A 57,671-nucleotide genomic window follows, 5' to 3' on the forward strand; every position below is an offset into this window, starting at 1 on the left:
GCTGCGGGTCGCGACCGCCGCGACTTTCTTGCTCAGCACGCTCACCTTCTTGCCATACATCCGGAACAGAATCTTCATGCCGAGCTCCAGCACGCCGGTCACGGCCAGCCCGACGTAGTTCAGCGGATTCTTCCAGAACACATACAGCTTCAGCGCGAACGGCTTGATGTCCTTGAAGCCGCCGAGCTGCAACAGCTGACCCAGGCTGTATTCCGTGACGATGTAAAAATGGTCAATGTTGTGCGCAAGGTTTTCAGCGCCGACGAACGGATTGGCGCCATTCATCGCATAGACGATCACGCGGCCGCCCGGCCGCAGGGCGGCGTGACACAGCTGCAGGAACTCGATCGTCTCCTCGTGAGTGAGATGATTCAGCTCCTGCTCCGGAATGATTACGTCGAACTCGCCGTGGCATTTCTCGAGATAGGGAAAAGCCTCGGCCGCTTCGCACGGCAGGCTGCGACGGCGCGCATGCTCGACCTTGGCGGGATCGGAATCGATGCCGACCGCGTTCCGGTAGCCCGCTTGCGCTAACACATTGACTAAATAGCCCGGCCCGCAACTCACAACCAGAATTTTCGCGGACTTGTCTGCAGGCAGATGCGGCAGGTAATTGGCGCGGTAATAGGCTGCGAACGAGCTGTAGCCGGCTTCGATGTTGGCAGGCGCCTGCCAGTAGGAATCGAAGGGCTCCAGGCGCGCCGCCATGACACGACGCTGTGGCACCGCGCGTTCGGGAACGATGGGCTGAGCACTCATGATCCGAGATCCCCAGAAAATTCTGACCGTGAGGTCATTCGGCTAAATACGGCGCCGACGCGAATAGTTCCGCCGGAATTTACCGGATCTGCACGCTGCGACAGCGGCATGGAAATTGCTCCTCTGTTCGAACCATGCGCATCCTTTTCTGTAATTACGAGTATCCACCGCTGGGCGGCGGCGGCGGTGTGGTCATGGCCGCGCTCGCACGGCAGCTCGCCCGTCGTCACGAGGTGACAGTACTCACTTCGCGCGCTGGAGGACTACTCTCCGAGGATCGCGATGGCGGTGTGCGCGTGTTGCGAGTCCCGGTGTTCTTTCGCCGCGAGCTGGCAGTGGCGAATTTCCCGTCCATGGCTGCTTATCTGCCGACGGGATTTTTCCGCGGCCTGCGCTTCAGCAGGAATGACTTCGACGTGATCAATACCCACTTCGTCGTCCCGACAGGTCCGCTCGGTCATGCCCTGGCGCGCTGGCATGGCGTGCCGAATGTTTTGTCCGTGCACGGCGGCGACTTGTTCGATCCCAGCAAGGGCAGCTCGCCGCATCTGCATGCGCCGCTGCGAACCGCCGTGCGCTGGATGCTTCGCGCCGCCGACGATGTGGTCGGTCAATCGCGCGACACCGTACGCCACGTTACCGAGCTTTATGGCGTACGCCGGCCGGTCGAGCTGATTCCGCTCGGCATCGATCGGCCGCCGTCAATAAGCGCCGCCTCACGGCAGGATCTCGGTCTGCCGAGCGACGCCTTTGTCATGATCACCATCGGCCGGCTCGTGGCGCGCAAAGCGACGGTGCAGCTCATCGATAATTTCGCTGCGAGCAACCTTGCCAATGCGCATCTCGTCATCGTCGGCGACGGCCCCGATGCGCCGGCTGTCGAAAAGCGTGCAAAGGAGCTGGGCGTTCGCAATCGAGTGCATATGCTCGGGCAGGTCTCGGATGCGGAGAAATATGCCGCGCTGTCGGTCGCCGATGCGTTCGTGACGGCGAGCCAGCATGAAGGCTTCGGCCTGGTGTTCCTGGAGGCGATGGCTTTCGGCTTGCCCGTGCTCTGCTACGACCGCGGCGGGCAAACAGATTTCCTGGTGACCGGCGAAACCGGCCACGTCGTGAAGCTCAACGATCGGGAAGCGTTCGTACGCGCGCTGCTCGACCTGCATCGGGATCATGAAGGGCGTGAGCGCCAGGGCCGGCACAACCGGCAGTTGGTAGAGCAGTACTTCATCGATACCTGCGCCGCGCGCTATGAATCGATCTTCGAGGCTGCCATCGAGCGCCGGGCCGGCACGCCCAAGGGATTGACGTCGCCGTCTTCCACTCATTAGTCAGCATTCATAGCCTCCCCAAGAACATGTGTGGCATCGCCGGCATCATCAATTCCGACCCGCACCGGGAGCAGGCGCTCAAGCGCATGCTCGTGGCGCTCGAGCACCGCGGTCCGGATGGCGAAGGTATTCATCACGACTCGGACGTGACGCTCGGTCATCGACGGCTGTCCATCATCGACCTCGCTGGCGGGCGGCAGCCTTTGTACAACGAGGACCGCTCGCTGGTGCTCGTCTGCAATGGCGAGATCTATAACTATCGCGAGCTGCGCACGCGCCTCGAGCAGGACGGCCATCGCTTTCTCACGAACAGCGATTGCGAAGTCATTCTCGGCCTGTATGAGCGCCACGGCGACCAGTTGCTCGATCATCTGCGCGGCATGTTCTCGTTCGCCTTGTGGGATACGAAGCGCAAACGGTTGCTGGCAGCCCGCGATCACCTGGGACAGAAGCCGCTGTTCTATTGCGCCGGCGACCAAGGCTTCGCGTTCGCGTCCGAGATCAAGGCGCTGCGTGCACTGGACCGGCGCCGACAGCGGATGAACCTGGCCGCGCTCGATCAGTATCTGGCGCTGCGCCTCATCGATGCGCCGCTGACCATGTATCAGGGCATTCACAAGCTGCCGCCCGGTCACATGCTCACGTTCCAACCCGGGGGCGTTCCGCAGATCCGCCGCTACTGGCGCCTCCAGCAGAGTCCCAAGCTCGCGGGCAACGAAGAGCATCTGCTCGACGAGCTGCAAGCCAAGCTGCAACAGACCCTTCGACTGCACATGGAAAGCGATGTGCCCGTCGGCGCGTTTCTGAGCGGCGGCATGGATTCGAGTTTGCTGGTGGCGATGCTGTCGCGCGACCTGAAGGTGCAGAAGCTGCCGACCTTCACCATGGGCCTGCGCTACCAGCGCTTCGATGAAGCACCCGCGGCCCGTGCCGTGGCGAACCTGTTCGGGACCGAACATCACGAAGAGCGCGTGCTGCCCGAGATTGCCGCGCATCTGCCGGATCTGGTGTGGGCCCTCGACGAGCCTTCGGACCCGCTGTCACTGTGCACCTGGCTGCTGGCGAAATTCACACGACAGCATGTGAAGGTCGTCATCGGCGGCGATGGCGGCGATGAATTGTTCGGCGGCTACGACCGCTATTACGGCAATCTGTACGCCGCCCAATACGGCCGCTTGCCGGAAGGCCTGCGACGCAAGGTGCTGGCGCCGGCGATGGCAATGATCCCCGAGGCCGGTTGGTACAAGAGCCTGGGCCATCAGCTGCGCTGGCTGCATCATCTTTCGTTTCATTCCGGCAGCGCGCGCTACGCGGCAAGCCTCAATTATTTCTACTTCGATCCGGCGCGGCGGCGCCAGATGTACGCACGGGACGTCCAGCATCGCTGGTCGGAGCTGGATGCGGAAGCAGCCATCCGTCGCCCGTATGAAGAGTCCGAAGGCGGCGAGCTGGATCGCATGCTCTACGCCGACAGCCTGGTGCGTCTGCCCAATCATCCGGTGATGATCACCGATCGGATCTGCATGGCGCATGGCCTGGAGGCGCGCAGTCCGTTCATGGATCATGAGCTCGCGAGCTTCGCGGCACGGCTGCCCGCGTCCATGAAAGTGCGCGGCGGCACGTTGCGTTACATCCAACGCAAACTCGCGGCGCGTTATCTGCCTCCGGAGATCCTGGATCGTCCTAAACAGGGCTTCTCGTCCGCCCTGCCCTATCTGCTGCAAACCGAATACACGCGCCTGTACCAGTCCTGCCTGAGGCAATCGCAGCTGGTACAGGACCGCGTGCTCGACCGCCAGGCCATCACACAACTCGTCGACGAACATCTCGCCAAGCGCGCGGATCACGGCAATCGGCTGTGGCTGCTGATCAACGCGGAAATCTGGTATCGCATGTCCATCCTCGGCCAGTCCAAGGAAGACCTGCGTCGCGAGCTGGCGGCCGACGAACACGGCACGCGTCGCGCCAGTTGAGCTCCTCACAACGATGAAAACGTGGCTGCGGATCACTGTCACGCTGCTGTTGTGCGCGTTGCTGTTGATGTATGTCGTGGACGTGGGCTCGGTGCTCACGACGCTGGGCAACTGCGATCCTTGGTGGGCCGGCATCGCGCTGCTGGCATTTCTGATGGATCGCGTGCTGATGAGTTACAAGTGGGGCCTGCTGCTGGCGATCCGCGGCTACGGCATCTCGCTTGCGCACAAGTTGATGGTCTACTGTAGCGCCATGATGTGGGGCCTGGCGCTGCCGAGCACGGTCGGCGCCGATGGCATTCGCGTCATACTCGTGCGTCGTTTCGGTGTGCGAGTCGACGACACGCTGGCGACGATTCTGGTCGAACGCGGCATCGGCTTCATCGTCGCGCTGCTGACTGCCGTTGCCAGCTTGATCCTGCTGCGAGCGATGCTGCCGCATGACACGGTTTATGACTATGCGCTCGCACTCGGCGTGGCCGGCCTGCTCGGAGCGATCACCATCCTGGTGTTTTCATTCACCGATCATGCGCTGAACTCGGTGCTGCGGCTGGTGCCCGCCCGCTTCAGGCACAGCAAAGCCGTGCGCCTGCTCGAACGCCTGCACGAAGCCTACGTTTCGCTGGCCTCGGATCGGCCCCGGATCGCTGCGTTCTCGGCGCTCACGCTGGTCGAACACATCCTCGTGATTGTTTGTTACGGCCTGGTCGCCCGAGCGCTGGAAGTGCCATTCAGTCCCGCGTTCATATTTGCCGCCGTGCCGCTGGCCATCCTGGTCTCGCGTTTGCCGGTGTCGCTGGATGGCATCGGTGTGTATGAAGGCATCTTTATCGCCATCATGGCGCTGGGCGGTGTGAAGCCTGCAGACGCATTGGCTGTTTCGCTGGCGGCACGCGCCTTGCAAATAGTTGTTTGGTTTCCATGGTGGTTGATGCTCGCGGCCCGCACGGGGGTGCGTCCGCCGGTCGAACCGGTGGCTGCAGCATCTGAAGCTACGAACGTCAGAACATCGACATGAATTCACCCAGCTCGGTATTGTCCGCCAAGCGTTCGCGGCGGACGGAAAGTCCATTGCGCGCCGACTTGCGGCGTCGTTATGAAATGACCTCGGGCAGCACTCTGCAACGCCTGTTCACATGCGCTCGCGCTCCAGGCGTGCACGCGGTGCTGGTGTTGCGTTTCGGGCAATGGAGTCGGAACCGGCCGAAAGCGCTGCGCATCCTGCTCGATCCGCTCTATGTGATCCTGGATTTTTTCGTGCAGGCCTTGTGGGGTATCGAGATTCCGCGCACCGCGCAGATCGGCCCGGGTCTGTACATCGGCCATTACGGCGGCATCACGGTGTCGTCGATCGCGGTGATCGGCCGCGACTGCAACTTGTCTCAGGGCATCACGATCGGTGTATCCGGCAGCGGGTCGAAACGCGGCGCGCCGACCATCGGCGACAATGTTTATATCGCGCCAGGCGCCCGCCTGTTCGGCAAGATCGATATCGGTAACAACGTGAAGGTCGGCGCGAATGCCGTGATCCACAAGGATCTGCCGGACAACGCCATCGCAGTGCTCGACCCCGGCTTCAAGATCATTTCCTATGCGGGCAACCGGCAGGCGAGCGAAGAAGAATCAGCGGGCGTATGAGTAATACGCCCCTTGGTCCTGCGACTCGGATCGATTCAACACCACGCCCAGCAAATTCATTTCCTGCAGCAGCGCCTTGGCGCTCTTCAACGCGTCGCGACTGGTGAAGCCTTCGCCGACCACCAGCAGCATCCCATCGACCTGCGGCGCGAACGCCAGCACGTCATCGGACGCCAGCACCGGCGGCATGTCGAAGATCACGATGCGCCGTGGCATCTCCGCCTCGAGCCCCTGCACCAGCTCGTCCATGCGCGGCGAGGTGAGCAAGTCCGACGCGTTCGCGACCGTCTGGAAATTCGGCACGACGGCGAGACGATCCATGCCGGTGGGCGAGTAGACGATCTGCTCGAACGTCGCGTCGCCGAGCAGAAAATCGGTCAGGCCGCGCTCACCGAGGCTGTTGTTGAGCCCCAGGTAACTGGCTACCTTGGGCCGCTGCAGATCCAGATCGACCAGGAACACCCAGGTGTTGGAGTCATGCGCCAGCGCCATCGCCAGGTTGATCGATGTCAGGGTCTTGCCCTCACCCGGCGTCGCGCCGGTGACGGCGAACGAACGCCACTGATTGGCCTCGAGCCTGCGTAACAGCCGGGTGCGCAGAATCTTGTAAGCACGCAAGGCGGCCGGATCCGTCATCCCGGAGATGATGTTGTTGTCGTCCAGCACGGCACGCTCCAGCGTGATCGGCTGAAAGCGCCGTACATTCGCCGTCTCAGTGGCAGGCGGCGGCACGCGCCGCAGTCGGGGACGAGCGGCCCCCTGCTCCGGCGGCGGCGCAGAACGTTGATGCCGTTCCGCGGTCTTGCGCACTGCCTCTTCGATAATGCTCATTTGCGTGCTCTCGTGACTTTCAGATCGACCCAGCTCGGATCAGGCAACGAATCTAATAACGACCGCTAACGCCAGAATCGCGACTGCTGCTGCAGCTGTAGCAGCGTACGCCGGCGCCCCGCGCTTGTGCTTCTTGGCGCCGGAATGGTTGATGACAGGCACGGCGGTCAGCGGCGCGACGCCGAGAATGTCCTGGATATCCCGTGCGCCACGCACTGTCGTATCCATGAGCTGCGCCAGAATGACCGCAGTGAGCGAGGCAATCGCGGCCAGCACGATCGCGATGATCATGATGGCAATGCGTGCCGGCTTGGCCGGGTCTTCCGGAATCTTCGGCGAGCTCTTCACCTGGAACTTGTCGGCGGTGCCGCCGGCAATGGCGGCTTCGCTCACTTCCGCATCCATCTGCCGCTTCAGCAACTCATCGTACTTGGCGCGCGCGCTGGCCAGATCGCGAGTCACCGCCTGGTAATCGCGTTCGACTTCCGGCGCCGCGACGATGCGTCCTTCCAGTCCGCTCAATTTGGTGCGCAACTCCATCGCACGGGCCTGCAGGGCCGCGAGCTGCGTGTCGGTGGCATTCAGCTGGGTCTGCAACTGCATGGCCATCGGCGAGTCGGCAGCGGTGCTGACATCGGCGGTCTCACCCGAAGCGATGCGCGCCTCAAGCGACTGGATGTTGCGTTGGATACGCTGGACATCCGGATGATCCTCACTGTACCGCTGACGAGCTTCGGCCAGGATGGAACGTTGCGTTTGCAGCTGTCCCTTCAGCGACAGCCCGGCGCCCGAGCCGCCCGCCTTCAACTGATCGATCTGACGACGCAGCATGATCAGATCGGGATGGCTCTGATCGTATTGGACGCTCATGCGCGCGTATTGGTCCTCGAGCGCGCGCAGATTGCCCGCTTCGGGACTCGCGGCTCGGGCTTGCGACAGTTGCGAGACAAGGAACACGCGCTCACGGCGCAATGCCTGCATCTGCGACTCGACGTTCTGGATGTCGTTCTCGGTGCGATCCATCACGTTGAGGTTCATCTCGTTGAGCTCGGGCAGCTTGCCGGCGTTCTTTTGTTTGAACTCGGCCAGCTTGCCTTCCAGCTGCGCGACGTGTTGGCGCATGCGCTCGGCTTCACGAGCGAAGAATTTCGCTCTGCCGCCGGCCTGGCGCTGACGATCGTTGCGATTCTCGGCGAGGAACGCATTCACCAACCACTCCGCGCCTTCCTGCGCACGCTGCGGTTGTTTGTTGTCGTACGCGACACTGAACGCCGTCACCACGTCGCGCTCGCGACCGGTGTTCGGATCGAGAATCGGCACGGTCACGATGTCGACTTTGATGTCGCCCCGCAGGTCTTCCAGCGCGCCCGCCGGATCGTCGGCCTGGCCGTCATAAAGCTTGTGCTCGGCCAGCAGCTTGGCGAGATTGCGATCGCTCAACACCACGGTGCTCAAGCTGCGCACGTACTGATCGGCGTACGGCGATTCCTCCGGATCCTGCGCCAGGGCGTTGGGGTTTTGTCTGACCGCCTGCGCGCCCTCGATCTCGATCTGACCTTCGGAGCGATACACGTCGGGCAAGGCGAGCGCGAGCGTCGCCCCGATCGCGACGATGGGCAGCCCCACCGCCAGCAGCAGCTTGCGTCGCCGGCGCAGAATGCCCAGGTATTCGCCGAAGCCGGCGCTCTCCTGCTCGTAGCCGGGATAAGGGGGCGGAGGCGGTTGCATCTGGCTCTGGGTGACTGACATACGCTGCTTTGGGCTAATAGGTGGCCGTGGCTCTACTGGGCGCGTTTCGGTTCGTACACGATTCCAATCAGGAAGGCGCTGGCATCGGCGTCAGAAGGCTCGTCTGCATACTCCTGCCACCGATAGCTGTAGGTGCCGATCAGCGACCATTGCCGGAGCCAGCGCCACTCGAAGCCCAAGTCGCCAATGGCATATTTGCGCGTGGGATACGTGCCATCCTGAGTTTCTTCGTCCCGGGACAGGCGGGCGCCGGCGCGCAAGGCAAAGCGTTGCGATACGTCATGATCGACCCTCAGACGGAACTGATAACGCTCCACCACGGTTCCCGCCGCAACTGGCCCGACGCTGCGGGTCAGATCCAGGAACAACGTATTCCGCTGGGTCGACCACTGGCCGCCGGCGCCGGCGATGATGTTGGTGTCGCTCGGGCCGTCCTCCGGACTGGTCTGCTGGGCGCCGAGCCGGATGTAGGCCCGTGAGTTCTCCGAGTACTGTGTATTCCATTCAAACTCGCCGCCGAAGGCGTCGGTCGTCGAAGTGGTGTCGTACTGGAAGCCCAATGCACGCACGAACAGGGTCGAGCGCTGCGAGGTCAGGAAGCCGAAGCCCGCGCCCGCGCCGAATTCGCTGAAGTCCTGTTGCGCCCCGGGCAGCTGATTGTCGAAGTCGGCCTGCAGGTAATGCGCATCCAGCTCCAGGCGATAGCGTTGCGAGAGGTCGTAACCGAACGAAGGCGCGATCCGGAAGAAATCGCGGCGATTGCGAGCCAGGAAGCGGCCCGAGTCGCCCTGGTCGGGCTCGCCCAGACCGCCGCCGTCGCTGGTGTCCGGCAATTCGCTGTCCACCACGTCTTCCTGCGAATACAGGAACGGCACGTTGATGCGTCGACGCGGAGTGATATCGGAGAAACCGGCGTTGAGGTAGTAGTCGGTCGAGTCCTCTTCTTTCTCGTCCGGGAAGTAAGTCGCGTTGATGCGCGGCGTGATCTCGAAGTTGGTGCGCGGATCGACGGTCCTGAAGGTCACGCCGACCTCCGCTTCGCCGCCCGACACTTCCACTTCGCCGCCCGGCTGTTCGAGATGGTAGTTGTCGTTGTAACGATAGCCGGCCTGCACGCGAGGCGCGACTTCCCAGTTGGCCGCGCTGGCGCCGCATGCGGCGAGCGCCAATGGCAGGCTGGCCCAGTAGCGGCCGGTCGAACGATTACGGCACAACAACGATGTCTCCTGCGATGAGCTCGATGTTGGTTTCCAGACGCTTGCCGCGCACCACCTCGGGGTAGCGGAACGCCATGGCGGTTTGTTTCTCGCCCTGGCCACGCAGCACGATGATGTCGTTGGTGGCCGCGAACGGCGTCATGCCGCCGGCCATGCTCAGCGCCTGCATGATGTTGACGCTCGGATTGACGATGAACTCGCCCGGCCGGTTCACTTGCCCGAGCACGAAGATCTTGTTGCCTTTGATCTCCTGCACCGACACGGTCACCACCGCGCCGGAGATATATTTGGTGAGACGCTCCGCGACCAGCTTGTTGAGATCGGCGATGGTCTTGCCGCGCGCGTCGACCTCACCTACCAGCGGAAACGAGAAAGCGCCGTCCGGCCGCACCAGCACCTGACGCTGCAGGTCCGGCTCCTTCCACACCGAGATCTCCAGCGTGTCACCCGGCTTGACGATGTATGACGCCTGCTGCGCGTGCGCGGCCTGCAGGCCCAATACACACATCGCCAGCAATGCCCAAAGCCCTCGCATTCTCGTCATCGATTCTGCTCCTGTCGAACCTTCGCCGTACGTTCGTTAGTTACATGCTTGTTACGTTGGCCTGTCCTTTGCACGTCATGTGCCAACGAAGCAGCGTGTCGTCAGTCAGCGGCACTGCGGCGGGACACAAGGATTCGACGCCGCGTTGTCACTATGACCAAGCAATGACGTGCGTGTGAGAAGAGTTCCTGCAAACGGCGATTACTGCCGACGCAGGGAAAGGTTGTAAGAACGTCGGGAAATACAGGATGACTGGTGCAAAAGTTACAACTGAATCAGGACCCGCCCGGGAAGCGCCCGAGCCGCCGCGGCCGAGACTTTCGGTCATCGTGCCGCTATACAACGAGCAGGAAAGCATTCGTCCGCTGTACGCCGCCATAGTGCAGGCGCTGGGCGATATCGGCTGCACGTTCGAGATGGTGTTCGTCGACGATGGCAGTCGCGACGACACGGCCGAGATCGCCCGCCAGATCGCGCGCTTCGATTCGCGCCTGCGACTGGTGAAATTCCGCCGCAACTACGGCCAGACGCCGGCCATGGCCGCGGGCATCGAGCACGCGCGCGGCGAAATCCTGGTCACCATGGACGGCGACCTGCAGAACGACCCGGCCGATATCAAACATTTGCTGGAACAGATCGAAGCCGGTTACGACATCGTGGTCGGGTGGCGTCACAACCGCCAGGACAAGCTGGTGACGCGCAAGATTCCTTCGCGCATCGCCAATGTTTTGATCGGCAGGGTCACCGGCGTGCCCATCCGCGACAACGGCTGCTCGCTCAAGGCATTCCGGGCCGAGCTGATCAAGAGCATTCCGCTCTACTCGGAGATGCATCGTTTCATTCCGGCCATGGCTTCCATCGCCGGGCCTCGCGTCGCGCAGATCCGGGTGCGTCATCACGCGCGCCGTTACGGCCAGTCCAAATATGGCCTGTCGCGCATCTACAAGGTCTTGCTGGATCTGATGGTCATCAAGACCGTGACTACCTTCGCGTCGCGGCCGTTGCGTTGGTTCGCGCTGCTGTCGGTGCCGCTGTTCCTCGTCTCGTTCGGCATGCTCGCGCACACGTTCATCACGCTGATCACCGATCGGGCGCAGCTGTCGCTGCCGCTGGCAGGCACCGGAATTATTTTTTTGGCGTCGGGCACGATCCTTTTGTGCAGTGGCGCGTTAGCTGAGCTGATCTATTCGCGCGGCGACATCCGTGACAACGAGTTCTTCCGACTGACACAAACCATCCAGCGCCACGGTGGCGGTATTTCCAAGGCGCAGCCCACGCAACCAGTGACGACACTCTCATGAGCACTCAGCCTCTGACCCCTTCACTGCCGTCGATCTCCGTCATCGTACCCGTCTGCGGGCGGCGCTCGGAGCTGCGGCCCCTGTATGCGCAGTACAAGGCCGGCATCGCGGCCGTCGGCCTGCCCTTCGAATTCATCTTCGTCATCGACGGCGATCGCACCGACGCCAGCCGCGCGCTGGAGGAGCTGTTGAACGATGGCGAGGACCTCACCGTCGTCAGCCTGACGCGCAGCTTCGGCGAAGCCGCTGCGTTGATGGCCGGCTTCGAGCGGGCCCAGGGCAGCGTGATCGTCACCTTGCCGGCCTATCATCAGATCGAGGCTCAAGACATTCCGAAACTGGTCGCGGCGCTCGGCTCCTCCGACATGGCGATCGGTTATCGCTCGCCCCGCTACGGCAACATGTTCGATCGCATGCGTCGCAGCGCTTTCCACGGGCTGGTGAATTTCGTCACCGGCGCCCGCCTGCGGGATCTGGGCTGCGGCGCCCGCGCGATGCGCCGTCAGGTGTTCGAAGAGATGGACTTGTACGGCGACCAGCATCGCTTCATGGCCATCCTCGCAACGCGCCTGGGCTTCCGCGTCAGCGAAGTCGCCATACGCCAGTCGCCGCTCGACCGCCTGCAGCGTGCTTACCGGCCGAAGCAATACGCCCACCATGTGCTCGACCTGTTCAGCATCTTCTTCCTGGTGCGCTTCACGAAGCGGCCGCTGCGTTTCTTCGGCATGCTGGGCGCGGCCACCTTCGGCGCCGGCGCGGCCATCATCGCGTTCCTCAGCGTGCAACGTTTGTTCTTCGACGAGAAGCTCGCCGACCGGCCGGCGCTGTTGTTAGGCGCGCTGCTGGTAGTCCTGGGCATGCAAGTGTTCGCGCTCGGCCTGTTGGGCGAGCTGATCATCTTCACGCACGCGCGCGGCATGAAGGACTATCGGGTGCAGGAAGTGATTCAGTATCCCGATCAAAATCCCGGCACGGTGACTTCATCGGTCGAAGTCACCGATGTCGAGCCGGGCGACGGCCGCAACAGAGAGATCCGGCATACCGAGCCGCCGGCAATGACGGCTTGAGCTTCCGTCGACGCGCCGGCCACGTCCGGCGCGTCGCCCCCCGGCTGCCCGGTGGCGATGGTGAGCTTCACATCGTTCAACACAGCCGCCGGCAACTGACTGGCTTCGGCCGTCGAATAGATCATGGTCACTTCCGACAACCGCCGGATCGCGTTGGCCGCCTGGCTGCCGGTCAGGAAGTGATGGGCGTGATGAATCAGGATGCAATGGGGACGGCCGGCGCGATCGTGCAGCGCCTGCAGTTGTAACAACAAAGCGTCGACGAACACCGGCCGCGTCTCGGGCGGCAAGGCGGCCAGATTGATCTCGATGCTGTGAGTGGGCGGCTCCAGCGCCGTCAGCACATCGGTCAGCCTCGGCGCATCGTGAGCATCGCCCCAGCTGCTCATATCGGTCGAGCTGGCGCGCGAAGCGGCGATCGGAACATTCCGGTCGGCGCCGATGACGCAGCACTGATAGTCCTGCTGCATCAACTGCTCGAGCAGACGATTGCAGATCAAGGTCCGGGCCACTTCATCCAGCCCGCTGACCAGCACCGAGTCCTGGCACGGCGACAACAGGATCTCGCGTTGATCCTCGCCTTTACCCAGCACCACACGGCGCCTCGGGACCGAGGATGCGAGATCGGTCGCGATCAGCTCGCGAGCCAACTCGAGGAAGCCCTCGCAGTACTCGCCTTCTGTGACCCGGTCCGCCGCTTCCTTGATCGACTCGGCAGCATTGTTCACGACCACGGCGTGCTCGGCCGATGCAAGAAACGGCAGATCGTTCTCCGCATCGCCGATGGCGACCAGGTTGTGACGCGAAACCCCGAGCTCACGCAGCGCCTCGTTCATGCCGGATGCTTTGTCGATGCCCGGCGGCAGGATGAGCAGCGTGTCGTCGTTGGTCACCAGCTCGTAATCCATGTGCAACTTCAGCTTGCGCAAGGCCTCGCGCACCGCCTCGAAGTATTTCGCCGCCGTGCTGATGATCGAGCTGCCCACGCCCAGCGGCGCGACCTGCCGCCGCCGCAACTCCTGCAACAGGATCTCCGGCGGCGCCTGGCCGAGAATTTCGGATTGCCGGGTCGCCGTCCGATGCAGCACCGCGCCGTTCTCGGCGACGATGTAATCGAACAGGCGTGCTTCGGGGAATATCTCCAGCAGCCGCCGCAACTCGCGCCCGGTCACCAGAATCAATTTACGGCCGGTCGCCGACAGCTCACGCAGGACGTCGATACAACGCTCGTCGCAACGTCCATCGCGAGCCAGCGTTCCATCAAAGCCTGCGGCTAGCACCACGTATCGCATGGCGTCCGATTACCGTCGTCTCAAGTGAACAGCGTTTCATAGGCCGCCAGCAGGCGCGGCACCTCATGCTCCCAAGCCAGCGAATTCTTGACCCGTTCGCGGCCCCACTCCCCCATCTGTTTGCGCCGGGGCTCGTCATCCAGCAGCGCCACGATCTGTTGCGCCATGTCGATGGGATCGTTGCGCCGGGCGTACAACGACGCCTGCTGCGCCGACACGCGCCCCTCGGTCAGATCGTACTGGACGATGGGTTTGCCCAGCGCCATGTACTCCATGATCTTGTTCATGGTGGACTTGTCGTTCATCTCGTTGGCGACATCGGGATTCACGCACACGTCCGCCGTGTTGAGCATGGCGAGCAATTCCGCATCGGGCACGCGACCGGTGAAGGTCACGTAATCGGCGACCTGCAGTTCCTGCGCGAGCTTACGCATGGCGTCCAGCTCGGTGCCGCCGCCGACCAGCCCGAAATGAATGTCGGTGCGCCCCATCCCGTGCACGATGTGCTGAACCGCGGTCAGCAAGCCATCGATGCCTTCCTGACGCCCCATCACGCCCACATAACCGACCAGATACTTGCGCCCTTGCTTCAGCTCCGGCTGCGGCGGCAGGACTTTCAAGCGCCGCAGGTCCGGTCCACTGCGCACCACGAACACCTTGTTCGGCTGCTGGCCGCCGCGCTCGATCGCGATTCTCTTGTACGACTCGTTGGTGGCCACGCACACGTCGGCGGTGCGGAACGTCCAGCGCTCCAGCGCCAGCATCAGCCGGTAGAACACATCGCGGCGCTGAAACTTCGCTTCGTACAGCTCGGGATTGATGTCGTGATGATCGAACAGAAACTTCTTGCCGAACAGCTTGTAGAAGCCGCCGATCATGAAAATCATGTCGGGCGGATTGCAGCCGTGGATCACGTCGAAGCCCCGGCCGAAACAAATCTTCAGCGACAACAGGAACTCGGCCGCCAGCGCCCAGCTGTACTCGAGCGCGTAACCGAGCGCACCGTCGGCCTCGAACGGCATCGAATGACGATGGATCGCCACGCCCTCGATTTCCTCGTAGCTGCGCTCGTAACCCTTGCCCTTCGGGCAGATGATCGACACCTGGTAGCCGTTGGCATGCAACGTACGCGCTTCCTGCCACACGCGCCGGTCGAACGGCAGCGGCAGATTCTCGACGATGATCAGCACACGGCGGCGGCGGGCAACGGCGACGTCGGCGCTCATGACCCGGGTCTGTTCTTCCGCATTCGACATGACCTGCTACCAGCACACGCCCTGATACGCCGCCCGATAGCTTTCGCGCTCGGGCAGCACAGCGATATCCAGCAACAGCTGATCGGGCCGGGTGTGAGCCCGCAGCGCCGCCAGCACTTCTGGAGTTTTCATCGCCACGACCAGCACATCCGAGTCGCGCACCAGCGCGTCGAGATCGGTGGTCATCAACGAGGCGATGTGTGGAATGCTCTCTTCGATGAAGCGCCGGTTCGCGCCGATCAGCCGGGCCACGTTGACCTCCGGATCGAAGATGCACAATGGCAGGCCCTTGCCGATGAAGCGCTCGGCCATGACCACCAGCGGGCTTTCGCGCAGGTCGTCGGTGCCGGACTTGAAGCTCAGCCCGATCATGCCCACCGAACGGCGCCCGCTCGCCAGCACCCGATCCACCGCATGATCGATGTGCGCGGCGTTACTCGGCAGCAAGCTGTTCAGCATCGGCAACTCGACATCGTTGTTCTTCGCCAGATACAGCAGCGCCTTCAAGTCCTTCGGCAGGCACGAGCCGCCAAATGCAAAGCCCGGCCGCAGATAGGCGGAGGAAATGTTGAGCTGCCGGTCCATGCACAGCAGCTTCATCACCTCGTGCGGATCGACACCGGCCGCCTGCGAGACACGGCCGATCTCGTTGGCGAAGGTCACCTTCAAGGCGTGAAAGGCATTGCACGCGTACTTCAGCATCTCGGCTGTACGCACGCTGGTATGCATGAACTCACAAGGCAGGTGGCCGAAGATTCCGCGCAACGCTTCGACGGCGTACGGATCGTCCGCACCGACCACGGTCAACGGCGGATTGTCATAGTCGTTGATCGATGTTCCTTCCCGCAGGAACTCGGGCTGGAAGCACAGACTGAAATCGCGCCCCGCTTGCAGACCCGAAGCAGCTTCGATGGCGGGCTTGATCACTTCGTCGAGCGTACCGGGCTTGACCGTCGAACGGATCACGATGATGTGGCGCGTGCTCTTCTCCGGCAACACCGCGCCGATCTGCTCGGCGATGCGCGTGATGGCGGCGAGATCCTGATTGCCATTCTGACGCGCCGGCGTACCGACGCAGACGAACGAAATATCCGTGGCGAGAATTGCATCGCGCACCGAGTCGGTCACGCTCACCGTGCCGCCGCGCATGACGGCGCGGGTCAACTCCTGGATGCCGGTCTCGACGATGGGCGCCTGGCCGCGACGCAAGAGCTCGAGCTTGCCGGGATCGATGTCGACGCCAAACATTTCATGGCCATCGCGCGCCAGGCAGGCCAGCGAGACGGCGCCTACATACCCCAAGCCGAAAATACTGATTCGACGCGGCGAGCCCGGTGCAACGTCTTCATCTTCAGCGCTCTCCCGCAGCCACCCACGGCGAGCACGCGCTTCCGCGCTCACGCTATCGATCTGCAACGCCATCATTCGTCTCCGTGTTGAAAGTACCGACCGACGCTCAGCGAAGTCGCCCGGTTCCATGAAGAGAATGGCAAGTTCTATGCCGCCGTTCCCTGCATCGCAGTGAGAATTTCCGGCGACTCTCCGCAACACGCTCCGGACACGGAAATCCCTGCGTTTTACGGCACATGCTGCGTCAACGAATTCGACACCCAAAAATTCCTACTTTTGCGGCAGCGAAAAAACCTTATTACAAAGGAACTCGGGTGGCGCTGGAAGAATTTGCATCTCACCTACCCGATCACAACTCTTTTTGAAATTCATTGGGGAGAGATTACACAGTGGACGCACCGATCACGCTGCACGAGAACGGCCTCGGCAACCTCCTCGGGCGCTCGCCTGCCATGCATCAAGTGTTCGGCTTGATCAAACGCGTGGCGCCCACCGAAGCCACGGTCATGATCATGGGCGAAAGCGGCGTCGGCAAAGAGCTTGTCGCCGAATGCATTCACAACTTGAGCAACCGGGCCCAGGGCCCGCTGGTGGCGATCAACTGCGGCTCGATTCCCGCCTCGTTGATCGAAGCCGAATTGTTCGGTTACGAGAAGGGCAGCTTCACCGGCGCTTCTCGCTCGCATGCTGGCGTGTTCGAGCGGGCCACCGGCGGCACGCTGTTCCTCGATGAAGTCACCGAGATGCCGCTGGACATGCAGACGCGCCTGCTGCGCGTGTTGGAGACCGGGCGCTTCTATCGCGTCGGCGGCACTCAGGAGATCAAGACCGACATCCGCGTCGTCGCGGCCACCAACCGCAACGTCACCGAAGCTGTCGCCAATCGCCAACTGCGTGAAGACTTGATGTATCGACTGGCAGTGTTCCCGCTGCACATCCCGCCGCTGCGCGAGCGCCCGGGGGACGTTCCGTTGCTGGCTCAACACTTCCTGGCCACGCTCAATCGCGGCAGCGATGTGACCAAACGTTTCTCACCTTCGTTCCTGGAAGCTCTCGGTTCCCGTCGCTGGGCAGGCAACGTGCGTGAGCTGAAGAACTCGGTCGAGCGCAGCTTCATTCTCGCCGACGAGGTGCTGGATGTTGATCTGTCCGTCACCATGCCGACGCACACGCCGGAGCCTGTGGAAGCCGCGCGCCCTGCAGGCGTGCACGTGCCGCTCGGTTCTCGTCTGGATGAAGCCGAGCGCTCGCTGATCGAAGTCACATTGGATTATTGCGAAGGCGACAAACGCCGCGCCGCCGCCGTGCTCGGCTGCAGCCTCAAGACCCTTTACAACAAATTGAACAGCTACGCGCGGGAACGCGCCGAGAGCGAGCAGCCCCTCGGCCGCCACATTCCTGCCGTGGGCGCCAGCGTGCCGCTGCCCGGTTGATAGTTTCGAGTTGAGACCAGCGCCAGATCCTCACCTGGCTTTCGACCCACCATCGGCCCTCCTAGCAGAGGGCCGATGTCTTTGGTGCGGTCGGATTTTTATCAACCCGCGGCGACCGGCGCGAGCACGACGATGCGGTCGCGGCTGGAGACGACCGAGCCGCCTGGCTTCTCGATGGTGACGGCGAAGGCGGCGGGATTGCGAACCTGCAGTTTGGCGGTGATGGGAATGATCACCTCGCTCTGCCCGGGCGGAATGTCGAAGATGCCGCCGTCGATGGGATAGCGCTCATCGCGCGTGCCGTCGAAGATCCACAGCTGATACGTCATCTCGTTCGTGTTGTTGGCTTGCAGGCCGCGGAAACGCAGATAGCCATTCTGAGTCCGCTGATCCCACACCACATCGCCAGTCACACCGCTCGCCGCCGGATCCGGCGTGGTCTGCCAGGTCCGCTGCAGCACGCCTTGTTGGGCGAGCAGGTCCTGCCGTTTCTGTTCCAATGTGCTGGCCATCGGAGCTTCGACCATCGGATCGCCGCTCTGCATGCGCGGCCACCAGCCTGCGAGAGCGATCAGTACGCTCGCGGCAGCGGCGAACCAACCGACCTTGCCACCGAATGAAGAGGCCTTACGCGACGCCGGCGCTTTCGACATTGCCGGCTTCGCACTAGCCGCTGGCGTCGCAGTGGTCGAACGCGACCGACCGGCGATGCTGATGACTCGCGGCTGCGAGGTGCTCTGACGAGACGGCGCTGCCGGCATCGAAGCGGCGACAGTATCCGCCTGCGCCATCAATCGCTCGCGCAAGCTGTACGGCATTTCTTCGGGCGTGTTGTTCTCGACGTCGCCGGCGAGCAGCAACGAGGCGGCGGTGTATTCGAAACGACCGGCGTCCACATATTTCTCTTCGGAAAGCAGCTGATTCAGCTCGGCGCGCTCGGAAGAGTTCAAACCATCCACGGCCCGTTGCACGAGCAGTTCTACCAGCCGCGGGTTCTGCATGACTGAGTTGCTCATGAGCGCACCCCGTCGGAGGCAGCGTTCTGAATGCCCATCAACTCACGCACCTGAATCAATCCTCGCCGCATCATGGTTTTCACTGTACCGAGCGGCATTTGCAGCACATCGGCAATTTCCGAATGACTCAATCCTTGCAGGATCCCAAGCTCCAGCACCTGCCGTTGTTCCGGTCGTAATTGCATCACTGCGCGGGCCGCCGCCGCGGCCTCGGCGCACACTTCGGCGCTGTTGCCTGGATCGGCCCAGCCCAGCGAATCGATATCGTCGGTGGATTCGGTGCGCGCCTGATGCGCGGCCCGGCGCATGCGATCGATCAAACGACGCCGCGCGATGGTGGCAACGAACACTTTCTCCGAGCCCTGGTTGGGATCGAAACGGCCAGCACTGCGCCAGACATCCGTGAAGATTTCCTGCACGGCGTCTTCGGCATCGGCGCGGGTGCGCGTCAGACGTCGGGCGATGGACCAAATGAGACTGCCGAACTGATCGATGCACTCGTGCACGGCACGCGCATCTCCCTGTGCGACTCGAGCGAGTACTGAGTCCGTCATTCGCGGGCGGCTCTGAGCTGTTGTGGTTCGCGTCGCATCGTCGTTGGTCAGTGCGATTAGCGAAGTGTATGGAGCCGGAAGTATAGCGGAGACTGTCACTTCAGTTCGCCAGCCGTTAAGAAGAGGTTAAGGGATACTCGCAGTGGCTTATTCGCGGGCACGCGGTCATTGAGATTCAGGGGGATTCAGTGGCATTTGCGTACGCCAACTCGATCACGTTCTGGCGTGACGCATTCAGTTTCGAGGCGTGTCATTTGTGCTTGTGGTGGCGCGGAAAGGATCCTAGACTCCTTACCAGACGTTTGTCTGGTACCGCCCTGGCCAGGGCTCCACCACCGATCGCCATGTCCGACCTCACCCGCAAACAATTGGAAGTATTGGCTTTTATCCGTCGCTTCATGGAAAGCGACGGGTTGCCGCCGACCCGTGGTGAAATCGCCGATGGCCTGGGGCTCAAGAATCGCCAGGGCATCGACCAGCATTTGCGCGCGCTGGCGAGTAAAGGCGCGATCGAGCTGGTGCCTGGCATTTCACGAGGCATCCGGCTGCGTGAGGAATTCGTGGCCGAGCCTGCCGGCGCCGCTCGGTCGTCGTCGAGCTTGCCGCTGCTCGGTCGCATCGCCGCCGGTGCGCCGATTCTGGCGACCTCTCATATAGAAGAGCATGTCACCGTCGATGCTTCGCTGTTCCAGCCGCACGCCGATTTCTTACTGCGGGTCCGGGGCGACAGCATGAAGGACGCCGACATCCTCGATCGCGATCTGCTTGCGGTTCATCAAACATCGCAAGTCCGCAGCGGCCAGATCGTGGTCGCCCGCCTGGTCGATGAGGACGAGGCGACGGTGAAGTACTACCGGCGCCAAGGTCATATGGTGCGGCTGGAACCCGCGAACGCGGCCTACCGGCCCATCGAGATCGATTTGCGTGAACAGGAATTGTCCATTGAAGGACTGGCGGTCGGGGTGATTCGCACCTCGCTGTCCCGTGTTCGATGATTTGCAGGAGCGAAAGATGGATATTTCGCACCACTCGCCATGAGTGCATCTCGTGCAGAAAGATTGGAGCAACTTGCTCGCCTGTGTCGTAGCGGCCGTGAAGGCCCGCCGCCGCGGATCGAGCCCAGCGGCTCGGCCAATCTCGATGCGGTGCTGCCCGGCGGCGGCTGGCAATCGGGAACCATCGTCGAGTTGATGCCGATGAGCGATGGCATCGGCGAGCTGCGCTTGCTGATGCCGGCCCTGGCGAAGATCACCCAGGGCGAGCGCCACGTCGCCATGATCGCGCCGCCTTACATTCCGTTCGCTCCAGCCCTGCTTCGCCATGGGCTGCGGCTGGAGCATTTTTGGATCATTCGCGCCCAGAGCGCCGCCGATATCCTGTGGTCCGCCGAACAAACATTGCGCTGTAAGTCTTTTGGCGCGGTGCTGGCGTGGCCGTCCGCGATTCGCGATCGTGAAGTGCGGCGGCTGCAGCTCGCGGCGGAGGCCGGCAGCAGCATCGGCTTTGTTTATCGACAGCCGAGCGCAGCTCGTGAGTCTTCACCCGCCGCCGTCCGGCTGCGCTTGCAGACCGATGTCACCGGGCAATTGAGTATCGATGTCGTCAAATGCCGGGGCGCGCGCGCCGGCATGTCCGTCGACATTGCTCCCGCGCTGGCCTGAGTGTGCTTTCCCATGCTCTGGCTTTGCATCACCCTACCCCAGTTGCCTCTCGAGGCTTTGCAATGTGAGCAGAGCGAGCGGCCGACAGTAGTCACGATACTGGAAGGCAGCGTGCGCTCCGTCGTCTGCTGCAATCCCGCTGCCGAGCGCGTCGGATTGAAGCAGGAAATGAATTTCACCACCGCGCTGGCAATCCTGCCCGAAGTGATCGCCATGGAACGTCGGCTCAGCGCCGAGCAGGCAGCGTTGGAACGACTGGCAACGTGGGCTTATCAATTCAGCGGCACTGTCATTCTCGGAGAAGTCTTTGCCGACGTGCAGCGCGCGCGAACTACGGCGTTGTGGTTGGAAATCGGCGCGAGCCTGCGTTTGTTCGGCGGCTTCCGCAAACTCATCGAACAGCTGGAAGCTGAGCTAGGCAAGCTGTCCTATAGCTATCAACTGGGGATCGCACCGACGCTGGAAGGCGCGGCACTGCTGGCTCGCACCGGCGTGCGCGTCGCTATCACAACAGTGGCGGCACTCCGTGCACGCATCGAAAACGTGTCCGTCCATTGGTTGAATCTGGATCCCTGGATTCCTCAGCAATTGCAGACTGTCGGAGTCCGCACTGTCGGGTTGCTGGTGGCATTGCCTCGCGATGGCGTGGCGAAACGGTTCGGGCCCGAGGCGTGCAACTATCTCGACCGCCTCATCGGCGCCGCGCCCGATCCACGCCCCACTTATCGGTTGCCGCCGCAATATCACGCGCGGTTCGAATTCGAAGCGGAGATCCATAGCACCGAAGCGCTGCTGTTTCCATTACAGCGCATGCTGCGCGAGTTCGTCGGCTTCCTGAGAGCCCGCGATACGGGAGTGCAGAAGTTCACGCTGCGTTTCATTCATCGCGATGCCGTCGCGACCGTCATCAATGTCGGTCTTTCGATGCCCGACCGCAGCAGCGAACGTTTCCTGACCCTGGCGCGGGAGCGGCTCGAGCATACGGTGCTGCCCTCGGGTTCTGTGGCATTGGAGCTGTCGGCCGACGAGTTCGCCATGCCTACCGGACTCAACGTCGACATGCTCAGCGGCGCGACCGAGCAAAGCGAAGAGCTCGGTTACACCATCGATCGCATCGTCGCCCGCCTGGGAGAAAATCAGGTGCACGGCGTGATGGCGGTTGCCGAGCATCGCCCGGAAGACAGCTGGGCAACGGCAGCGCCGGAGACCAGGCGTCAACACCTGGATTTTCCAGACCGGCCCTTGTGGCTGCTGCCCGAGCCGAAGCCTTTGCAGCTGAGTGGCATGCCGGCGCTGACCGGCGCGGAGCGCATCGAAAGCGGCTGGTGGGATGGCGGCGATGTCCGGCGCGATTACTTCATCGCACGCACTCAGCAAGGCGCCGCGCTGTGGATCTTCAAGGATCTGCGCGACGGCAGCTGGCACCTGCATGGGTTCTGGTCATGAGCTCGTACGCGGAGCTTCACTGCGTCAGCAACTTCTCGTTCCTGCGCGGGGCGTCGCATCCGGGCGAGCTGGTTTATCAAGCGCACAATCTCGGCTATTCGGCGCTGGCGATCACGGATGAGTGCTCGATGGCCGGCGTGGTACGCGCGTTAGAAGCCGCCGAAGACTGCAAGTTGAAACTGATCATCGGTGCGGAATTTCGTTGCAACAACGATCTGCATCTGGTGCTGCTCGCGCCATCACAGCGCGCTTATGCGCAGATCTGCGGGCTCATCACCAAAGGGCGAATCGAATCGACCAAGGGCACTTATGACCTGTCGCGCAGCCATTTCGAGAAGGACCTGAGCGAATGCCTGGCGTTGTGGATCGCACCACGTAATGCGCGGCCTTCCGAGGCGCGCTGGTTACGCGAGCTCTTTCCCGGCCGCGGTTGGATCGCAGTCGAGATGCTGCGTCGACCGGATGATCAGCAACACCTGGCCGCCATGCGTCGATTGGGCGAGTCATTTGGGCTGCCGTTAGTGGCCAGTGGCGATGTCCACATGCATGTCGAGTCGCGGCGGGCCTTGCAAGACACGATGACCGCCATCCGGCATGGCTGCACGATCGCCGATGCCGGACATCGCTTGTTCCCCAATGCCGAACGTCATCTGCGTCCGCGCGAAGTCCTGGCGGATCTCTATCCCGCCGATCTGCTCGAAGAGACGCTGAGGATTGCCGAGCGTTGCGAGTTCTCGTTGCGCAGCCTGCAATACAACTATCCGAACGAAATCGTGCCGGCTGGCATGACAGCCACGCAGCACCTGCGCAATCTCACCGAGCTCGGTGTCCAGCGACGCTGGCCTCGAGGGGCGCCCGCTGCGGTGCTCGCCACCATCGAAAAAGAACTGGCGCTGATTCAGCGCAAGCGCTACGAACATTTCTTCCTGACGGTGCACGAGATCACCGAATGGGCGCGCTCGGACCTGGCCGATGACGGCACGCAGAAAAAGCCCATCCTGTGCCAGGGCCGCGGCTCGGCGGCGAATTCCATCGTCTGCTATGCGCTGGGCATCACCGAGGTCAACCCGGAAGACATCAGCGTGCTGTTCGAGCGCTTTCTCAGCGACGAACGCGACGAGCCGCCCGACATCGACGTCGACTTCGAGCATGAGCGTCGCGAGGAGGTCATCCAGCACGTCTTCAGGAAATACGGCCGGACGCGCGCAGCCATCGCCGCCACTGTCATCACTTATCAAACGCGCAGCGCCATTCGCGATGTCGGTAAGGCACTGGGGCTGACGGAAGACGTGGTCGGCCGACTCGCGAAGTCGCACGCCTGGTGGGACAACTGGGAACGGCTGTTCGCCAACATCAAAGCCATGGGCATGCACGTGGACGAAATCGTCATGCGTCGTTTGTGCATCCTGGTGAAGGAGCTGGTGACGTTTCCACGGCATCTGTCGCAACACGTGGGCGGCTTCGTGATCGCCGAAGAGCCGATCAGCGAGCTGGTGCCCATCGAAAACGCCGCCATGCCCGAGCGCACCATCATCCAGTGGGACAAGAACGACCTCGAGGAGCTCGGCCTGCTGAAAGTCGATGTGCTGGCGCTCGGCATGCTGACAGCCATGCGCAAGACGTTCGAGTTGCTGCAAACGGCCGGAACAGGTCCGACGGCGATGGATCAGATCGCGCGCGGCGATGAACCGACTTACGACATGATCTGTCGAGCGGACACCGTCGGCGTGTTCCAGATCGAGTCCCGCGCGCAGATGAGCATGTTGCCGCGACTGAAGCCGAGGACTTACTACGACCTGGTGATCGAGATCGCCATCGTGCGACCGGGCCCGATCAAGGGCGGCATGGTCCATCCCTATCTGCAGCGCCGCTCCATGAAGGACGAAGACATTCCTTATGCCAGCGACGACCTGCGTCCCGTGCTGTCGAAGACACGCGGCGTGCCGATCTTCCAGGAACAGGTGATGCAGATCGCCATCGTCGCCGCCGGCTTTACGCCGGGCGAAGCCGATCAATTGCGTCGCGCGATGGGCGCCTGGCAACGAAGCGGCAAGATGAGCATGTATCGCGAGAAGCTCATGAACGGCATGCTGGCCAAGAACTACACCAAGGAGTTCGCCGAGCAGATCTACAAGCAGATCGAAGGCTTCGGCGAATATGGCTTCCCCGAGTCGCACTCGGCGTCTTTCGCGCTGCTGACTTATTTTTCCAGCTGGCTGAAGTGCCATCGGCCCGCGGCATTCATCGCGGGGCTCATCAACAGCCAGCCGATGGGTTTCTATCAACCCGCGCAGTTGCTAGAGCAGGCGAAGCGGCAGCAGGTGAAGGTCCTGCCTGTCGATGTGACTGTGAGCGACTACGACTGCACGCTCGAGCTCGATGGCACTCGCATCCTTCCCGATGGGAGCAAAGGCCCCTGGTTCGCGATCCGCCTCGGCATGCGGCTGATCAAAGGTCTGCGCAAGGACGACGCGTCGAATGTGGTGGCCGCGCGCGCCGTCGCGCCATTCACCTCAGTGGAAGATGCGGCTTATCGCGCGGGACTGAAGTCGCGTGCGACGAAGGCGCTCGCGACGAGCGGCGCGTTCCGCAGCTTGAGCGAGCATCGGAATGAGGCTTTGTGGAGTGCGCTGGGAATCGAGAGCTTGCCCGGGGCGTTGGCGGGAAACGCCGCTAAAGAAAACTCTCCACAGCTGCCGATCCCCACCGAGTGGGAAGAGATTCAGCGCGACTATCGACAGATGGGATTGAGTACAGGCCGCCATCCAATGGCGGTGTTGCGACCGAAGCTGCGCGCTTCAGGAATTGCGACTCGCCGCGAGCTCGACTCGATGCGCCACGGACGAACGGTGCGCGTGGGAGGTCTGGTCACTCATCTGCAGCATCCGCAGACCGCGAACGGTGTGATCTTCGCGTCGCTGGAAGACGAGACCGGCATCAACAACATCATTTTCTGGCCGGCAGTCTTCGAGCTTTATCGACAGCGCATCCTGCAGTCGAACTTCATGGTCGTAACGGGAGAATTGCAGAGCGTGGAGTCGGTCGTGCACGTGGTGGCGACCGATGTGGAGGACTATTCCCACTGGGTGAGAACGCTGCCGCGCAAGTCGCGCGACTTCCATTAAAGAAAGAGACGAAGTTTGGCTCTAGCTGGCGGCGCGGAGCTGATTGAAGTGCTCGGCGGCCATGTCCTTGCGAAGGACTTTCGCGGCTTCGGCTCGCTGACGCTTGGAGGCGTTCACGGCGGCCTTGGCGACTTTCACATCGACGACCTGGGCTTTGATGAGCCGACGGCGTTCGAGCGTATTCATTGTTGGCAACCCCTGATTACTGAGCAGCAATTGGTAGGTTGTAGCGATTACAAAAGCGAAAAGTCATGAGCAAAAAGCCCCGCCGGATTACTCCGGCGGGGCTTCCGCTTCATTTAAGAGCCTGGCAGTGACCTACTCTTGCATGCCCGCAGGGCACACTACCATCGGCGCACAGCATTTTCACTTCCGAGTTCGATATGGGATCGGGTGGTTCCTGCTTGCTATTGCCGCCAGGCAAACTGGCTCACGTCGCAGTCGATTGCTGTGTTTCAAGCGCTCGGCTGCAGTGAATTCGGAGTTGTTTTGACAACATTTCGACTCAGCGACATTGTTCAAAGAACCTATGTCACATTGAGTATCAACAAGTTGACCTTCTTCATTTACATGAAGGGACCCAAGCTGATTGGGTGTTATATGGTCAAGCCTCACGGGCAATTAGTACTGGTTAGCTCAATGCATTGCTGCACTTACACACCCAGCCTATCAACGTCGTAGTCTGCGACGGCCCTTTAGGGGAATCGAGTTCCCAGGGAAACCTAATCTTGGGGGGGGCTTCGCGCTTAGATGCTTTCAGCGCTTATCCCGTCCGCACATAGCTACCCGGCAGTGCCACTGGCGTGACAACCGGAACACCAGAGGTGCGTCCATCCCGGTCCTCTCGTACTAAGGACAGCTCACCCTCAAGTTTCCAACGCCCACGGCAGATAGGGACCGAACTGTCTCACGACGTTCTGAACCCAGCTCGCGTACCACTTTAAATGGCGAACAGCCATACCCTTGGGACCTGCTACAGCCCCAGGATGTGATGAGCCGACATCGAGGTGCCAAACTCCTCCGTCGATGTGGACTCTTGGGAGGAATAAGCCTGTTATCCCCGGAGTACCTTTTATCCGTTGAGCGATGGCCCTTCCATACAGAACCACCGGATCACTAAGACCTACTTTCGTATCTGTTCGACGTGTCTGTCTCACAGTTAAGCACGCTTATGCCTTTGCACTCTAGAGCGCGATGACCGACCGCGCTGAGCGTACCATTGCACTCCTCCGTTACTCTTTGGGAGGAGACCGCCCCAGTCAAACTACCCACCATACACTGTCCCCAATCCGGATTACGGACCAAGGTTAGAACTTCGAACATCCCAGGGTGGTATTTCAAGGTTGGCTCCACCCGAGCTAGCGCCCAGGTTTCATAGCCTCCCACCTATCCTACACAGGAAGGTTCAAAGTTCAGTGTAAAGCTGTAGTGAAGGTTCACGGGGTCTTTCCGTCTTGCCGCGGGAACGCCGCATCTTCACAGCGATTTCAACTTCACTGAGTCTCGGGTCGAGACAGTGTGGCCAGCGTTACGCCATTCGTGCAGGTCGGAACTTACCCGACAAGGAATTTCGCTACCTTAGGACCGTTATAGTTACGGCCGCCGTTTACCGGGGCTTCGATCAAGAGCTTCGCCTTGCGGCTAACCCCATCAATTAACCTTCCGGCACCGGGCAGGCGTCAGACCCTATACTTCCACTTGCGTGTTCGCAGAGTCCTGTGTTTTTGATAAACAGTCGCAGCCACCGATTACCTGCGACCTTCAACAGCTTCTGGAGTAAATCCATACACCGTCGAAGGCATACCTTCTTCCGAAGTTACGGTATCAATTTGCAGAGTTCCTTAACCCGAGTTCTCTCAAGCGCCTTGGCAGATTATCTGCTCGCCCACCAGTGTCGGTTTACGGTACGGTCCAATGTGATCTGAAGCTTAGAGGCTTTTCCTGGAAGCGGGGCGTTACTCACTTCGGCTCGCGTGGAGCCTCGTCATCACACCTCGGAGTTATGAGCTGCCGGATTTGCCTGGCAACTCCTCCTACATGCTTAAACAGGGAACCAACCCCTGCTGAGCTAGCCTTCTCCGTCACCCCATCGCAATCACACCGGGCACAGGAATGTTGACCTGTTTTCCATCGGCTACACCTTTCGGTCTCGTCTTAGGAACCGGCTCACCCTGCTCCGATTAACGTTGAGCAGGAAACCTTGGGCTTTCGGCGTGCGGGTTTTTCACCCGCATTAACGTTACTCATGTCAGCATTCGCACTTCTGATACCTCCAGCACACCTCGCAGTGCACCTTCGCAGGCGTACAGAACGCTCCCCTACCACCTCACTTGCGTGAGATCCGCAGCTTCGGCTCATGGCTTGAGCCCCGTTAAATCTTCCGCGCGGGCCGACTAGACCAGTGAGCTATTACGCTTTCTTTAAAGGATGGCTGCTTCTAAGCCAACCTCCTGGCTGTCTATGCCTTCCCACATCGTTCACCACTTAGCCATGAATTTGGGGCCTTAGCTGGCGGTCTGGGTTATTTCCCTCTTCACGACGGACGTTAGCACCCGCCGTGTGTCTCCCACCGGTTCACTTCCTGGTATTCGGAGTTTGCATAGGTTTGCTAAGTCGGGATGACCCGCTAGCCTAAACAGTGCTCTACCCCCAGGAGTGCTCGATGAGGCACTACCTAAATAGCTTTCGGGGAGAACCAGCTATCGCCGGCCTTGATTAGCCTTTCACTCCTATCCACAGCTCATCGACATACTATTGCAACAGTAGTTCGTTCGGACCTCCAGTGGGTATTACCCCACCTTCATCCTGGCCATGGATAGATCGACCGGCTTCGGGTCTATTCCCAGCGACTGATTCGCCCTATTCGGACTCGGTTTCCCTACGGCTCCCCTATGCGGTTAGCCTCGCCACTGAAAATAACTCGCTGACCCATTATACAAAAGGTACGCCATCACCCTTGCGGGCTCTGACTGCTTGTACGTATGCGGTTTCAGGTTCTATTTCACTCCCCTCTCCGGGGTTCTTTTCGCCTTTCCCTCACGGTACTGGTTCACTATCGGTCGATAGAGAGTATTTAGCCTTGGAGGATGGTCCCCCCATGTTCAGGCAGGATTACACGTGTCCCGCCCTACTCTTCGTTGGTCATCGACTTTGCCTTTCGTGTACGGGGCTATCACCCGCTATGGCCGGACTTTCCAGACCGTTCCACTAAGCTCGATCGACTGGTTCCAACTGGGCTGTTCCGCTTTCGCTCGCCACTACTGACGGAATCTCGGTTGATTTCTTTTCCTCCGGGTACTGAGATGTTTCAATTCCCCGGGTTAGCTCTTGCAACCTATGGATTCAGTTGCAAGTACTGCCGAAGCAGTCGGTTTCCCGATTCGGAGATCTGCGGGTGAGTTTGTTTGCCAACTAACCGCAGCTTTTCGCAGGCTACCACGTCCTTCATCGCCTTCTATCGCCTAGGCATCCACCACATACGCTTATTCACTTGACCATATAACCCCAATGAGCCTGGTGTTATACGTTGCTGATTCTCGAATGCGACATGATTCTTGAACTCTTGAGATTTCCAAACTTCGCTTATTTCTAAACGTCGTCTGGTCCATCATGATTTCGCTGAATCTGATGCGTCAAAACAACTTCCGAATTTTTAAAGAGCACCGTAACAAGAGCCGTTAAGACTCTTGCGACGTAAAGCCACTCATGAACCTTCGTTAGAAGATGCATGCATCGCTTCACGTACTAGTGAAATCCCGTGTGCCGATCGAGTTGGTGGAGCCAGTCGGGATCGAACCGACGACCCCCTGCTTGCAAAGCAGGTGCTCTCCCAGCTGAGCTATGGCCCCTGATTAGCCTTGTTAAGACTGGTGGGTCTGGGAGGATTTGAACCTCCGACCTCACCCTTATCAGGGGTGCGCTCTGACCAACTGAGCTACAGACCCGGATAGATGAAAGACCGGGCCAGTCTCACGGGAACCGATTCTTACTGAACAGATAACTTGTGTTGGGAACTCGCGGCAGCTGTATAGCTGAAGCAGAGTCATTTAAAGGAGGTGATCCAGCCGCACGTTCCCGTACGGCTACCTTGTTACGACTTCACCCCAGTCATTGACCACACCGTGGTAAGCGCCCTCCTTGCGGTTAGGCTACCTACTTCTGGTGCAATCAACTCCCATGGTGTGACGGGCGGTGTGTACAAGACCCGGGAACGTATTCACCGTGACATCGCTGATTCACGATTACTAGCGATTCCGACTTCACGCAGCCGAGTTGCAGACTGCGATCCGGACTACGACCAGCTTTTTGGGATTGGCTCCCCCTCGCGGGTTGGCAACCCTTTGTACTGGCCATTGTAGCACGTGTGTAGCCCTGGTCATAAGGGCCATGATGACTTGACGTCATCCCCACCTTCCTCCGGTTTGTCACCGGCGGTCCCCTTAGAGTTCCCAACTTAATGCTGGCAACTAAGGGCAAGGGTTGCGCTCGTTGCGGGACTTAACCCAACATCTCACGACACGAGCTGACGACAGCCATGCAGCACCTGTCTCCAGGTTCCCGAAGGCACCCCCACATCTCTGCAGGGTTCCTAGGATGTCAAGACCAGGTAAGGTTCTTCGCGTTGCATCGAATTAAACCACATGCTCCACCGCTTGTGCGGGTCCCCGTCAATTCCTTTGAGTTTCAACCTTGCGGCCGTACTCCCCAGGCGGAGAACTTAACGCGTTAGCTACGACACCGAGAGGCAGACCCTCCCGACATCCAGTTCTCATCGTTTATGGCGTGGACTACCAGGGTATCTAATCCTGTTTGCTCCCCACGCTTTCGCACATGAGCGTCAGTATTGGTCCAGGAAGTCGCTTTCGCCACTGATGTTCCTTCAGATATCTACGCATTTCACCGCTACACCTGAAATTCCACTTCCCTCTCCCATACTCTAGCAATGCAGTCCCGAATGCAGTTCCCAGGTTAAGCCCGGGGATTTCACATCCGGCTTGCAAAGCCGCCTACGCGCGCTTTACGCCCAGTAATTCCGATTAACGCTCGCACCCTCTGTATTACCGCGGCTGCTGGCACAGAGTTAGCCGGTGCTTCTTTAGTTGGTTACGTCAAGGCCGCGACGTGTTAGGTCGCAGCTTTTCTTCCCAACCGAAAGGGCTTTACAACCCGCAGGCCTTCTTCACCCACGCGGCGTCGCTGGATCAGGGTTGCCCCCATTGTCCAATATTCCCCACTGCTGCCTCCCGTAGGAGTCCGGACCGTGTCTCAGTTCCGGTGTGACTGGTCGTCCTCTCAGACCAGTTACGGATCGTCGCCTTGGTAGGCCATTACCCTACCAACTAGCTAATCCGACTTGGGCTCATCTGTTAGCGCCAGGCCTTGCGGTCCCCGGCTTTCCACCGTAGTGCGTATGCGGTATTAGCCAACCTTTCGGTTGGTTGTCCCCCACTAACAGGCAGATTCCCAAGCGTTACTCACCCGTCCGCCGCTCGTCAGCATGTATTGCTACACCTGTTACCGCTCGACTTGCATGTGTTAGGCACGCCGCCAGCGTTCAATCTGAGCCAGGATCAAACTCTTCACTTAAAGGCTTTGAGACCTATCAAGTTGAACGAAGAGATTATCCAAACAAGCTCTACTGGCTAATTTGGTAACTCATCGTCGAAGTTGGCTTCGCCAACGAACCGACGCGAGTCCCCACACAAATTATCTGTTTCAGTTTTTAAAGAGCGTCGCCTTCGAGAGGCGCTGCCGTTGCGCGGTGGCTAGGCAGAAGCGGAACTCTAAGCTGCTTCGTTCGTTTCGTCAACCCCTCGTTTTCATTTCGAGGCGTCGGCGTCCTTCCGAACCAGCTTCCTCGCAACCAGTTTTTCAACCGGCATCCGCTGCGAGGGAGGCGCATCTTACTGTCTCGTTTCTGGCCGTCAACCCCTTCGAATTTTTTATTTTCGAAGTGTCGGCGGCCAGTCGAATCAGTGTCTTCGCAACCCGGTTTTCACCGGCGCCTCGTTGCGAAGGCGGCGCATCTTACTGTCTCGTTTCTGGCCGTCAACCCCCTCGAAATTTTTTATTTTCGAGGTGTCGGCGACCGGTCGGAGCAGCTGCTTCGCAGCCCGTTTTTCAACCGGCGCCCGCTGCGAAGGGGGCGCATCTTACTGTTTGATTACAGGGCGTCAACACCCTTCGTAAGTTTTTTTCGAGGTGCGTTTCGGCGGCTGAAAACATGGTTATTTCTTCGCCACGCCGAAACCGTATTTCGCGGCCGCCGCGTGAATTTGCAAGAGCCTGAACGCGGCTCGAGGAATTTTTTTTCGATCGCGAAGTGCTCTCGGGATACTCCCAAGAGCACCCGATTCTGTTAAGGCGAACGACCTAAGTTGAACGCACGACCTCGATATAGGCGAAGCCACGCTTGCCGACCTGGAGCAGGCGGGCCGGCCCTGGCTCGAGCGCGGTCTTGATGTCTTCGATCCGCTCGCCGTCGATGCGAACCGCCCCTTGCTGGATGAGCCGGGTCGCAGCCGAAGTGCTGTCGGCCAACCCTGCCTGTTTGATGGCGGCAGCCACACCGAGGCTCGCCCCCTCGATCGTGAGCGTCTTTTTCTCGATGTTTTCGGGAATCTCCCGACGCTGACTGCGTGAGGAAAAATTCTGCCGTGCCTGTTCGGCAGCGGCGGCGCCCGCGAAGCGCGTAGTGATTTCCATCGCGAGCTCGAATTTGATCTCCATCGGATTGCGGCCGTCGGCGATCTGCTGGCGCAAGCTCGCGAGCTCGGCATTGGGACGGAACGACAGCAGATCGAAGTAGCGCCACATCAGCTCGTCGGAAATCGACATGAGCTTGCCGAACATGCTGTCGGCCTCTTCGTTGACGCCGATGTAATTGCCGAGCGACTTCGACATCTTGTTCACGCCGTCGAGGCCTTCCAGCAGCGGCATGGTGAGCACGATCTGCGGCTCCTGTCCGAAGGCTTCCTGCAGCTGCCGGCCCATCAACAGATTGAACTTCTGATCCGTGCCGCCGAGCTCGACGTCGGCTTTGAGCGCGACCGAGTCATAGCCCTGCACCAGCGGGTACAGGAACTCGTGAATGGCAATGGGCTGGCCGCTCTTATAGCGCTTGGTGAATTCGTCGCGCTCGAGCATGCGGGCCACCGTGCTCTTGGCCGCCAGCTGGATCATGCCCGCCGCGCCGAGCTGGCTCATCCAGCGGGAATTGAAATCGACCGTGGTTTTCGCGGGATCCAGGATCTTGAAGATCTGGTCCTGGTAGGTGCGCGCGTTGGCCTGAACGTCCTCGGGCGTCAGCGGCGGCCGCGTCGCATTGCGGCCGGTCGGGTCGCCGATCAGACCCGTGAAATCCCCGATCAAGAAAATCACGTCGTGGCCGAAATCCTGAAAGCGGCGCATTTTGTTGATCAGCACCGTGTGCCCGAGATGCAGATCGGGCGCAGTCGGATCGAAGCCGGCCTTGATCCTGAGCGGTTTGCCGCGCTTGAGCTTCGTGAGCAGCTCGGACTCCAGCAGAATTTCGCTGCTGCCACGTTTGAGCTCGGACAATTGTTCGTCGGCGGAAAGCATCGGATTTCCAGCGTGCCGCGAAGGGCACGGTAGTGATTGTGAGTTGGAATGCGTGGCGACTTTAGTCGCTTCGGCCAGCCTCGGTCACGCCCCTGAAGCGGCGCGGCGCGATTGTTCAGCGCCGAAGTGACGATGAACGGGACCCAAAACGTAAGTTCATCGATTGAATCGGTAGTTGACGCAGGCGCTTCGATTCTTCAAATTTGCGACTTGGTTCATTTACTTTAACTTATTTACGCACCGGCCATGCGCGAGTCCAGGCAAGCGGCACAACTCGGTTTTCGCAAGGGATTACAGGCTAATCCCAGCACCTCGGCTCCCACCGCGCGGACCGCTTTCGATTACAAGCCCCAGTCCGCTCGCAGCAGCAATCATGCGCGCTGGTTCGTCTCCGGCCTGGTGCTGCCTCTGATCGGCGGACTGATTGCGTATGGCGTGGCGACTCGCGACGGCTCGTTGCTTGCGCCGCGCGAGCCGGCGGTCAACCTGGCCAACCTGCCGCCGCTCGAAATCGCGGAGGTGGAGATCCCCACCTCGGCGATGCCCACTTCCATCCTCGGCGACACCGTCGAATACGTGGTCCGTCGCAACGACACGATGGATCGCATTTTCCGGCAGCTGAAGCTGAACCTCACCGACCTGGCCGCGATCCGCGACATGCCGAGCGTGCAGGAGCAGCTCGATCAGCTGCGCGTCGGCGACATCATTACGCTGGTTCACGATGAAGGCCTGGTGCAGTCGCTGACCCGCCGCATCAGCGAGACCGCGATTCTCTCGGTGACGCGCGCCAACGAAGGCTTCAACGCCGAAGTGATCGAGACGCCGCTCGACATCCAGGAAGTGCAGACCGAAGGCACGATCGACTCGTCGCTGTTCGTGGCGGCCCGCGCCGCCGGCGTCAGCCCCGAGGTGATCCTGCAGATGGCCAACGACATTTTCGGTTGGGACATCGACTTCGCGCTCGATATCCAGCCCGGCGACAAGTTCAACCTGGTTTACGAGCAGAAGTATCGCGACGGCAAGTTCATCGGCAACGGCCGCATCCTGGCTGCCGACTTCATGAACAACGGCACTTTGCATCGCGCGGTGTGGTTCGAATCCAAGGACGGCAAAGTGTCCGACTACTTCCGTCCCGATGGCCGCAGCGTGCGTCGCGCTTTCCTGCGCGCGCCGTTGGAATTCACACGCATCAGCTCGAACTTCAATCCCAAGCGTCGCCATCCCATCCTGAACAAGATTCGCGCTCACAAGGGCGTGGACTATGCTGCGGCGACCGGCACGGTAATCAAAGCGGCGGGCGATGGCCGCGTCGCCTTCGTCGGCAACAAGGGTGGCTACGGCCGCGTCGTGATTCTCGAGCACGGCGGTGGCGTCTCGACGCTTTACGGCCACATGTCCCGCTTCGCGAGCATTCGCAACGGCCAGCGGGTCCGCCAGGGCTCGACGATCGGTTACGTCGGCAGCTCCGGCGCCGCGACCGGCCCGCATCTGCACTACGAATACCTGGTGAATGGCGTGCACAAGAACCCGCGCACGGTATTGCTGCCGGAAGCCGGGCCGATTCCGGAAGAGTATCGCGCCGAGTTCGTGACCAAGTCCGGCCAGATGTTGGCCAAGCTCGATCGCGCCGGCGCCGCCACGGTCACGACCGCCGCCCTCGCCCCGTAAGCTTCCCTGCCGGATCGCGTCTTTTATGGGCGCGATCCGCGAAGACATCCGCATGTAACACATGCCCTGTGCCGCCCGTAGTATTCTCGAAGACCCCTCTATGGGACTGCGGCGACGGCGGCTATGTTGGATGTGAATCTCAAGGCTCCCGAGCACTACATCAATCGGGAACTGTCGTTTCTCGACTTCAACCAGCGCGTGCTCGCGCAAGCTCACGATGAGCGCCTGCCGCTGCTGGAGCGGATCCGTTTCCTCGGCATCTCCTGCTCCAATCTGGATGAGTTCTTCGAGATCCGCGTCGCCAGCTTGAAGCAGCGCCAGGAGCTGGGCTCGCTGACCGGCGGCCCCGATGGCATGACAGTGCCGGAGCAACTCGCCGCCATTCACGAGCGTGCCGCGGCGCTGGTGAAGGACCAGTACGAACTGCTCCACGAGCTGGTGTTTCCCGACCTGGCAAGCCAGGGCATCCAGTTCGTCAACGCGAAGACGCTGACACCGGCGCAGCGTAAATGGGTGGGCGATTATTTCGCGAAGGAAGTCGAGCCGGTGCTCACGCCGCTCGGGCTCGATCCGGCGCGCCCGTTCCCTCGCATTCAAAACAAGAGCTTGAACTTCATCGTGCGCTTGTCCGGCAAGGACGCGTTCGGCCGCGACGCCGAGCTCGCGGTCGTGCAAGTGCCGCGCTCCTTGCCTCGAATCATTCGCCTGCCGCCGAACCCGGACGAGCCAGCCAGGACGACCTTCGTGTTCCTGTCCGCGGTGATCTCGACCTTCATCGCGCAGCTGTTCAGCGGCATGAAAGTGGAAGGCACGTGGCAGTTCCGGGTCACACGCAACAGCGATCTGTTCGTCGACGACGAAGAAGTGGACAACCTGCTGCGCGCCATCGAAGGCGAGCTTGCGCAACGACGTTATGGGGCGGCCGTGCGCCTGGAGACGTCGATCGACTGTCCGGAAGACATTACCAACTTCCTGCTGCGTCATTTCGCGCTCAAGCGCGACGATCTGTACCAGGTCAACGGCCCCGTGAATCTCAACCGGCTGATGGCGATTTACGATCTGGTCGACCGTCCCGACCTGAAATTTCCGCCGTTCACGCCTTGCATCCCCAAGCGCCTGGTCGCGAAGGAAGACATCTTCGCGGTCATGCGCGAAGGCGAAGTTCTGCTGCATCACCCGTTCGAAGCGTTCGCGCCGGTGATCGATTTCCTGCGCCAGGCAGCGGCCGATCCGGATGTGCTCGCGATCAAGCAGACGCTGTATCGCACCGGCCCGCAATCTCCCGTCGTCGACGCGTTGGTCGATGCGGCCCGCGCCGGCAAGGAAGTGACGGTGATCATCGAGCTGATGGCGCGCTTCGACGAAGCGGCGAACATCCAGCTCGCGACCCGACTGCAGGAAGCCGGCGCGCACGTCATGTATGGCGTCGTCGGTTACAAGACGCACGCGAAGCTGATCATGGTGGTCCGGCGCGAGCGTGGGAAGCTGCGCCGCTACTGTCACTGCGGCACGGGCAACTATCACCCGAACACCGCGCGCGTCTACACCGACTACGGCCTCTTCACCTGCGATGAAGCGGTCGGCGAAGACCTGCACGAGCTGTTCTTGCAGCTCACCAGCCCGACGCGCGTCGCGACCATGCAGAAGATCCTGCAGTCGCCGTTCACGCTGCACGAGAGCCTGCTCGAAAAGACCCGCCGCGAAATCGCCTTCGCGCGCGAAGGCAAGCCTGCCCGCATCATCGCCAAGATGAACGCGCTGATCGAGCCGCAAATCATTCAGACGCTCTACTCCGCCGCGATGGCCGGCGTGAAGGTCGACCTGATCGTGCGCGGCATCTGCGCATTGCGGCCCGGACTGCCGGGCATTTCAGAGAACATCACGGTGCGTTCGGTGATCGGCCGCTTCCTGGAGCACTCGCGCGTCTATTACTTCCACAACGACGGCAATCCCGAGATCTTTTGCGCCAGCGCCGACTGGATGGAGCGCAACTTCTTCCGTCGCATCGAAGTGTGCTTCCCGATCGAGCGCAAACAGCATCGCGATCGCATCGTCGAGGACTTGCAGACCTATCTGGCCGACAACGAGCAGGCGTGGGTGTTGCGCCCCGACGGCAAGTACGAGCGCGCCAACGCCAACGGCGCTCCACAGGTGAGCGCGCAGCAAGTGCTGCTTCAGCGGTACTCGAACTGCAACGACTGAGGGGCTGGACCGGTGGACAGGCCGGCGTACCTGGACTCTGCCGCGAGACAGCCGGCAAAAGTCGCGCCTTTTGCCGGCGGCAATGAAGCCACTGTCTGCAAAAGGGCCGCAGGCCGCTTTTGCCAATACTAGATGACGCGCAGGCGGTAGCCGGCCGCTTTCAGATACTCGATCTCGTTGTCCAGATCGGCGGCGGTCAGCGGATGGGAATCGAGCCAGCCCTTTGGGAACGTGATCTCCATCGCTCGCGCGCGCGGCAGTAGCTCGATTTTCGGCAGCACCTCGGCGCTGCGCCCACGATGTAACAACACAGCGAGCCGCAGGATCAGGATCAAGAACTGCGCCTTGATGTGCCAGGGCGGCGTCAGATCCTGGAGCGCATCGAGCATCAGCTTGCGCCGATGCGCGCCGACGATGTACGCGAGGATCTTCTGCTCTTCCTGCGGGAAGCCCGGCAAGTCCGCATGTTCGAGCAGATACGCGCCGTGCTTCTGGTAATGCGAGTGCGAGACATCGAGGCCGATCTCATGCAAGCGCGCGGCGCACGACAACGCCATTTCGGCGAAAGGATCGTCCAGCTCCCACGCCGTCTGCGTCTGACGCAAGAAGTCGAGCGCAGTGGCTTCGACCCGCGCCGCCTGAGCCAGGTCGACGTGATAGCGGCCTTGCATGGCGCGCACGCTGCGCAAGCGTGCATCTTCATCGGTGAAGCGGCCGACCAGGTCGTACAGCAAGCCTTCGCGCAATGCGCCGTCAGCAGCTTTCATCGTCTTGATATCGAGCACGGCGAGCACTTCCGCAAGGATGGCGAGACCGCCAGGGAACACCGGCAAGCGTTCCTCCGCCAATCCGGGCAGACGCAACTTCGACAGCTCTCCTGCGCGCAACAGCTGCTCGATCAGCAGTTCGATCCCGGCAGGCGTAATGATTCCATCGCCGTTGGAACGCGCACGCAGAACATCGCTGACCGCGCGAATCGTGCCGGACGAACCGACCGTGTGCTCCCAACCAAAATTCTTGAACGTCGTCTGCACCGGCTCCAGCTCGAGGCGCGCGGCGAGTCGAGCGCGCTTCATGCGCTTCTCGGTGATCACGCCATCGTTGAAGATGCGCGAGCTCATGCTCACGCAGCCCATGTGCAGGCTTTCGAGCTTCTTCGGATGCTGGCCTTCGCCGATGATGATTTCGGTGCTGCCGCCGCCGATGTCGGCCACGAGTCGGCGACCGGGTTCACTGGGCATGGTGTTGGCGACGCCGAGATAAATCAGGCGCGCCTCTTCGATGCCGGAAATCACTTCGATGGGATGGCCGAGCGCCGAGCGCGCCCGATCCAGAAAGGCGCCTTTACGCTTCGCCTTGCGCAGCGTGTTGGTGCCGACGACGCGCACGCTCTCGGCTTTCATGTCGCGCAAGCGCTGCCCGAATCGCTCCAGGCAGGCGAGCGCAACCTCGATGGCTTCGCGCTTCAGGCGGCCCTGCTCATCGAGCCCGGCGCCGAGCCGCACGCTTTCACGCAGACGGTCCTGGATGACGAGTTGCCCATGCGAATGCCGGGCGACGACCATATGGAAGCTGTTGGAACCGAGATCGACGGCCGCAATGACGTCGGGAATTTTGCGCGCCATCGCAAAAACTATCCGATCGCCCGATTGCAGTTGTTGGACACGGCCATTCGCTCAACGTCGCCTTTTTGACAGCGGCAACTGTGCCACTGTCGGCGAGGTCGAGCAATCCGCGCTGCGAGGGTTACATATTGAACGACGATCCGCAGCCGCAGGTGGTCGTGGCGTTCGGATTGCGAATGACGAACTGCGCGCCTTCGATGTCTTCTTTGTAGTCGATCTCGGCGCCGGCGAGATACTGGATGCTCATCGGATCGATCAGCAGCGTCACGCCGCCGTTCTCGACGCGCGTGTCGCCTTCTTCCAGGTTCTCGTCGAAGGTGAAGCCGTATTGGAAGCCCGAGCAGCCGCCGCCCTGCACGAACACGCGCAGCTTCAGATTGGGATTCGATTCTTCACGGATCAGCTCGCCGACCTTGGCGGCCGCGGCATCGGTGAAGACCAGGCTGGGCGCGCCGGCATGCGGAGCAAAACTGGAAACGGCGGATTCGGTGTTCATGAGGCCACGTTGGGGACGGCAGCGTCTGAATCAAGTGTAGCCCAGCCATCGCCGGGAACGGCAAAACGCTCCCAAACCATTGAGCTATAAGGTCATCAGCCTGCGGAATCTGCGGCTGCCTCGCCCGGCGCCGGCTTGATCTCGGGCTCGGTCTTGCCGCCCCGGCGCGGTTCGTGGATCAGCTTGCCGGTGATCTCCGCACCCATTTCCATCTCGATCAGCGCGTAATACACGTTGCCCGTGACCCGGGCGGTCGCGCCGAGCTCGACGCGCTCGTGCGCCAGGATGTCGCCCTTCACCGTGCCATTGAGGATCACGTTGGGCACGGCCACCGAGCCTTCCACGACGCCGCTGTCGCTGACACTGAGCGTCGCGCCGGAATCGGCGGGCGCATCGACGTTGCCTTTCACGTGACCGTCGACGTGGAAGCCGCCGGCGAACTGCACGTCGCCGATGATGCGGGTGCCGGCGCCGATCAGCGTGTCGATACGATGCGGTTTGGGTTTGCTACGGTTGAACATGCGCCGTCCAGATCAGGGGCCAGCTCGCCTCGAGGCTTACGCTTCGGTCTGCACTTGCCAGGGGTAGGATTCTCGCACAGGGTCCATGCGCGGCGAACGCACCTCGACCGTCACGGCCCGCGGCTCGAAGCCGTCCGGCAGCACGATGTCCTGCTCGAGATTCTGAAAATAGCGGAATTGAAAGGGCAGCTGTCCATCGGCCCGCTGCGTTTCCGCGGCCTCCGAGAGCGACAGCTGGACCGGGCGATTCTCGCGCACGCCTTCGAGCTGCACGATCACCGATCCGGAGACTACGCTTTCCTGGCGCATCGACTGCACCAGCACCAGCCGCAGCCGGTATTGGTGGTCGCCCGCGCCGGGCAGCACCTGGAAGCGTTGAATGCGCAAACCGCCGATGCCGTCTTCCGGCGACACGATGCCGCGATAGAAGGTCAGCTGCTCGCGATGCTTGAGGACCTGCGCCTGCAAGTCCGCGAGATTCTTTTCGACGTCCGCGTATGCCTTGTTCTCGACCTTGCGATCCAGCTCAGCGGAGGCGATCGCGGCGCGCAGCCGTTCATTCTCTTCCTGCAGCGACTCGATCTTGGCGTTCAGCTCGCGACGCTGCTGGATCTCGGCGAACTTGCTGTACCCGCCCTCGAAGCGGCCCCACTCGTACATCAGGTACAGCGCGATCAGCACACCCAGCGTCCCCACGATGAGCACGGCACGCCGCCGCCAGGAAGGCATCTGGCGAATGACGAAGGCGCCGGTGCGTTGGGGAGCGAATTCAGGCATTTCTGAACGACTGTGGAGGCGAAAAAAACCTGGTACGAATTTGACGAAAGCTGGTGAAATTAGAGCACAGCCGCCGCGCCCCGTTTTGAGAAGCGCCGCAAAGAATCCCGTCCCGGCGCCGGACTTGCCCCTCATCGGCGGCCGTCACCCGCGACCGAATGCGGCGATCACGCAAAGCGGCTACAGGCGAAAGCCGCTGCGGTCCCGACGGTCACGGAAAAGGTCATTCATGCTCATGCTCTGGCTCAAGGCGTTGCACATTATTTTCGTCATCACCTGGTTCGCAGGCCTGTTCTATCTGCCGCGCCTGTTCGTGTATCACGCGGCGCTTGGAGGCAGCGATCCGGCAGGCGCCGAGCGCTTCAAGATCATGGAGCGGCGGCTTTTCACCATGATGACGGTGGGCGGCGTGCTCGCGGTGCTGTTCGGCGGCGCGACGCTGGGCCAGGCGCCGGGCTTCATGCAGACCGGATGGATGCACGCCAAGCTGACGCTGGTGGCCGGGCTCATCGCATATCACGTCTGGTGCTACCGGCTGGTGACTGCATTCCGCGACAATCGGAACCAGCACTCGGAACGCTGGTATCGAGGCTTCAACGAAGTGCCGACGCTGTTCCTGTTCGGCATCGTGATCCTCGTCGTCGTTAAGCCGTTTTAACTGATAGCCTTGTCGCGAGCGGGCTTTTGCTGCCGCTGGGCCAGATTGCGTAAATATTTTTCTTCCTGGGACCACTCGGGCAGCGCCGGCGGGTCCTGCGGAAAGGCGGTGCGCGCCAGCTCATCCAGGGCGCGCGCATAAACGGCACGCTTGAAGTAGATGACCTCGCGAACCGGGGTCCAGTAGTCCACCCAGCGCCAGCTGTCGAATTCGGGCTCGCCATTGGAGACGAGGTCGAAGCGATCCTCGCTGCCCACGAAGCTCAGCAGGAACCAGCGCTGTTTCTGCCCGATGCAGGGCGGATGGCTGTTTTTGCGGACGTATTGTTTGGGCAACCGGTAGCGCAGCCAATTGCGGGTACCGGCGATCAGCTTCACGTCCTGGGGATCGAGCCCCACCTCCTCCTTGAGCTCGCGGTACAAGGCTTCCTCGGGGCTTTCCCGCTGCTGTACGCCGCCTTGGGGGAATTGCCAGCCGCGGCCGCCGGTCCGGCCGCCAAGGAAGACCTGGCGGTCCTCGCGGATCAAGACGATTCCGACATTGGCGCGAAAGCCGTCTGCATCGATGAAATCGGTCATGGAACTGGAAAAAAATCGGATTGATCCGATTCTTTCATCAGTCCCGAGCGAAAGCCACCACATGATCGGGTTCGATGCGAATGCCGATTTGCTCGCCGACGGCGTGGTCGTGGTGGCTCGGCACCAGCGACAGCAGCTGCACGCCGCTCGCCAGCTTCAGCGTGTACAAGAACTCCGCTCCACGGAACGCGCGCTGACACACTTCCGCGCGCAGCGTGCTGGCGTCGTCGTGAATGACGTCGTCGGGCCGTAACAGCAGATCGACCTGACGACCGGTCTGCCACTGGCCGTTGCCGTTGGCGCGCACCACACCCAGCTCGGTGCGCACCGAGCCCGCTGCGACGATCTCGCCGGGAATGAACACGCCCTGGCCGATGAAGTCGGCGACGAAGCGCGTCTCCGGCCGATGATAAAGCTGATACGGCGTGTCCCACTGCTCCAGCTTGCCGTCCCTCATCACGCCCACGACATCGGCGACCGCAAACGCTTCCTGCTGATCGTGAGTCACGAGCAGCGCAGTCGTGTTGAGCGTCTTCAACACCGAACGAACTTCGACGCTCAGGCGCTCGCGCAGCTCGACATCGAGACTCGAGAACGGCTCATCGAGCAACACGATCTCCGGTTCCGGCGCCAACGCTCGCGCCAGTGCGACGCGCTGCTGCTGACCGCCGGACAATTGATGCGGGTAATGACTGCGGTGCTCCGCCAGACCCACCGTTTCCAATATTTCTTCCGCGCGTCGCTTGCGCTTGCTGCGATCCAGGCGATGCAGGCCGAACGCAACGTTGTCGAGCACCGTGAGATGCGGGAACAACGCGTAGTCCTGGAACACCATGCCGATCTGCCGGCTCTCCGGCGGCGACTGAAAATTCTCGGACGCAAGCACACGGCCGTGCGCGCGAATCACACCGACATCTACAGGCTCGAAACCCGCGATACAACGCAACGCCGTCGTCTTGCCGCAGCCGCTCGGGCCCAGCAGACAACCGATCGAGCCTTTCGCCAGGCGCATCGACAAGCCATTCACGGCCGAGCGCTCGCCGAAACGCCGCACTACGTTTTCAAGCTCAAGCCACATGCGCACCTCTGCGCGTCAGCATGGCGGCGGGAATGAGCCCGACGAGGACGATGGCCACCGCAGGCAACGCTGCGCGCTCCCATTCACCTTCGGACGTCATCTCCCACACGCGCACCGCCAGCGTGTCCCAGCCCGGCGGACGCGTGATCAACGTGATGGGCATCTCCTTCATCACGTCGACGAACACCAGGGTCGCCGCGGTCGCGAGACTGGTTCGCAGCAGCGGCACATGAACTTTACGAATCAGATCGGTGCCGACGACACCGAGACTGGCGGCGGCTTCATCGATACTGCGCGTCACCCGCTGCAGGCCGCTCTCGACCGGGTTGAATCCAACCGTGAGAAAACGCGCGAGATAAGCGATGAGCACCGCGAGCAAGGTGCCTTGGAGCAGCAACACCGGCGCCGACTCACCCATCCATGCGCGCAGCCAATTCTGCAGCTGGTTGTTCAACAGGACCAGTGGCACAGCGATGCCGACGGCCAGCACCGTGCCCGGAATCGCGTAACCCAGCGTCGCCAGTCGCACGAGCATGCGCATCGACCGGGTCGATCGACGTCGCTCGATGTAAGCAAGCGCGAGACTGGCCAGCACGATCACTACAGCGGCGCTGCCTGCGAGCACCAGGCTCCGCGCGATGAATCCCCAGTAGCGGCTGTCGATGTCGCCCACATTCTCGACAGACCAGATCAAGAGCTGTAACAGCGGCAACACGAAGGAGAGCGCCAACACCAAGGCCGCGCCGACGAATGCGCTCCATCGCGCCACCGGCCCCAGGTTCAAACGCGTCGCTTGACGCGTCATGTCTCTGCTACTGGCAAAACGAGCGCCGGCTCGCGAACTGCGCTCGAGCGCGAACGCCGCGATTACAAACAGCAGCAGAACACCCGCGAGCTCCAGCGCCGCGCTCACGGAAAACATGCCGAACCATGCGCGGTAGATCGCTGTCGTGAACGTGTTGTAGTTGAACACCGAGACCGCGCCGAAGTCGGCCAGGGTTTCCATGCAGACCAACGCAATGCCCGCGGCGATCCACGGACGCGCCATTGGCAGAGCGACCTTCCACGTCGCCGCCGCACGACCCAGTCCTAACATCTGCGCAGCTTCGAGCGCACGCCGGCCTTGCGTGAGAAACGCCGTTCTCGCGAGCAAATAAACGTAGGGGTAGAGCGCGAGCGACAGCACGAAGATGACCCCGCCGGTCGAACGAATCTTCGGCACCCACGCGGAGCTGCCGGTTACAGCGCGCAGCCAGCTCTGCAACGGCCCCGCGAAATCCAGAAAGCCCACCGCGACAAACGCGAGCACATAGGTGGGAATGGCGAGCGGCAGCAACAGCGCCCAATCGAAAAAGCGCCGGCCGGGAAATTCACAAATCGACGTGAGCCACGCGAGCACCGTACCGACGATGCCGCTCAACAGCGCGACCCCGATCAGCAGCTTGATCGTGTTGATCGTGACTTCGGGCAGCACATATCGAGACAAGTGCGCCCAGACTTCGGCTTCAGGCGAGATCGTGGCGTGCGCGATGACCAGCAAAGGCACGAGCGCAGGCAGGCACAGCACAACCGCGAGCACCACGCTCAGCGGATCGCGCCATGCGCGCCGCGTTTCCGCCTGCACAATCTCCGCGCTCATAATGAATCGTCAGCGATACCCGACCCGATCCATCAACTTCACCGCCGTGGCCTGCAACTCGCCGGCCTGCGCGACGTTCATCGGGCTGCGCTTGAAATCGCCCCACGCCTTGACGATCGGATCGGGCTCGATGCTGGGGCTGGCGGGATATTCCAGGTTCAAACCGGCGAACATCGACTGCGCCTCGGGCTGCGACAGCCACTCGAGAAATTTCTTCGCCTGCTCGCCACGCGGCGCGTGCGCCGTGACACCGGCGCCGGAAATGTTGATGTGCACGCCCTGCCCTGTCTGATCGGCCCAGAACAGTTTCAACGGCAGATCGGGCTGATCGCGCAGCAGGCGGCCGAAGTAATAAGTGTTCACCAGACCGACGTCACATTGGCCCGCGGCGATCGCTTCCATCAGCAGCGTGTCGTTCGAGAAAGGCTCGGTGGCGAGATTCGCGACCCAGCCGCGGACGATTTCTTCGGTCTTCGGCTCGCCGTATTCGGCGATGAGCATGGCGACCAGCGATTGGTTGTAAACCTTCTTCGAGGTGCGCAGGCACAGCTTGCCTTTCCAACGCTCGCCGCCGAGCGCGGCGTAATCGCTCAACTCTTCGGGCTTCACGCGCTCGGTGCTGTAAACGATGGTGCGCGCGCGGATCGAAAAGCCGAACCAGCGGCCCTGCGGATCGCGCAGGCTCTCGGGAATGTTGGTGTTGAGCGCTTCCGAATTCACGGACTGCAGCAGCCCGAGATCGGCGGCGTGCCACAACTCGCCGGCATCGACCGTCATCAGGATGTCGGCCTGGGAGTTCGCGCCCTCGGCATTCAAGCGCTCGATCAAGGGACCGGCATCGTCGGTGACGAAGCGGATTTGCTGGCCGCTCTCGGCGCTGTAGCGATCGAAGATGGGCTTGATCAGCTGTTCGTTGCGGGCCGAATACACGACCAGCTCGGAGGGTTGCTTGGCGCAGCCGGCGAGACCCACTGCGAGCACCAGCGCGCCGAACAGGGGCGCAAACACACCGAACCTTACTGACATGACCCGCGGAACCTCGGCTGACCAATCAATGCGAATGACTCGCATTTAATCACGTTTTGCCGAGGTCTGTCAGACGAAGCCGCAAGACCCACTCCATCCCGTGGACGGGAGGGGGAACTGGATGTCTCAACCGCAGGGTTTGTCCGGCATCTCGCCGGACGCCAGCGCTGCCCGATTCCGGCCGGCCTGCTTCGCGCGATAGAGCGCAGCGTCCGCGTCGGCCAGCAGCCGCTCGGCGGCGGCCTTGAGATCGGCTTCGTCGCGCGCGACCGTGATCCACGCGACGCCGATGGACACGGTCATATTCAATTGGACCCCGGACGGCAGAGTCAGCGGCGTATCGCACACCGTTGCACGGATGCGCTCGGCCAGGCATGCCGCCTGTTTCGGCGCAATGGCCGGGGCCAGCACCACGAACTCGTCGCCACCGAAGCGGGCCGCAGCATCGCTGCCGCGGATGTGCGCATCGACTCGTTGAGCCGCCTCGCGCAACGCCATGTCGCCGGCAAGGTGTCCGTGCTGATCGTTGATCTGCTTGAACCGATCCAGGTCGATGACCAGGCACGTGAGGCTCGTCCCCTGGCGCTGCGCGCGCGCCAGTTCTTCTTTGAGCCGCGCATTGAGATAGCGGCGGTTGTGCCAGCCAGTGAGGAAGTCAGTCAAACCACTGCGCACCAGGCGTGCGCGGTTGATCGTGTTCTCGATCGCGAACGAGGCGATCACGCCCAGGTGCGCGAGGAAGTCGGTCGCCAGATGCCGCGAGAAACGTTTCTCGTCGATGCTGCCGAAGTTGAGACTGCCGAGCAGCCGATCCTGCCGGCGCAGCGGAATCAACGCGGCGCTCTTCAATCCGGTGACATTGGGGAACACCAACTGATGATCGCAGCCCATGTACGGGCCGAGCCACGGCCGATGAAACGAATTGAACTGCGGCGCCATGCCCGCCAGGGCGTCCGTGAACAACACCTGCGGAAAGTCTTCCAGCTTGACGTTGTCGGCGATCAGCAGATGGCGGATTTCGTGCTGGGGATCCAGCAACAGCAAGGTCACCGATTCGAGCGCGTACGAGGCTTTCAGACCTTTGCAGATAGCGTCGAACAGCTGCGACATGTTCTCGGCCTTGAGCAGTTCGAGCTCGCGCTCCTGGCTCCGGCGCAGCAGCTTTTCATTGTTCGCAGCCTCGTCCATGAGCGCGGCAATGCGCCCGCGCAATTCGCGGATCTCGCCTTGGAGATCCCGGGCCGACATTTATGCAAACCTCCCCGCGACAGACCAACTAATCATTACGGACCCGGCCCGCGAGATATTCGCGACCCTGCTGCATCATCGCCGTGAACTGCGGCGCGTCGCCGGTCGACACCGACTGCCACAGCTTTTCAACGGCACCACGCAATGCCTGCAGCGATTCGCGGCCGTAGTCGTTCAGATGCTGAATCTCGAAATACAGGTCGGGGCTTTCGGCAGCCACCCGCGTGGCCACATCGACCTGCGCGTCATAAGTCGTGCTGGACAGTTGCGCCAGGCGCGGAGCGGCTTCACCGCTCTCGGCGAGCGCGGTGAAGAACGCAATGTTCAATGCATGCGACAGACCCAGCACGTAGGCAATCAATCGGTCGTGTTCGTCGAGCCCCATGACTACCTGTTTGGCCATGGTCGAGCCAAACAGTTCCTGCGCGGCCTGCACCGCTTCCCGGTTGCCCATGTCTATGAAGATGACGTGACGGCCCGACAGCAGCTCGGTGTCCGGACCGAACATGGGATGCACGGACGTGACTTTCACGCCGGCGCTCTGCAATGCATCGATGCCCTGTCGCAGCGGTGTCTTGAGCGAGCCGATGTCGAAGACGATGCCGCGCGGCTTGCGCCCGGCCAGTTCCTGCAACACCACGTTCGCTATCTTGAGCGGAGTGGCAACCACGATCAGATCGTAATCGAGCGAGCTTTCGCGCCAATCCGCGATGTACGCATATGCAGCGTTGTCCGGGCGGCGCGCCGGATCGGCTACCGTGACCGTATATCCCTGCGAGGCCATGAAATCGCTGAACCAGCGTCCCATCTTGCCGGTGCCGCCGATGATCAGCGCGGTCTTGCCGTCGCCCCGGCCACCGGCAGCAACGCGGATGCGTTCCTGTGTGGTCAGCGAGCCACGGATCAACAACCGCATCACCTGCTCCGCCAGCACCGGAGAAACGCCCAGGGAATCCGCGGTGGCGCGGGCCTGCATCAACACCTCGCGCTCGCGGGTGTAATCGCGCGTAGCCTTGCCTTCGGCGCGTTTGGCCTCGGCCACTTCACGGCTGAGCCGTTGGCGTTCGGCGACAAGCGCGAGCACCTGCCGGTCCAGCTCGGACAGGCGTTCGCGAATTTCTTGCAGATTCATGGGAATTTCAGCCCGGACATGGCGGATTGCTGACGCCTTTTACCAACCCCCGTGCGCGGGCCGCAAGTTGACGCCTCATAAAAACAGGCCGGTGCACTGGCATAATTGCTTCATCGTTTATTCAAGTACCGCCATGGCCGCCGACGAACTGCTTCCCGAGCCTCTGCCCGCCGATCCCCTGCCCATGTTTGCCACGTGGTTCAGCGATGCGCGGGCCCGCAACGTACAGCCCAACCCGGACGCCATGGTGGTCGCGACCGTCGGCGAAAACAGCGCGCCGTCGGCTCGAGTGGTCCTGTGCAAGCGACTGGTCCCGGACCAGGGCTTCATCGTGTTCTTCACGAACTACGATTCGCGCAAGGGTCGGGAGTTGGCCGAGCATCCGCGCGCGGCGGCGGTGTTCCATTGGGACACGATCCATCGGCAAGTGCGCCTGGAAGGGCCCATCGTGTTCTCGCCGGCGCCCGAGAGCGACCAGTATTTCGCCAGCCGCGCGCTGGAAAGCCGGGTCGGCGCGTGGGCCAGCGTTCAGAGTGAACCGCTCGCTTCGCGCGCGGCGCTGGTCGAGCAAGTTCAGTCAGTGAGAGAGCGGCTCGGCTTGTTGCAGGCGACCGAAGGCAATGTGCCGCGCCCCCCGCATTGGGGCGGCGTTCGATTGTGGATCGATACGATCGAGCTGTGGGCGGAAGGCGCCGGCCGAATTCACGATCGCGCGCGCTGGCAGCGCACGCTGACCAAGAAGGACGAGTTCACGTTCAGCGGCGGTCCGTGGACCGGAACGCGGCTGAATCCCTGAACCGCGCTCTCGTCGCGCCGTTCCGGGCCGGCGACGCCGCTAAATCCCGGCGCGCGCGTTTTTGCGGCGAGTCTTCCGGGCCGGCGGCAAGCGCCAAAACAAACAACGCTGCTGCGTTACTTGACGACCTTCAAAGTCGGCTTGGCGCGCTTGGGCTCCGGACTGCCTGACGGCGCTTCCGTCGGCGCAGTCGGTGGCGCGGGTGGCGGTGCATCCGCCTCCGAGAAAATCATTCCCTGCCCCGTCTCTCGCGCATAAATACCGAGCACGGCGGCAATCGGCACCATCACATCATGCGTGACTGCGCCGAACCGCGCGCGGAAACGAACCACGTCATTTCCCAAGCTGAGATTGCTGGTCGCGCTGTTGCTCACGTTCAGGATGATCTTGCCGCCCTGAACATACTGGCGCGGCACTTCCACGCCTTGTAACGAAGCATCGACGACTATGTGAGGGGTCTGATCGCTGTCGCTGATCCATTCGTGCATGGCACGCAGCAAATAAGGACGGCGCGATCGAACTGGAGCATCTGCCATTGAGTACCGCCGCGGTTTTAAGCGCGCATTTCCTGCTCGGCGCGCGACAGGCTGTGCCTGAACGCGGGCCGGGAGAACAATAAGTTGGCGTACTTGGTAATCGGTTGAGCCTGCGCTGGCAAGTCGATTTCCCAATACAACAGGCGCCACAGGATGGGAGCAATGGTGGCATCCACCAGCGAGAACTCATCCGACAGGAAGTACGGCTTGGCCTTGAACACGTCGGTGCTGGCCAGGATGCTGTCGCGGAGGATCTTGCGCGCCTTCAGACCGTTCTTGCGATCCGAGGGATCGTCGATCTGCTGGGCGAGGCTGTACCAGTCCCGCTCGATCCTATACAGCGCCAGCCGGAACTGCGCGCGCGCCACCGGATCCACGGGCATCAGCGGCGGGTGTGGGAAGCGCTCGTCCAGGTACTCGATGATGACCCGGGAGTCGTAGAGCACCAGGTCACGGTCCACCAGAGTGGGGACCGTGTGGTACGGGTTGAGGTCGAGCAGGTCCTCGGGCAGGTTGCCGCCCTGCACGTCGATGGTCTCGACGTGGATGCTCTTCTCAGCCAGGACGATCCTGGTGCGATGGCTCCAGGGATCGTCGGCGCGTGAGAAGAGCGTCATCACGGTAGTACGCTCCAGACAGTTCTGAACGGGCGCGCGGCAGCTCCCACGAGCGGGGCTACTTCACGTCCTTCCAGAATTCCTTCTTCAGGAAGTAAGCGAACAAGAAGAAGACTATCAGGAATGCCAGCACGCGCATGCCCAAATTGCGCCGTTCGAGCTGCATCGGCTCGGCGATATAGTCCAGAAAATTGACCGTGTCGCGGACGAATTGGTCGTACTCCTGCGGCGAGAGGCTGCCTTGCTTCGCCAGTTCGAATTCCTTGAACTTCTTATGGACCGTGTTGTGCTCCGCATCGCTCTCGCCATCATAGACCGCGCGCTGCAAGCCTTGTAGCTCCCACAGCACATGAGGCATGGCGGTACCCGGCAGGATCAGGTTATTCGTGCCAGTCGGCCGGCTCGGGTCGAGGTAGAACGACTTCAGGAACGAGTAGATGTAATCGGCGCCGCGGCTGCGTGCAATGAGGGACAGGTCCGGCGGCGTGGTGCCGAACCAGTGGCTCGCGTCCTCGGGCTTCATGCCGATCTTGATCGTGTCGTGAATCCGCTCACCCACGAACATCAGGTTGTCAGTCACCTGCTTTTCACTCAGCTCCAGGTCTTCCGCCAGGCGGCTGTACCGGACGTACTTGGCCGAATGGCAACCGCTGCAGTAATTCACGAAGTTGCGCGCGCCGCGCTGTAGCGAGGCGACGTTGGCAACGTCGTTGCGCGCCAGTTGCAGGGCCGAGTTGTGGCCCTCCGCCGCTGCGCCGACCGCGGACCATGCCAGAGCGGACAGGCCCACCACACCCAGAACCAGTTTATGGAAACTCTTCTTCATCATGGCTTCGGCTAGATGCTCAGTGGGCATGGTAAGTCACGCGTTCCGGCACAGGCTTGGTCTGGTCGATCCTCGTGTACCAGGGCATGAGCAGGAAGAACGCGAAGTAGATGACCCCGAAGAAGCGGGCCGCCAGGGTGTACGTCGGCGTGGCCGGCATCAGGCCGAGGTAGCCGAGCGCAATGAAGCTCACTGCGAACGCACCGAGGAAGCTGCGGAACAGCCAGCCGCGGTAGCGGATCGACTTGACCTTCGAACGGTCCAGCCACGGCAGGAACACGAACAACACCACGGCTGCGCCCATCAGCGCGACACCCATCAGCTTGTTCGGCACCGCGCGCAAGATCGCGTAGAACGGCGTGAAGTACCACACCGGCGCGATGTGCTCCGGCGTCTGCAGCGGGTTGGCCGGATCGAAGTTGGCGTGCTCCAGGAAGTAGCCGCCCATTTCCGGCGCGAAGAACAGCACCAGCGCGAACACCATGGCGAACACGATGAAGCCCACCAGGTCCTTCACGGTGTAGTACGGATGGAACGGAATGCCGTCCACCGGATGGCCGTCCGGGCCCTTCAGCTTCTTGATCTCGATGCCGTCCGGATTGTTCGAACCCACTTCGTGCAGGGCGAAGATGTGCGCGATCACCAGGAACACCAGCGCCAGCGGCAACGCGATGACGTGCAGCGCGAAGAAGCGGTTCAGCGTGATGTCGGAGATGTAGTAGTCGCCGCGGATCCACTCGACCAGCGACTCACCGATGCCGGGAATCGCGCCGAACAGCGACACGATCACCTGCGCGCCCCAGTAGGACATGTTGCCCCAGGGCAGCAGGTAGCCGAAGAACGCCTCGGCCATCAGGCACAGATAAATCAGCATGCCGAAAATCCACACCAGCTCGCGCGGATTCTTGTACGAGCCGTACATGAGGCCGCGGAACATGTGCAGATAGACGACGATGAAGAACGCCGACGCGCCGGTGGAGTGCATGTAGCGGATCAGCCAGCCCCACTCCACGTCGCGCATGATGTACTCGACCGACGCGAACGCGTCCGCGGCCGAGGGCTTGTAGTTCATCGTCAGGAAGATGCCGGTGACGATCTGCAGTACCAGCACGACCAGCGCGAGCGAGCCGAAGTAGTACCAGAAGTTGAAGTTCTTCGGCGCGTAGTACTCGCTGGCGTGCTCCTTCATGAAGCGCGTCATCGGGAAGCGCGCATCGATCCAGTCGACCAGCTGCGCCATGCGCCCTTTTTCTTGCATCGTGGCGCTCATCAGGCGACCTCCGCGTCGACGCCGATCTGCACCACGCCGTCAGTGACGAAGCGGTACGGCGGCACTTTGAGATTGGTGGGCGCGGGCACGTCCTTGAAGACGCGGCCGGCCAGATCGAACTTCGAGCCGTGGCACGGGCAGTAGAAGCCGCCGGGCCAGTCTGCGCCGAGCTCGGCGTCCGCGGGATTGAAGCGGCCCAGCGGCGCGCAACCCAGGTGCGTGCACACGCCGACGAGCACGAGATACTCGGGCTTGAGCGCGCGCGTGTCGTTCTTCGCGTACTTGGGCTGCTCGGACTGCTCCGATTTCGGGTCGCGCAGGCGATCCGCCAGGGCGGGATCTTCGAGCTGCTTCATCATTTCCGGCGAGCGGCGCACGATGAAGATGGCCTGGCCGCGCCAGTTCACCTTGACCATGGAGCCCGACTCGAGCTTGCTGATGTCCTGCTCCACCGGCGCGCCCAGCGCCTGCGCGCGCGCGCTCGGCTTCCAGGACGCCAGGAAAGGTACGGCGGTCAGCGCGGCACCGGCTATACCGGTGACCGTGGTCGCGACCAGCAGGAAATGGCGGCGGCCGCCATCAACCCCCTCTTCATTAGACTTGCCAACTTCTGACGTCATCCACTCTTTCTCCGCGAGGCATCTGTCGCACGCGCAACCCCACCGAGCCCTTGAAGCCCAGCTGAGGTTTCAAACGTTCAAGGAATTCCGCATTATACACATATCGCCCACGTGCATTGTCTCAGGGCGCTACGAAGCGTGACCGGTCCCCCCGGTACTCCTACTCGAGCCGTCACCGTGCCCAGCGTGCCGCAGACCCTGTTATTCCTGCTGAAATGGACCTTGGTGGGCCTTGCCATTGCGGCCGTGCTGCTGCTGGTAAGGCCGGCGCAGCCAGGCCCTTCCGCCGCGCCCGCCACGCAGGAATCCCCTGCTGCGCCGGTGGCTTTCACCCCGCGCGAAGGCGAAGCGCGCAGGTCTTTTGCCGATGCAGTCAGCCGCGCCGGCCCGGCCGTAGTTAACATTTACACAGCCCGCGTAGTCGCGAACGCCCCCAACGCCACCAACGGCAACCCGCTGTTGCGACAGAATCCGGCCCGGCTCCGACAACGGGTCGAAGGCAGCCTCGGCTCGGGGGTGATCCTCGATTCCGACGGTCACCTGGTCACCAACGAGCACGTGATTCATGGCGCGGACCAGATCCGCGTACAGCTCGCGGACGGTCGCGTGGCCACTCCTACGATCGTCGGCACTGATCCGGACACCGATCTCGCGGTCTTGCGCGTGGATTTGGAGAACCCGCCGGTGATGCCGATGGGCCGGTCTAACGTGCTGCGCGCGGGCGATGTGGTGCTCGCGATCGGTAATCCGTTCGGGCTGAGTCAGACCGTCACGCAAGGCATCGTCAGCGCCACGGGCCGTGGTCGCCTGGGCGTCACCGATTTCGAGGATTTCATTCAGACCGACGCCGCCATCAATTTCGGTAATTCCGGCGGCGCGCTGATCAATGCCGATGGCGAGCTGATCGGCATCAACACCGCGGTGCTGGCGCAAACGCTGGGTACTGACGGCATCAGCTTCGCGATTCCCGTGAACATGGTCCGCGGCGTGATGGATCAGATCATCGCGCACGGCCGGGTGCGTCGTGGCTGGCTCGGTGTGTCTTCGGAAGAATTGCCAAGAGCCGCCGCCGCGGCGCTCGACATCGATCCGCCCGTGGCCTTGCGCATCAGTTCAGTGGACCCGCAGGGACCGGCCGCGAAGGTCGGTATCCGTGTGGACGATCTGGTGACGCATTTGAATGGTCAGCAGATCGTGAACGCTCAGGAAGCGTTGAACCGCGTGGCCGCCATGTCTCCGGGCTCCACGCTGGAAATCCGCGGCCGCCGCGGGCGCGGCGAACTGACGGTCGCGGCAACCTTGGAAGAACGTCCGCCTCGCGGCTCGCGCTAGCGCGCGGCCGCTACCCTTCCGGGCACGCGCAAGGGGGAAAAGAAAACTGCTGCTACGTTAAGCGACGCGCTTGATCTGCGCGCCGATCTGCTCGAGCTTTTCTTCGATGCGCTCGTAACCGCGGTCGATGTGATAGATGCGGTGAATTTCCGTCGAGCCCTGCGCGACCAGTGCCGCCAGCACCAAGCTCGCCGACGCGCGCAAATCCGTAGCCATGACGGGCGCCGCCGTGAGGCGCGGCACGCCGCGAATGATCGCAGTGTTGCCTTCGATGCGAATGTCAGCGCCGAGGCGCCGCATCTCCAACATGTGCATGAAGCGGTTCTCGAAGATCGTCTCCGTCACCGCCGCCACACCTTCCCCGACCGTATTCAACGCCGCGAACTGCGCCTGCATATCCGTCGGGAACGCGGGATAGGGCGCGGTACGAAGATCGACGGACTTCGGCCGCTGACCGCGCATGTCCAGGTCGATCCAGGTATCGCCGATCTCGATCTGCGCACCCGCTTCACGAAGCTTCAGCAGCACCGCGTCGAGATGATCCGGTCGCGTGCCTTTGATCTTTACGTGCCCACCGGTGATGGCGCCGGCGACCAGATAGGTGCCCGTCTCGATGCGATCCGGCAGCACGTCGTAACTCGCGCCCGTCAATCGCTCGACACCTTGTACGGTAATTACATCCGTACCCGCCCCGCTGATCTTCGCGCCCATCGCACTTAGGAAGTTTGCGAGATCGACCACTTCAGGCTCGCGCGCGGCGTTCTCGATGACGGTCTGCCCTTCCGCCAACGTCGCGGCCATCAGCAGGTTTTCCGTGCCCGTGACCGTCACGGTCTCGCACACGATGCGCGCGCCTCTGAGGCGATTGGCCTTGGCGCGGATATAACCATTTTCGATTTGAATGTCCGCGCCCATCGCGCGCAGACCATCGACGTGAATGTTCACCGGCCGTGCGCCGATGGCGCAGCCGCCGGGTAACGACACATCCGCCTGGCCGAAGCGGGCCAGCAGCGGACCGAGCACGACGATCGAGGCGCGCATCGTGCGCACCAGCTCATAGGGAGCGACGAATGCATTGGCCGTGGACGCATCGACCTCGACCCGCATGCGATCGTCGATGGTCACGCTCACGCCCATGCGACCGAGCAGCTCGATCATGGTCGTGACGTCCTGCAGATGCGGCACATTGCCTACCGATACCGGCCCTTCCGCCAGCAGCGTCGCGGCCAGAATGGGCAGCGCGGCGTTCTTCGCGCCGGAGATGCGCACCTCACCTTCGAGCGGCGTGCCGCCCTGAATCAGCAGCTTGTCCATGGAATTACTTTTGTTGCTGATTAATCTGTTCGGAGGGCGCGAATGCCTGGATGCTGAGCGCGTGGATCTCACGGCCCATCAGCTGTCCGAGCGTCGCGTACACCAGCTGATGACGCTGGATCATGCGACGGCCCTCGAACTGCGGGGCCACGATCACCGCTTCGAAGTGAGTGTCGTCATCGGATGCGACGCGCACCTGCGCGCCCGGCAGTCCGGTCTGGATCAGCGCTTGGACTTCGGCGGCATTCATCGATGCTGGGCACCTGAAATTTTCAAAGGGCGGCCATCTTATCCGATCCGCGCCCCCGTCCGCCGCGTGGATTTACGGCTGCCGGCGACATGTAGTCGTGACAGGAAATGGCCGCGCGGCGCGATCAGGGCAGTATCGCCGGGTGATACTATTCACGGATGCGATCTTTACCGACGTCCACACAGCTCGATTCCGAACAGTTGCTCTCGCGCGGCCGCCGCGTGCTGGCTACGGAAGTCGCTGCGGTGCAAGCGCTGGAAGCCCGCCTGGATGGCGATTTCGTCGCGGCCTGCCAGCTGCTGCATGACTGCCGCGGCCGGGTCGTCGTCACCGGCATGGGCAAATCCGGCCACATCGGCAACAAGATTGCCGCCACCCTGGCGAGCACCGGCACGCCCTCATTTTTCCTGCATCCGGCCGAGGCCAGTCATGGCGACATGGGCATGATCACGCACGATGACGTGGTCGTCGCCATCTCCAATTCGGGCGAGACGGCGGAGTTGCTCACCATTCTCCCGGGCATCAAGCGACTGGGCGTGCCGTTGATCGCCATGACCGGCAAAGCTCAATCGACGCTCGCCAAGGCAGCCGCGGCCGTGCTCGATGTCAGCGTTCCCGAGGAAGCCTGTCCTCACAATCTCGCGCCGACCGCGAGCACCACTGCGACGCTCGCGATGGGCGACGCCCTGGCGGTCGCGGTGCTGGAAGCGCGCGGCTTCAGCGAGCAGGATTTCGCGCGCTCGCATCCGGGCGGGAGTCTCGGACGAAGGTTGCTTTTGCATGTCGAAGACGTCATGCGTACGGGAGATCAGCTGCCCGCGGTGAGTCCGGATACCTCGCTCAAGGAGGGGTTACTGGAAATCAGCCGCAAGGGCCTCGGCATGACCGCGGTGGTTGACGGCCAAAGGCGCGTGCTGGGCATCTATACCGATGGCGACCTGCGCCGCGCGCTGGACCATCCGATCGATATCAACGCCGTGCGCATGCGTGATGTGATGACCGCGAACCCCAAGACGATCCCACCGAAAGTCCTGGCCGCGGAAGCCGTGCACCTCATGGAAAAACATCGCATCACCCAATTGCTGGTCACCGACGCAGGCAATGTGCTGGTCGGCGCGTTGAACGTTCATGATCTGTTCCGCGCCGGGGTGATGTAATCCATGGACACCCTGGTGGAACGCGCCAACGACGTGCGTCTGTTGGTGCTGGACGTGGATGGAGTGCTCACCGACGGACGGCTGTATTTCACGGCCCGCGGCGAGACCATGAAGTGTTTTCATGTGCGCGATGGCGCGGGCATCAAGCAAGTGCTCAATGCCGGGCTGCAGGTCGCGGTGATTTCGGGACGCCAGTCGAAGGCGGTGGACAAGCGCATGAGCGAGCTCGGCGTGACCTGGATCCGTCAGGGCGTGCACGACAAGCTCGCAGCGCTGCGCGAGTTGCTGGAGATGCTGAACCTCACACCACAAGCCGTGGCGAGCGTCGGCGACGACACGCCGGATCTGTCGCTGTTCGAAGCGTCGCGGCTGGCGGTCGCCGTCGCGGACGCGCATTCGAGCGTGAAGTCGCGCGCGCATTTCATTACTCAGGCTCCCGGTGGCCAGGGCGCGGTGCGTGAGGTGTGCGATCTATTGCTGGAAACCCGGCAGATCGGCGTCAACCGGCAGGTGCACGGATGAACTGGCGCTGGGTGTCATTGGCCGCCGCGCTCGCCGCCATCGTGATCGGCTACGGCGCGTTCGTGGACAATGGCGATGTGCCCACGGCGAACCACGAGCTGCCGGAGCAGCCGGGTTATTACTTGAAGGACGCGGTGATCCTGCGCACGCGCGAAGACGGCTCGCCCGGGATCGAGCTGATCGCCCGGCGCATCGATCAGCGCTTGAGCCGCCCGGCGCGCGGCGAAGCGATTACGATGGAGTCGGTGCGCGTAAATTATTTCGGCAAGGAAGACTGGCAATGGGCGCTGACCGCCAATAGCGGTCTGGTGCCGCCGAACTCGCGGGTCGTGCAATTGGAGGGCGACGTGGAGCTGCGCTCGCTGGAAGGCAATGCGAACGCGTACCTGCGCACCAACGAGTTGGCGATCGATACCGAAAAGAACATTGCATATAGCACCCGCTCGCCGGTGCAAATGCGCTTCGGCCAGCACACGATGACCGTGAAGAGCCTGCGCGCCGATTTGACCAGCGAGAAACTGCGGCTGGAGACAGTGAATGGAAGATTCGACCCGCAACCTCAGCGGTAAGCGCGCAACCAGCGCGCTCGGAGCCGCGTTGTTGCTAACTGCAACCGTGGTCAGCGGCGCCGCGAAGCTGCCTGAGCTGGGCGGCGACTTCAC

49 protein-coding genes, 2 tRNA genes and 3 rRNA genes (1 of these 54 running past the window's edge) are annotated in these 57,671 nt (G+C 61.9%); 20 read left to right on the forward strand and 34 right to left on the reverse strand.

All coding sequences use genetic code 11. The features are described 5' to 3' along the window. The coding region (locus tag GYH35_RS31700) for a class I SAM-dependent methyltransferase (RefSeq protein WP_161815557.1) at positions 1-759 on the reverse strand (759 nt) is incomplete at its 3' end. A gap of 134 nt (positions 760-893) precedes the next feature. Here GYH35_RS31700 and GYH35_RS31705 point away from each other — a divergent pair. The 4 genes from GYH35_RS31705 to GYH35_RS31720 are packed head-to-tail and all read left to right on the forward strand — an operon-like array spanning position 894 to position 5,698. Further along, positions 894-2,087: a glycosyltransferase family 4 protein gene (locus GYH35_RS31705; RefSeq protein ID WP_161815558.1), complete on the forward strand. Its 1,194-nt coding sequence runs from the start codon at positions 894-896 to the stop codon at positions 2,085-2,087. Between the two features lie 26 nt (positions 2,088-2,113). Then, positions 2,114-4,060 (forward strand): asparagine synthase (glutamine-hydrolyzing), encoded by a 1,947-nt coding sequence (gene asnB, locus GYH35_RS31710; RefSeq protein WP_161815559.1) that lies wholly within the window; start codon positions 2,114-2,116, stop codon positions 4,058-4,060. 13 nt (positions 4,061-4,073) lie between these two features. Further along, positions 4,074-5,078: a lysylphosphatidylglycerol synthase transmembrane domain-containing protein gene (locus GYH35_RS31715; protein WP_161815560.1), complete on the forward strand. Its 1,005-nt coding sequence runs from the start codon at positions 4,074-4,076 to the stop codon at positions 5,076-5,078. Next, positions 5,075-5,698 carry a serine O-acetyltransferase gene (locus GYH35_RS31720; protein WP_161815561.1) on the forward strand — a complete coding sequence of 208 codons (624 nt, stop codon included), beginning with the start codon at positions 5,075-5,077 and terminating at the stop codon, positions 5,696-5,698. Before GYH35_RS31715 ends, GYH35_RS31720 begins: the two co-directional genes overlap by 4 nt. On the opposite strand, the gene GYH35_RS31725 is transcribed toward GYH35_RS31720, so the two are convergent. From GYH35_RS31725 to GYH35_RS31740, 4 genes are read right to left on the reverse strand one after another with little or no spacing between them, the layout of a single operon-like run. Further along, positions 5,684-6,529 (reverse strand): CpsD/CapB family tyrosine-protein kinase, encoded by an 846-nt coding sequence (locus tag GYH35_RS31725; protein ID WP_161815562.1) that lies wholly within the window; start codon positions 6,527-6,529, stop codon positions 5,684-5,686. The genes GYH35_RS31720 and GYH35_RS31725 overlap by 15 nt on opposite strands. Before the next feature lie 39 nt (positions 6,530-6,568). Then, complete coding sequence (locus tag GYH35_RS31730; RefSeq protein ID WP_161815563.1) at positions 6,569-8,278, reverse strand: GumC family protein; 1,710 nt, start codon at positions 8,276-8,278, stop codon at positions 6,569-6,571. Positions 8,279-8,310: 32 nt separating this feature from the next. Beyond that, a complete protein-coding gene (locus GYH35_RS31735) occupies positions 8,311-9,495 on the reverse strand; it encodes a porin family protein (protein ID WP_161815564.1) in 1,185 nt (394 codons plus the stop codon). Next, entirely contained in the window at positions 9,482-10,039 is a 558-nt protein-coding gene (locus GYH35_RS31740; protein WP_202624915.1) for a polysaccharide biosynthesis/export family protein, read from the reverse strand. Before GYH35_RS31740 ends, GYH35_RS31735 begins: the two co-directional genes overlap by 14 nt. A 248-nt stretch (positions 10,040-10,287) precedes the next feature. Between GYH35_RS31740 and GYH35_RS31745 the strand changes: the two genes are divergently transcribed. Further along, positions 10,288-11,340, forward strand: a complete 1,053-nt coding sequence (locus tag GYH35_RS31745; protein WP_161815565.1) for a glycosyltransferase family 2 protein — start codon at positions 10,288-10,290, stop codon at positions 11,338-11,340. Further along, complete coding sequence (locus GYH35_RS31750; protein WP_161815566.1) at positions 11,337-12,407, forward strand: glycosyltransferase; 1,071 nt, start codon at positions 11,337-11,339, stop codon at positions 12,405-12,407. Before GYH35_RS31745 ends, GYH35_RS31750 begins: the two co-directional genes overlap by 4 nt. Here GYH35_RS31750 and GYH35_RS31755 read toward each other — a convergent pair. Genes GYH35_RS31755 through GYH35_RS31765 form a run of 3 tightly spaced genes read right to left on the reverse strand, consistent with a single transcriptional unit; the run spans position 12,299 to position 16,380 of the window. Continuing rightward, complete coding sequence (locus GYH35_RS31755; protein ID WP_161815567.1) at positions 12,299-13,699, reverse strand: HAD family hydrolase; 1,401 nt, start codon at positions 13,697-13,699, stop codon at positions 12,299-12,301. The genes GYH35_RS31750 and GYH35_RS31755 overlap by 109 nt on opposite strands. A gap of 20 nt (positions 13,700-13,719) precedes the next feature. Beyond that, complete coding sequence (locus GYH35_RS31760) at positions 13,720-14,955, reverse strand: glycosyltransferase family 4 protein (RefSeq protein ID WP_202624917.1); 1,236 nt, start codon at positions 14,953-14,955, stop codon at positions 13,720-13,722. A gap of 6 nt (positions 14,956-14,961) precedes the next feature. Beyond that, a complete protein-coding gene (locus GYH35_RS31765; RefSeq protein WP_202624919.1) occupies positions 14,962-16,380 on the reverse strand; it encodes a nucleotide sugar dehydrogenase in 1,419 nt (472 codons plus the stop codon). A gap of 314 nt (positions 16,381-16,694) precedes the next feature. Between GYH35_RS31765 and GYH35_RS31770 the strand changes: the two genes are divergently transcribed. Then, the gene (locus tag GYH35_RS31770) at positions 16,695-17,738 is read left to right on the forward strand and encodes a sigma-54 interaction domain-containing protein (RefSeq protein WP_161815569.1); all 1,044 of its coding nucleotides are present in this window, start codon (positions 16,695-16,697) and stop codon (positions 17,736-17,738) included. 101 nt (positions 17,739-17,839) lie between these two features. Here the strand turns inward: GYH35_RS31770 and GYH35_RS31775 are convergent, their stop codons facing one another. Beyond that, the gene (locus tag GYH35_RS31775; protein ID WP_161815570.1) at positions 17,840-18,754 is read right to left on the reverse strand and encodes an anti-sigma factor; all 915 of its coding nucleotides are present in this window, start codon (positions 18,752-18,754) and stop codon (positions 17,840-17,842) included. Then, positions 18,751-19,308 carry an RNA polymerase sigma factor gene (locus GYH35_RS31780; RefSeq protein ID WP_161815571.1) on the reverse strand — a complete coding sequence of 186 codons (558 nt, stop codon included), beginning with the start codon at positions 19,306-19,308 and terminating at the stop codon, positions 18,751-18,753. The genes GYH35_RS31775 and GYH35_RS31780 overlap by 4 nt, the downstream gene beginning before the upstream one ends. 344 nt (positions 19,309-19,652) lie before the next feature. On the opposite strand from GYH35_RS31780, the gene lexA reads away from it, so the two are divergent. The 4 genes from lexA to GYH35_RS31800 are packed head-to-tail and all read left to right on the forward strand — an operon-like array spanning position 19,653 to position 25,540. Then, entirely contained in the window at positions 19,653-20,303 is a 651-nt protein-coding gene (gene lexA / locus GYH35_RS31785; RefSeq protein ID WP_161815572.1) for a transcriptional repressor LexA, read from the forward strand. A 39-nt stretch (positions 20,304-20,342) separates the two neighbouring features. Further along, positions 20,343-20,969 carry a translesion DNA synthesis-associated protein ImuA gene (gene imuA, locus GYH35_RS31790; protein WP_161815573.1) on the forward strand — a complete coding sequence of 209 codons (627 nt, stop codon included), beginning with the start codon at positions 20,343-20,345 and terminating at the stop codon, positions 20,967-20,969. A gap of 12 nt (positions 20,970-20,981) precedes the next feature. After that, positions 20,982-22,415: a Y-family DNA polymerase gene (locus tag GYH35_RS31795; protein WP_268894969.1), complete on the forward strand. Its 1,434-nt coding sequence runs from the start codon at positions 20,982-20,984 to the stop codon at positions 22,413-22,415. Further along, positions 22,412-25,540, forward strand: coding sequence for an error-prone DNA polymerase (locus GYH35_RS31800; protein WP_161830487.1), 3,129 nt, complete (start codon positions 22,412-22,414; stop codon positions 25,538-25,540). The genes GYH35_RS31795 and GYH35_RS31800 overlap by 4 nt, the downstream gene beginning before the upstream one ends. A gap of 21 nt (positions 25,541-25,561) precedes the next feature. On the opposite strand, the gene GYH35_RS31805 is transcribed toward GYH35_RS31800, so the two are convergent. The 7 genes from GYH35_RS31805 to tyrS form a co-directional block, all read right to left on the reverse strand. After that, on the reverse strand, positions 25,562-25,726 hold the full coding sequence (locus tag GYH35_RS31805; protein WP_161815576.1) for a hypothetical protein: 165 nt from the start codon (positions 25,724-25,726) through the stop codon (positions 25,562-25,564). Positions 25,727-25,845: 119 nt separating this feature from the next. After that, positions 25,846-25,961: ribosomal RNA gene (rrf, locus tag GYH35_RS31810) — 5S ribosomal RNA — on the reverse strand. Positions 25,962-26,140: 179 nt separating this feature from the next. Continuing rightward, a 23S ribosomal RNA gene (locus GYH35_RS31815) occupies positions 26,141-29,036 on the reverse strand. A gap of 276 nt (positions 29,037-29,312) precedes the next feature. Further along, positions 29,313-29,388: transfer RNA gene (locus GYH35_RS31820), tRNA-Ala, on the reverse strand. 19 nt (positions 29,389-29,407) lie between these two features. Continuing rightward, positions 29,408-29,484: transfer RNA gene (locus GYH35_RS31825), tRNA-Ile, on the reverse strand. A gap of 104 nt (positions 29,485-29,588) precedes the next feature. Then, positions 29,589-31,126 (reverse strand): 16S ribosomal RNA (locus tag GYH35_RS31830). Together the 16S, 23S and 5S rRNA genes with 2 tRNA genes alongside form the textbook arrangement of a ribosomal RNA operon. A gap of 786 nt (positions 31,127-31,912) precedes the next feature. Beyond that, a complete protein-coding gene (tyrS, locus tag GYH35_RS31835) occupies positions 31,913-33,121 on the reverse strand; it encodes a tyrosine--tRNA ligase (RefSeq protein WP_161815577.1) in 1,209 nt (402 codons plus the stop codon). Between the two features lie 246 nt (positions 33,122-33,367). Between tyrS and GYH35_RS31840 the strand changes: the two genes are divergently transcribed. After that, positions 33,368-34,789 (forward strand): peptidoglycan DD-metalloendopeptidase family protein, encoded by a 1,422-nt coding sequence (locus GYH35_RS31840; protein WP_161815578.1) that lies wholly within the window; start codon positions 33,368-33,370, stop codon positions 34,787-34,789. A gap of 123 nt (positions 34,790-34,912) precedes the next feature. Beyond that, the gene (gene ppk1 / locus GYH35_RS31845; protein WP_161815579.1) at positions 34,913-36,991 is read left to right on the forward strand and encodes a polyphosphate kinase 1; all 2,079 of its coding nucleotides are present in this window, start codon (positions 34,913-34,915) and stop codon (positions 36,989-36,991) included. 128 nt (positions 36,992-37,119) lie between these two features. Here ppk1 and ppx read toward each other — a convergent pair whose 3' ends face one another. The 4 genes from ppx to GYH35_RS31865 all read right to left on the reverse strand — a co-directional run bounded on the left by ppx (position 37,120) and on the right by GYH35_RS31865 (position 40,410). Beyond that, positions 37,120-38,616, reverse strand: coding sequence for an exopolyphosphatase (gene ppx, locus GYH35_RS31850; protein ID WP_161815580.1), 1,497 nt, complete (start codon positions 38,614-38,616; stop codon positions 37,120-37,122). Positions 38,617-38,737: 121 nt separating this feature from the next. Continuing rightward, entirely contained in the window at positions 38,738-39,112 is a 375-nt protein-coding gene (gene erpA / locus GYH35_RS31855) for an iron-sulfur cluster insertion protein ErpA (protein WP_161815581.1), read from the reverse strand. 95 nt (positions 39,113-39,207) lie between these two features. Further along, positions 39,208-39,633: a bactofilin family protein gene (locus GYH35_RS31860; protein ID WP_161815582.1), complete on the reverse strand. Its 426-nt coding sequence runs from the start codon at positions 39,631-39,633 to the stop codon at positions 39,208-39,210. A 36-nt stretch (positions 39,634-39,669) separates the two neighbouring features. Further along, complete coding sequence (locus tag GYH35_RS31865; protein ID WP_161830488.1) at positions 39,670-40,410, reverse strand: DUF6776 family protein; 741 nt, start codon at positions 40,408-40,410, stop codon at positions 39,670-39,672. Between the two features lie 235 nt (positions 40,411-40,645). Between GYH35_RS31865 and GYH35_RS31870 the strand changes: the two genes are divergently transcribed. Then, entirely contained in the window at positions 40,646-41,068 is a 423-nt protein-coding gene (locus GYH35_RS31870) for a CopD family protein (RefSeq protein WP_161830528.1), read from the forward strand. Here GYH35_RS31870 and GYH35_RS31875 read toward each other — a convergent pair. The 6 genes from GYH35_RS31875 to GYH35_RS31900 form a co-directional block, all read right to left on the reverse strand. After that, on the reverse strand, positions 41,065-41,646 hold the full coding sequence (locus tag GYH35_RS31875) for an RNA pyrophosphohydrolase (RefSeq protein WP_161830489.1): 582 nt from the start codon (positions 41,644-41,646) through the stop codon (positions 41,065-41,067). The two genes, GYH35_RS31870 and GYH35_RS31875, sit on opposite strands and share 4 nt — an antisense overlap. Positions 41,647-41,683: 37 nt before the next feature. Beyond that, on the reverse strand, positions 41,684-42,724 hold the full coding sequence (locus tag GYH35_RS31880; protein ID WP_161815585.1) for an ABC transporter ATP-binding protein: 1,041 nt from the start codon (positions 42,722-42,724) through the stop codon (positions 41,684-41,686). Continuing rightward, on the reverse strand, positions 42,714-44,363 hold the full coding sequence (locus GYH35_RS31885; protein WP_161830490.1) for an ABC transporter permease: 1,650 nt from the start codon (positions 44,361-44,363) through the stop codon (positions 42,714-42,716). Before GYH35_RS31885 ends, GYH35_RS31880 begins: the two co-directional genes overlap by 11 nt. A gap of 9 nt (positions 44,364-44,372) precedes the next feature. Beyond that, positions 44,373-45,389, reverse strand: a complete 1,017-nt coding sequence (locus tag GYH35_RS31890; RefSeq protein ID WP_161815586.1) for a Fe(3+) ABC transporter substrate-binding protein — start codon at positions 45,387-45,389, stop codon at positions 44,373-44,375. Between the two features lie 126 nt (positions 45,390-45,515). Next, a complete protein-coding gene (locus tag GYH35_RS31895; RefSeq protein WP_161815587.1) occupies positions 45,516-46,637 on the reverse strand; it encodes a GGDEF domain-containing protein in 1,122 nt (373 codons plus the stop codon). 28 nt (positions 46,638-46,665) lie between these two features. Beyond that, entirely contained in the window at positions 46,666-47,769 is a 1,104-nt protein-coding gene (locus tag GYH35_RS31900; protein ID WP_161815588.1) for a prephenate dehydrogenase/arogenate dehydrogenase family protein, read from the reverse strand. Between the two features lie 133 nt (positions 47,770-47,902). Between GYH35_RS31900 and pdxH the strand changes: the two genes are divergently transcribed. After that, positions 47,903-48,565, forward strand: a complete 663-nt coding sequence (pdxH, locus tag GYH35_RS31905) for a pyridoxamine 5'-phosphate oxidase (RefSeq protein WP_161815589.1) — start codon at positions 47,903-47,905, stop codon at positions 48,563-48,565. 116 nt (positions 48,566-48,681) lie between these two features. Here the strand turns inward: pdxH and GYH35_RS31910 are convergent, their stop codons facing one another. The 5 genes from GYH35_RS31910 to petA are packed head-to-tail and all read right to left on the reverse strand — an operon-like array spanning position 48,682 to position 52,434. Next, positions 48,682-49,101 (reverse strand): ClpXP protease specificity-enhancing factor, encoded by a 420-nt coding sequence (locus GYH35_RS31910; RefSeq protein WP_129644085.1) that lies wholly within the window; start codon positions 49,099-49,101, stop codon positions 48,682-48,684. A 17-nt stretch (positions 49,102-49,118) separates the two neighbouring features. Then, positions 49,119-49,718, reverse strand: a complete 600-nt coding sequence (locus GYH35_RS31915) for a glutathione S-transferase N-terminal domain-containing protein (RefSeq protein ID WP_116810385.1) — start codon at positions 49,716-49,718, stop codon at positions 49,119-49,121. Positions 49,719-49,776: 58 nt separating this feature from the next. Then, a complete protein-coding gene (locus GYH35_RS31920; RefSeq protein ID WP_235936894.1) occupies positions 49,777-50,574 on the reverse strand; it encodes a cytochrome c1 in 798 nt (265 codons plus the stop codon). Then, positions 50,564-51,814, reverse strand: coding sequence for a cytochrome b (locus GYH35_RS31925; RefSeq protein WP_235936895.1), 1,251 nt, complete (start codon positions 51,812-51,814; stop codon positions 50,564-50,566). Before GYH35_RS31925 ends, GYH35_RS31920 begins: the two co-directional genes overlap by 11 nt. Continuing rightward, positions 51,814-52,434 (reverse strand): ubiquinol-cytochrome c reductase iron-sulfur subunit, encoded by a 621-nt coding sequence (petA, locus tag GYH35_RS31930; protein WP_161815590.1) that lies wholly within the window; start codon positions 52,432-52,434, stop codon positions 51,814-51,816. The genes GYH35_RS31925 and petA overlap by 1 nt, the downstream gene beginning before the upstream one ends. A 138-nt stretch (positions 52,435-52,572) precedes the next feature. On the opposite strand from petA, the gene GYH35_RS31935 reads away from it, so the two are divergent. Next, complete coding sequence (locus GYH35_RS31935; RefSeq protein ID WP_161830491.1) at positions 52,573-53,766, forward strand: S1C family serine protease; 1,194 nt, start codon at positions 52,573-52,575, stop codon at positions 53,764-53,766. 57 nt (positions 53,767-53,823) lie between these two features. Here the strand turns inward: GYH35_RS31935 and murA are convergent, their stop codons facing one another. Beyond that, entirely contained in the window at positions 53,824-55,080 is a 1,257-nt protein-coding gene (gene murA / locus GYH35_RS31940) for a UDP-N-acetylglucosamine 1-carboxyvinyltransferase (protein WP_161815592.1), read from the reverse strand. A 4-nt stretch (positions 55,081-55,084) separates the two neighbouring features. Then, a complete protein-coding gene (locus GYH35_RS31945; RefSeq protein WP_161815593.1) occupies positions 55,085-55,330 on the reverse strand; it encodes a BolA family protein in 246 nt (81 codons plus the stop codon). A 158-nt stretch (positions 55,331-55,488) separates the two neighbouring features. Between GYH35_RS31945 and GYH35_RS31950 the strand changes: the two genes are divergently transcribed. The 4 genes in view from GYH35_RS31950 to GYH35_RS31965 are tightly spaced (at most 3 nt apart) and all read left to right on the forward strand, a layout consistent with a single transcriptional unit that may run on beyond the window. Then, entirely contained in the window at positions 55,489-56,487 is a 999-nt protein-coding gene (locus tag GYH35_RS31950; protein ID WP_161815594.1) for a KpsF/GutQ family sugar-phosphate isomerase, read from the forward strand. A 3-nt stretch (positions 56,488-56,490) separates the two neighbouring features. Next, positions 56,491-57,009: a KdsC family phosphatase gene (locus GYH35_RS31955; RefSeq protein WP_161815595.1), complete on the forward strand. Its 519-nt coding sequence runs from the start codon at positions 56,491-56,493 to the stop codon at positions 57,007-57,009. Next, entirely contained in the window at positions 57,006-57,578 is a 573-nt protein-coding gene (lptC, locus tag GYH35_RS31960) for an LPS export ABC transporter periplasmic protein LptC (RefSeq protein ID WP_161815596.1), read from the forward strand. Before GYH35_RS31955 ends, lptC begins: the two co-directional genes overlap by 4 nt. Continuing rightward, a protein-coding gene (locus tag GYH35_RS31965; protein WP_161815597.1) for an LptA/OstA family protein crosses the window boundary here: on the forward strand, positions 57,547-57,671 show its 5' end (the start). Its footprint extends 631 nt past the window's final position; the window shows 125 of its 756 coding nt (coding positions 1-125); its start codon is at positions 57,547-57,549; the stop codon falls past the right edge of the window. The genes lptC and GYH35_RS31965 overlap by 32 nt, the downstream gene beginning before the upstream one ends.

The sequence above is a fragment of the Steroidobacter agaridevorans genome (assembly GCF_009932555.1).
Taxonomy (GTDB): Bacteria; Pseudomonadota; Gammaproteobacteria; order Steroidobacterales; family Steroidobacteraceae; genus Steroidobacter; species Steroidobacter agaridevorans.

Coding starts and splice junctions, on each gene's coding strand:
- murA (WP_161815592.1), bottom strand. CDS start 55,080: ATGGACAAGCTGCTGATTCAGGGCGGCACGCCGCTCGAAGGTGAGGTG.
- GYH35_RS31865 (WP_161830488.1), bottom strand. CDS start 40,410: ATGCCTGAATTCGCTCCCCAACGCACCGGCGCCTTCGTCATTCGCCAG.
- asnB (WP_161815559.1), top strand. CDS start 2,114: ATGTGTGGCATCGCCGGCATCATCAATTCCGACCCGCACCGGGAGCAG.
- GYH35_RS31950 (WP_161815594.1), top strand. CDS start 55,489: ATGCGATCTTTACCGACGTCCACACAGCTCGATTCCGAACAGTTGCTC.
- GYH35_RS31750 (WP_161815566.1), top strand. CDS start 11,337: ATGAGCACTCAGCCTCTGACCCCTTCACTGCCGTCGATCTCCGTCATC.
- GYH35_RS31915 (WP_116810385.1), bottom strand. CDS start 49,718: ATGACGCTCTTCTCACGCGCCGACGATCCCTGGAGCCATCGCACCAGG.
- GYH35_RS31880 (WP_161815585.1), bottom strand. CDS start 42,724: ATGTGGCTTGAGCTTGAAAACGTAGTGCGGCGTTTCGGCGAGCGCTCG.
- GYH35_RS31715 (WP_161815560.1), top strand. CDS start 4,074: ATGAAAACGTGGCTGCGGATCACTGTCACGCTGCTGTTGTGCGCGTTG.
- GYH35_RS31780 (WP_161815571.1), bottom strand. CDS start 19,308: ATGACGGACTCAGTACTCGCTCGAGTCGCACAGGGAGATGCGCGTGCC.
- GYH35_RS31725 (WP_161815562.1), bottom strand. CDS start 6,529: ATGAGCATTATCGAAGAGGCAGTGCGCAAGACCGCGGAACGGCATCAA.
- erpA (WP_161815581.1), bottom strand. CDS start 39,112: ATGAACACCGAATCCGCCGTTTCCAGTTTTGCTCCGCATGCCGGCGCG.
- GYH35_RS31860 (WP_161815582.1), bottom strand. CDS start 39,633: ATGTTCAACCGTAGCAAACCCAAACCGCATCGTATCGACACGCTGATC.
- GYH35_RS31875 (WP_161830489.1), bottom strand. CDS start 41,646: ATGACCGATTTCATCGATGCAGACGGCTTTCGCGCCAATGTCGGAATC.
- GYH35_RS31805 (WP_161815576.1), bottom strand. CDS start 25,726: ATGAATACGCTCGAACGCCGTCGGCTCATCAAAGCCCAGGTCGTCGAT.
- GYH35_RS31895 (WP_161815587.1), bottom strand. CDS start 46,637: ATGTCGGCCCGGGATCTCCAAGGCGAGATCCGCGAATTGCGCGGGCGC.
- GYH35_RS31890 (WP_161815586.1), bottom strand. CDS start 45,389: ATGTCAGTAAGGTTCGGTGTGTTTGCGCCCCTGTTCGGCGCGCTGGTG.
- GYH35_RS31870 (WP_161830528.1), top strand. CDS start 40,646: ATGCTCTGGCTCAAGGCGTTGCACATTATTTTCGTCATCACCTGGTTC.
- GYH35_RS31755 (WP_161815567.1), bottom strand. CDS start 13,699: ATGCGATACGTGGTGCTAGCCGCAGGCTTTGATGGAACGCTGGCTCGC.
- GYH35_RS31705 (WP_161815558.1), top strand. CDS start 894: ATGCGCATCCTTTTCTGTAATTACGAGTATCCACCGCTGGGCGGCGGC.
- GYH35_RS31920 (WP_235936894.1), bottom strand. CDS start 50,574: ATGCCCACTGAGCATCTAGCCGAAGCCATGATGAAGAAGAGTTTCCAT.
- petA (WP_161815590.1), bottom strand. CDS start 52,434: ATGACGTCAGAAGTTGGCAAGTCTAATGAAGAGGGGGTTGATGGCGGC.
- GYH35_RS31740 (WP_202624915.1), bottom strand. CDS start 10,039: ATGACGAGAATGCGAGGGCTTTGGGCATTGCTGGCGATGTGTGTATTG.
- lptC (WP_161815596.1), top strand. CDS start 57,006: ATGAACTGGCGCTGGGTGTCATTGGCCGCCGCGCTCGCCGCCATCGTG.
- GYH35_RS31795 (WP_268894969.1), top strand. CDS start 20,982: ATGCTCTGGCTTTGCATCACCCTACCCCAGTTGCCTCTCGAGGCTTTG.
- GYH35_RS31840 (WP_161815578.1), top strand. CDS start 33,368: ATGCGCGAGTCCAGGCAAGCGGCACAACTCGGTTTTCGCAAGGGATTA.
- tyrS (WP_161815577.1), bottom strand. CDS start 33,121: ATGCTTTCCGCCGACGAACAATTGTCCGAGCTCAAACGTGGCAGCAGC.
- GYH35_RS31910 (WP_129644085.1), bottom strand. CDS start 49,101: ATGGCAGATGCTCCAGTTCGATCGCGCCGTCCTTATTTGCTGCGTGCC.
- ppx (WP_161815580.1), bottom strand. CDS start 38,616: ATGGCGCGCAAAATTCCCGACGTCATTGCGGCCGTCGATCTCGGTTCC.
- GYH35_RS31730 (WP_161815563.1), bottom strand. CDS start 8,278: ATGTCAGTCACCCAGAGCCAGATGCAACCGCCTCCGCCCCCTTATCCC.
- GYH35_RS31745 (WP_161815565.1), top strand. CDS start 10,288: ATGACTGGTGCAAAAGTTACAACTGAATCAGGACCCGCCCGGGAAGCG.
- pdxH (WP_161815589.1), top strand. CDS start 47,903: ATGGCCGCCGACGAACTGCTTCCCGAGCCTCTGCCCGCCGATCCCCTG.
- GYH35_RS31900 (WP_161815588.1), bottom strand. CDS start 47,769: ATGAATCTGCAAGAAATTCGCGAACGCCTGTCCGAGCTGGACCGGCAG.
- GYH35_RS31775 (WP_161815570.1), bottom strand. CDS start 18,754: ATGAGCAACTCAGTCATGCAGAACCCGCGGCTGGTAGAACTGCTCGTG.
- GYH35_RS31885 (WP_161830490.1), bottom strand. CDS start 44,363: ATGAGCGCGGAGATTGTGCAGGCGGAAACGCGGCGCGCATGGCGCGAT.
- GYH35_RS31945 (WP_161815593.1), bottom strand. CDS start 55,330: ATGAATGCCGCCGAAGTCCAAGCGCTGATCCAGACCGGACTGCCGGGC.
- GYH35_RS31800 (WP_161830487.1), top strand. CDS start 22,412: ATGAGCTCGTACGCGGAGCTTCACTGCGTCAGCAACTTCTCGTTCCTG.
- imuA (WP_161815573.1), top strand. CDS start 20,343: ATGAGTGCATCTCGTGCAGAAAGATTGGAGCAACTTGCTCGCCTGTGT.
- GYH35_RS31760 (WP_202624917.1), bottom strand. CDS start 14,955: ATGTCGAATGCGGAAGAACAGACCCGGGTCATGAGCGCCGACGTCGCC.
- GYH35_RS31955 (WP_161815595.1), top strand. CDS start 56,491: ATGGACACCCTGGTGGAACGCGCCAACGACGTGCGTCTGTTGGTGCTG.
- GYH35_RS31925 (WP_235936895.1), bottom strand. CDS start 51,814: ATGAGCGCCACGATGCAAGAAAAAGGGCGCATGGCGCAGCTGGTCGAC.
- ppk1 (WP_161815579.1), top strand. CDS start 34,913: ATGTTGGATGTGAATCTCAAGGCTCCCGAGCACTACATCAATCGGGAA.
- lexA (WP_161815572.1), top strand. CDS start 19,653: ATGTCCGACCTCACCCGCAAACAATTGGAAGTATTGGCTTTTATCCGT.
- GYH35_RS31765 (WP_202624919.1), bottom strand. CDS start 16,380: ATGATGGCGTTGCAGATCGATAGCGTGAGCGCGGAAGCGCGTGCTCGC.
- GYH35_RS31720 (WP_161815561.1), top strand. CDS start 5,075: ATGAATTCACCCAGCTCGGTATTGTCCGCCAAGCGTTCGCGGCGGACG.